At 69.7% G+C, this 41,673-nt stretch carries 27 protein-coding genes and 4 pseudogenes; 14 read left to right on the top strand and 17 right to left on the bottom strand.

From position 1 onward, the window contains the following. A pseudogene (locus FNH09_RS17395) lies at positions 1–133 on the bottom strand (ribokinase); the annotation flags it as partial. Between the two features lie 89 nt (positions 134–222). After that, positions 223–600 (bottom strand): annotated as a pseudogene (locus FNH09_RS17390) (substrate-binding domain-containing protein); the annotation flags it as partial. A gap of 373 nt (positions 601–973) precedes the next feature. Between FNH09_RS17390 and FNH09_RS17385 the strand changes: the two are divergent. After that, entirely contained in the window at positions 974–1,885 is a 912-nt protein-coding gene (locus FNH09_RS17385; RefSeq protein ID WP_152888862.1) for a YceI family protein, read from the top strand. A 101-nt stretch (positions 1,886–1,986) separates the two neighbouring features. Here the strand turns inward: FNH09_RS17385 and FNH09_RS17380 are convergent. Next, positions 1,987–2,739: pseudogene (locus FNH09_RS17380) on the bottom strand (AMP-binding protein); the annotation flags it as partial. Between the two features lie 215 nt (positions 2,740–2,954). Beyond that, on the bottom strand, positions 2,955–4,229 hold the full coding sequence (locus FNH09_RS17375) for an ArgE/DapE family deacylase (protein ID WP_152888858.1): 1,275 nt from the start codon (positions 4,227–4,229) through the stop codon (positions 2,955–2,957). Positions 4,230–4,658: 429 nt separating this feature from the next. Here FNH09_RS17375 and FNH09_RS17370 point away from each other — a divergent pair, with 429 nt between their 5' ends. Beyond that, on the top strand, positions 4,659–5,033 hold the full coding sequence (locus FNH09_RS17370) for a hypothetical protein (RefSeq protein WP_152888856.1): 375 nt from the start codon (positions 4,659–4,661) through the stop codon (positions 5,031–5,033). 212 nt (positions 5,034–5,245) lie between these two features. On the opposite strand, the pseudogene FNH09_RS17365 reads toward FNH09_RS17370, so the two are convergent. Then, positions 5,246–5,674: pseudogene (locus FNH09_RS17365) on the bottom strand (MFS transporter); the annotation flags it as partial. Positions 5,675–5,947: 273 nt separating this feature from the next. Between FNH09_RS17365 and FNH09_RS17360 the strand changes: the two are divergent. Beyond that, complete coding sequence (locus tag FNH09_RS17360; RefSeq protein WP_152888854.1) at positions 5,948–7,015, top strand: hypothetical protein; 1,068 nt, start codon at positions 5,948–5,950, stop codon at positions 7,013–7,015. 445 nt (positions 7,016–7,460) lie between these two features. On the opposite strand, the gene FNH09_RS17355 is transcribed toward FNH09_RS17360, so the two are convergent. From FNH09_RS17355 to FNH09_RS17345, 3 genes are all read right to left on the bottom strand, one after another. Further along, positions 7,461–7,793 (bottom strand): histone-like nucleoid-structuring protein Lsr2, encoded by a 333-nt coding sequence (locus FNH09_RS17355; protein ID WP_152888852.1) that lies wholly within the window; start codon positions 7,791–7,793, stop codon positions 7,461–7,463. A gap of 840 nt (positions 7,794–8,633) precedes the next feature. Continuing rightward, positions 8,634–9,044: an EamA family transporter gene (locus tag FNH09_RS17350; protein ID WP_162468718.1), complete on the bottom strand. Its 411-nt coding sequence runs from the start codon at positions 9,042–9,044 to the stop codon at positions 8,634–8,636. Positions 9,045–9,170: 126 nt separating this feature from the next. Further along, positions 9,171–9,596 carry an EamA family transporter gene (locus FNH09_RS17345; protein WP_162468717.1) on the bottom strand — a complete coding sequence of 142 codons (426 nt, stop codon included), beginning with the start codon at positions 9,594–9,596 and terminating at the stop codon, positions 9,171–9,173. 1,520 nt (positions 9,597–11,116) lie between these two features. On the opposite strand from FNH09_RS17345, the gene FNH09_RS17340 reads away from it, so the two are divergent. Both FNH09_RS17340 and FNH09_RS17335 read left to right on the top strand, forming a co-directional pair. Beyond that, a complete protein-coding gene (locus tag FNH09_RS17340) occupies positions 11,117–11,482 on the top strand; it encodes a hypothetical protein (RefSeq protein WP_152888846.1) in 366 nt (121 codons plus the stop codon). Between the two features lie 345 nt (positions 11,483–11,827). Then, entirely contained in the window at positions 11,828–13,474 is a 1,647-nt protein-coding gene (locus tag FNH09_RS17335; RefSeq protein WP_152888844.1) for a penicillin-binding transpeptidase domain-containing protein, read from the top strand. A 418-nt stretch (positions 13,475–13,892) separates the two neighbouring features. Here FNH09_RS17335 and FNH09_RS17330 read toward each other — a convergent pair whose 3' ends face one another. Continuing rightward, positions 13,893–14,495, bottom strand: a complete 603-nt coding sequence (locus FNH09_RS17330; protein ID WP_202919681.1) for a hypothetical protein — start codon at positions 14,493–14,495, stop codon at positions 13,893–13,895. A 288-nt stretch (positions 14,496–14,783) separates the two neighbouring features. Next, positions 14,784–17,144 carry a M4 family metallopeptidase gene (locus FNH09_RS17325; RefSeq protein ID WP_162468716.1) on the bottom strand — a complete coding sequence of 787 codons (2,361 nt, stop codon included), beginning with the start codon at positions 17,142–17,144 and terminating at the stop codon, positions 14,784–14,786. 1,094 nt (positions 17,145–18,238) lie between these two features. Here FNH09_RS17325 and FNH09_RS17320 point away from each other — a divergent pair. From FNH09_RS17320 to FNH09_RS17305, 4 genes are all read left to right on the top strand, one after another. Continuing rightward, complete coding sequence (locus FNH09_RS17320) at positions 18,239–20,872, top strand: sensor histidine kinase (protein WP_152888842.1); 2,634 nt, start codon at positions 18,239–18,241, stop codon at positions 20,870–20,872. Beyond that, positions 20,869–21,291, top strand: a complete 423-nt coding sequence (locus FNH09_RS17315) for a roadblock/LC7 domain-containing protein (RefSeq protein WP_152888840.1) — start codon at positions 20,869–20,871, stop codon at positions 21,289–21,291. The genes FNH09_RS17320 and FNH09_RS17315 overlap by 4 nt, the downstream gene beginning before the upstream one ends. Positions 21,292–21,295: 4 nt before the next feature. Then, the gene (locus tag FNH09_RS17310; RefSeq protein ID WP_152888830.1) at positions 21,296–21,649 is read left to right on the top strand and encodes a DUF742 domain-containing protein; all 354 of its coding nucleotides are present in this window, start codon (positions 21,296–21,298) and stop codon (positions 21,647–21,649) included. Between the two features lie 64 nt (positions 21,650–21,713). Then, a complete protein-coding gene (locus tag FNH09_RS17305; protein ID WP_152888828.1) occupies positions 21,714–22,334 on the top strand; it encodes a GTP-binding protein in 621 nt (206 codons plus the stop codon). Between the two features lie 305 nt (positions 22,335–22,639). Here the strand turns inward: FNH09_RS17305 and FNH09_RS17300 are convergent, their stop codons facing one another. Together FNH09_RS17300 and FNH09_RS46705 are read right to left on the bottom strand one after the other, a co-directional pair. Beyond that, positions 22,640–23,071 (bottom strand): DUF6924 domain-containing protein, encoded by a 432-nt coding sequence (locus tag FNH09_RS17300; protein ID WP_152888826.1) that lies wholly within the window; start codon positions 23,069–23,071, stop codon positions 22,640–22,642. Between the two features lie 38 nt (positions 23,072–23,109). Then, positions 23,110–23,253 (bottom strand): hypothetical protein, encoded by a 144-nt coding sequence (locus FNH09_RS46705; RefSeq protein WP_156110820.1) that lies wholly within the window; start codon positions 23,251–23,253, stop codon positions 23,110–23,112. A gap of 631 nt (positions 23,254–23,884) precedes the next feature. On the opposite strand from FNH09_RS46705, the gene FNH09_RS17295 reads away from it, so the two are divergent. Further along, a complete protein-coding gene (locus FNH09_RS17295; RefSeq protein WP_152888824.1) occupies positions 23,885–26,713 on the top strand; it encodes an AfsR/SARP family transcriptional regulator in 2,829 nt (942 codons plus the stop codon). Positions 26,714–27,120: 407 nt separating this feature from the next. Continuing rightward, positions 27,121–27,681 (top strand): sigma-70 family RNA polymerase sigma factor, encoded by a 561-nt coding sequence (locus tag FNH09_RS17290; RefSeq protein WP_152888822.1) that lies wholly within the window; start codon positions 27,121–27,123, stop codon positions 27,679–27,681. A 392-nt stretch (positions 27,682–28,073) separates the two neighbouring features. Here the strand turns inward: FNH09_RS17290 and FNH09_RS49820 are convergent, their stop codons facing one another. Both FNH09_RS49820 and FNH09_RS17280 read right to left on the bottom strand, forming a co-directional pair. After that, a complete protein-coding gene (locus tag FNH09_RS49820) occupies positions 28,074–28,727 on the bottom strand; it encodes a LuxR C-terminal-related transcriptional regulator (RefSeq protein ID WP_162468715.1) in 654 nt (217 codons plus the stop codon). A gap of 105 nt (positions 28,728–28,832) precedes the next feature. Then, the gene (locus FNH09_RS17280) at positions 28,833–29,318 is read right to left on the bottom strand and encodes a peroxiredoxin (RefSeq protein WP_152888818.1); all 486 of its coding nucleotides are present in this window, start codon (positions 29,316–29,318) and stop codon (positions 28,833–28,835) included. Positions 29,319–31,066: 1,748 nt separating this feature from the next. On the opposite strand from FNH09_RS17280, the gene FNH09_RS17275 reads away from it, so the two are divergent. Both FNH09_RS17275 and FNH09_RS17270 read left to right on the top strand, forming a co-directional pair. After that, a complete protein-coding gene (locus FNH09_RS17275; RefSeq protein WP_162468714.1) occupies positions 31,067–31,954 on the top strand; it encodes an RICIN domain-containing protein in 888 nt (295 codons plus the stop codon). Positions 31,955–32,384: 430 nt separating this feature from the next. Beyond that, the gene (locus FNH09_RS17270) at positions 32,385–34,313 is read left to right on the top strand and encodes a maleylacetate reductase and hydroxyquinol 1,2-dioxygenase domain-containing protein (RefSeq protein WP_152888814.1); all 1,929 of its coding nucleotides are present in this window, start codon (positions 32,385–32,387) and stop codon (positions 34,311–34,313) included. Between the two features lie 22 nt (positions 34,314–34,335). On the opposite strand, the gene FNH09_RS17265 is transcribed toward FNH09_RS17270, so the two are convergent. The 3 genes from FNH09_RS17265 to FNH09_RS17255 form a co-directional block, all read right to left on the bottom strand. Then, positions 34,336–35,217, bottom strand: a complete 882-nt coding sequence (locus FNH09_RS17265) for a helix-turn-helix domain-containing protein (RefSeq protein ID WP_162468713.1) — start codon at positions 35,215–35,217, stop codon at positions 34,336–34,338. Between the two features lie 286 nt (positions 35,218–35,503). After that, positions 35,504–35,815, bottom strand: a complete 312-nt coding sequence (locus FNH09_RS17260; RefSeq protein WP_152888812.1) for a replication initiation protein, RepL2 — start codon at positions 35,813–35,815, stop codon at positions 35,504–35,506. Beyond that, the gene (locus tag FNH09_RS17255; RefSeq protein ID WP_152888810.1) at positions 35,815–36,267 is read right to left on the bottom strand and encodes a MarR family transcriptional regulator; all 453 of its coding nucleotides are present in this window, start codon (positions 36,265–36,267) and stop codon (positions 35,815–35,817) included. The genes FNH09_RS17260 and FNH09_RS17255 overlap by 1 nt, the downstream gene beginning before the upstream one ends. 1,124 nt (positions 36,268–37,391) lie before the next feature. Between FNH09_RS17255 and FNH09_RS17250 the strand changes: the two genes are divergently transcribed. Next, a complete protein-coding gene (locus tag FNH09_RS17250) occupies positions 37,392–41,573 on the top strand; it encodes a S8 family serine peptidase (protein ID WP_152888808.1) in 4,182 nt (1,393 codons plus the stop codon). Positions 41,574–41,673: the final 100 nt, after the last annotated feature.

Here is a 41,673-nt window from a genome sequence, read left to right as displayed (position 1 = left end):
TGGCGCCCTTGCCGCCGGGATGGACGGCCAGGTCGGAGCCGAGCACCGTCTCGCCGGCGTCCGGCCGACGCTCGACGCCGATCACCAGGTCGGCGTTGGCGGACCCCACGACCAGGAGGTCGTAGTCGTACATGAGAAGCACCTTCCCCAAATGGGTTCTGCCGGGGGCGAGGGGCCCCGTCTCGCGGTACCCCCTCGCCCGGCCCGGCTCGAGCTGCGGTGTCAGCCGTGGAAGCCGGCCACGTTCTGCTTCGTGACCACCTTCACCGGCACCTTCACCATGTCGACGACCTACTTGCCCTAGACGGCCTTGAGCGCGTTGTCCACGGCGATCCTGCCGAGCTGGCTGGGCTGCTGGGTAACGGAGGCGTAGAGCGTGCCGCCCTTCACGGCGTTCAGACCGTCAGGGGTGCCGTCGAAGCCCATGACCTGGACGGACGTGCCGACCTTGGAGCCGAGGGCCTTGATCGCGCCGAGCGCCATCTCGTCGTTGGCCGCGATGACGCCCTGGACGTCGGGGTGGGCCTGGAGGAGGTTGGACATCACGTCGAGGCCCTTGGTGCGGTCGAAGTCGGCCTGCTGCTGCGCGACACGACCAGGGCAGGAAGAGGTGCCCGAAGGGACAGCGGAATCCGCCTTTGACGGGACACAGTCCCCCACATGCCCCGCATCCCGCACCTCGCGCAAGCGGCCTGGGGAAGTACAGAGAGGAAAGCGTGAGAGCCTGGCCCGACCGCGGACGACACCGAAGTCGCCACTGGCCCTCGCCGCCCTGCGCGTCGAATGCCGATGCCTGTCCCTGTCTCCCCCCTTCCTGGCGTCCCCCGCTCGGCCGCAGGCACCCGTGGCTGACGCCCGTTCCATCTGATCATCGGTAGGCCGGCCCCGAATGCCTGACACACTCTCACCTCCACCATCGAACCGGCGTCGGACGTAGGAGAGTTGACGGCCCCCTCCATTGAAAGGCAGCTCCATGGCGCTTGCCCTGCTACACCGTTGGCGACCGAAGAACACAGGCGCTGCACGAGCGGGTTTCTCCATGCCCCTGCCGTCCGGCGCGGGCGGTATCCTGCGCGAGGTCGTCGACCCGATGGGCTCGCCGATCGCGGCGGCGGACGTCGCCGTCACCGCCCTCGACACACATCGCGTAGCGGCCCGGGGCACGACCGACCCCTATGGCTTCTTCCTCGCGACGCTGCCACCTGGCCGGTACAGCCTCCGGGTCTCGGTGGACGGACTGCAGCCTCATGGCGAGACGCTGGAGATCGAGGCAGGGGTGGTGGCCGACGAACGCGTCTGGCTGCACCCGGCCGAGAACCTTCAACTGCCGACACCGGGCACCTGGCTCTTCGATCCGCCCCACACGGCCATCCGCTTCATCGCCAAGCATGTCGGCATGGGCCACGTCCACGGCCGGTTCGAGCGCTTCGAGGGCGCAATCCGGATCGCACCCGACATGACACAGTCCAGCGTGCAGGTCCGCATCGACGCATCAAGCATCAACACCGGCAACAACACACGGGACAACCACCTGCGGTCCGCGGACTTCCTGTACGTCGAGGAATTCCCGTTCATCGACTTCACCAGCACGCGTTTCTCCTACCGCGGCGGAAGCAAATGGGTCCTCCAGGGCTCGCTGACGATGCACGGCGTGAGCCGCTCGATGTCCCTGGAGACCACCTACCTCGGAACCGTCAACGGCGGCTACGGCCAAGAGCTGCGCTGCGCCGCCCTGGCAAAGGGCGAACTGCACCGCGAGGACTACACCCTGAACTGGCGGTCGATGCTGGCCCGCGGCATCGCGGTGGTCGGGCCCACGGTGCAGCTCGAACTGGACGTCCAGGCCATGCACCGCACTCATGACACTCCCACGCCACCCGAGTAGCACGTCCCTCCAGGACTCGGGAACGGAAGGAGAGACAGCCCTCCGTACTGCGCACGGACCCGCCGCCCGTCACGGTTCGTCGACAGGGAAGAGGCTTCTCACGGCCGGTGGCCGGAACGGACTCGGCTGCGGATGGCGGCGATCTCCATCATCCAGCCGAACAGTCGCGTCGCCGCCTTGTCGCCCTTCTTGGGGGGAAACGCCGGCTTCCAGCGGGCGATGCCTGTGTCCGTCTCGAACATGAGGTTGCCGTGCGAGAGGACGCAGGCCTCGGGGCAGTCCGTGGTGCCCGAGGTGTAGATGACGGTGGCGGTCGACTCGGGGGTGACCGCCTCCCGGTGCCGGTGCACCACCTCGTCGTCGAGATGGGCGCCCGCCTGGTACAGGTCCCGGACGCAGCCGGTGTCGAGCCGCCACAGTTGGCGCAGTCGTGGCAGCCGGGTGAGGTTGGTGGCGATGGTCATCGCGTGGTTCCCGTGCTCCACGATCGCCGTCGACACTTCGGCGTCGTACAGCATCCAGAAGCACTCCTCGGCCGAGGAGGTCGGGTGGATCGGCACGCCCTGGGCACCGATCGACCACAACGCGAAGTTCAGGAGTGTCCACTCATAGCCGCTGCGGGACATGACGGCGACCCGGTCGCCGGGGTGAACACTCAGGGCCAGCAGCCCCTTGGCGAGGGCGAGTACCTCGTCGCGGAACTCCGCGGAGGTCACGTCCTGCCACTGTCCCTGCTCGTCCTTGCGGCCGAGCGCGATCTGCCCCGGGTCTTCCTCCGCGGACCGGAAGACGACGTCGGCCAGGCCGCCGACCGGCGGTGCCGACGCCGACGGAAGAGTGGTGAACTCGCGCAAACCGCACTCCCCGACTCTGCGACGCTCTGCACAGCGCCGTGAACGCTACCTCACCGAATTCTCCGGCGTTGCCTGCTGGTTGTCCTCCGGGCAGAGCTGGTGGGGCGGCGCGGCACCCGGGGGCACACCGGACGCGGAGCTGCCGGGGTGAGCCGGAGCCACTGGACCGGACCGGCAGCCGTGTCGGCGCGGCGCCCCCTCCCCCGCGTGCGGGACTACCTCGTGCCCACGATACGCAGCGAGGCCAGGATCAGTGCGCGAGTGACGGTCAGGACATCGGCGAGACACACCTGCTCCTGGGGCCCGTGCGCCCAGCGGACTTCACCGGGCCCGTACTGGAGCGTGGGGATGCCGTGTCCGGCGTACAGGCGCAGGTCGCTGCCGTAGGGCGCACCCTGTTCCCTGGGCGGCCTGCCGCCGGTGATGTCGGCGTGGGCGCGACCGACCTGGGCTGCCAGGGGGTGGCCGTCCGGCATGCGTCCGCTGGCGAACTGGCCGCCGGGCCAGGTCACCGTGGCCGGGTGGGCGCGCAGCCAGGGGTCGTCGGCGCAGGCGCGGGCGATGCAGTCCTCCAGTTCCTTGCGGGCGCGGGCCGTGTCCTCGTCGAGCCGGACTCCCAGTCGTCCCTCGGCCACGAGGAGGTCGGGGACGCTGCTGGCCCAGTCGCCGGCGTGGATCGTTCCTACGGACAGCGGGTAGGGAACGGGGTAGGCGGCCATCAGCGGGTGGGGGTCGGTGTTGCGGGTGGTTTCCAGGCGGGCCAGAGCGTGGTGGAGCGGCAGGTAGGCGTCGAGGGCGCTGACGCCTGCGTAGCGGGTACTGCCGTGGGTCGCCTGGCCCGGGACTTCGATGCGGAAGGTCAGGGCGCCTGCGTTCGCCGTCATCAGCGCGCCGCCGGTCGGTTCGGCGATGACGCATGCGTCCGCGGTGTGACCGCGGCGGAGCGTGCCGAACGCGCCGAGTCCGCCGTCCTCTTCACTGACCACGAAGTGCGCCGCGAGACGGCCGCGCAGACGCACCCCGCTGGAGCGGATGGCTGTCATGGCCGCGAGCACGGCCGCCAGACCGGCCTTCATGTCACAAGCGCCACGACCGTGGACGATGTCACCGGTGACCCGGGGCACGAACGGGTCGCCCACCCACCGTGCCCGGTCGCCCGGAGGAACGACGTCGACATGGCCCTGCAGGGCGAGTACCGGTCCGTCACCGCCGTCGCGGGTGCTGCCCACCAGCCCCCAGGCCTCGTCCCGCGGCACCTCGGCGCCCGGGTAATCAGGGTCCGCACGCAGTTCTTGCAGGTCCATGGACCACAAGTCGGTTTCGAGATCGAGCCGCTGGAAGTGACGGGCCAGCATGTGCTGCAGCTCGGACTCAGCGGCACTTCCTGTCACACTCGGCACAGCGAGCAGTTCCAGCAGCGTCCGGCCGAGGGCGGCCTCGTCCACGGCGGCCAGCGCGGCGGCTTCGGCGGCGTTCAGGGACACGGTCATCGCAGTACGGCTCCCGGCAGGTCGGCGTCAGGCCGTTCCAGAGCCTAGCCTCGCCGTTTCAGTTGGGGCGATGAGGCGTCGCTGAGGGACAACTGCCGGGTGACCGACGCGATTTCGGTGCTCGGACATGGCGGAGTCCCGGCGCGGTGGTCGGCCCGGGACCGGACGCTCCATCGGCGGGGGCGCGGGAGGGGGTGTTCTTGACGGGGAGGTCTGTATGACTTTGCAAATCGTGGGTGCTCTCTGTGTCGCCATCGCCATCGTGGGAGGAGGACTGAAGATCAACGAGGTGGAAGTGCCACGCCTCTCACCACGACGCATGACCGCACTGGTCTTCGCCGGACTCCTCTTCCTCGGCGCAGGACTCCTGGCCGACCGGACAACAGACCGTGCCCCCTCGGCAGCATCTCAACCCACCGCGTCGACACGATGAACATCGCGGGCGTCGACCACCTCGCCAACGACACGGAAGGAGGCGTCATGACGGACGAAATCGGACCGTTCCGGGGCATGTGGGATGCCTGGGACGAAGCACACGACGAGATCACCCGTAAGCCGCTGTCCCATTTCCGCCGCGCCGCGGACATCCAGTTCGACGAACTGGAGGGACACCTTGCAGCCGGCGATCGAGAGGCCGCCGCCCGTGAAGTCGCGGACATCATCAGCATCGCGATCAATACGATGCGCTGGCTCGGACACACACCGGAGGAAATCGCGGAGATCACCCGGAGCCGGGCTGAACTCCGGATGAAGGGGCAGGCCTCCAGCATCCTGATCAAGTACATGGACCAGTACGGCATCTGATCAACAGCGGGGGCACACGGACCTGCCCCACACGGCCCCGAGCACCCGGCCCACGAACAGCCGCGCCCGCCGGGCCGACGTCACCGCCACGTCCACCTGTAGGAGCGTCCGAACCGAGTGGGATACGACGCGGCATGATCTCCTACTCCCACTCCCCCACCTTGCTGCTCAAGCACCAATCGCCGGATCCCGTGCTGCGGTCGCCAGCGGCGTCACGTCAGTTGGCCGAGTGCGCCACGAGTGCTGTCAGGACCGGCCGCGGCGGGCAGGTCGTCCTCGGACGATTCCCGCTGCCGCACCGGTGCTGTGCGTCCTGCTACGACCAGGTGGTGCGGGAAGCCGATCCGCAGTACGGCCGCGGAGACCGCCGCCGCGAGGACTACGAGAGCGGCCGGCAACAGCGCCCGGTGGTAGCCATGGTGGAGGAACGGCGCGACGGCCAGCGGGCCGAGGATCTGGCCGACCGAGTATCCGGCGGTCAGCAGGGCGACCGAGCGGGGGAACCGCAGATGGGCTCCGGCGGCCAGGGCGAGCGTGCTGACGCCGAAGGACATGGCGCCGAACAGCACCGCCGATCCGAGGGCCGCAGCCGTACCGCCGACCAGTGCGGGCAGGGCGATGCCGGTCGCCTGTGCCCGAAGGTGCAGCCCATGACGAAGAGGGGGCAACCTCGCACCGCGTCGAGTGGAACGCCGGCCAGATTCCGCATATTTAACAGTTAAGTAGAAAGAAAGCCGGGCCGCCCCGTCCGCCGGCCGAACGCGCGGCCGCATCTGCGGTGACTCCGGCATCGACCGCTCGCTCGTCGCCGCCACGATCGCGGCAGAACCATTCCGTCCGACCGCTCCTGCACCCACACCCACACGCATCACATGGCCCCCCGTTGACCTGGATCCCCGTCAAGGAAACCGCCGATGTCGCTATTTGACATGAATTCTTTCACTCTCATTCCGCAAGATGAGATAGGGAGAAGCCGTCTCGTCTTCAACGAGGCGGTGAGCTGCGACGATTTCCTCGACAAGTGCCATCTCCTTGACGCCGCCGCAGCGGGAACCACCGGGACCAAGTGGATTGTCCGTGGGCTGGTCAAGGATCCGATGTCGGCGGCTGAGATCGGCGACGCGCTCGGCTTTGACGGTCCCGTGGAAGTGACCTCCCTCCCGACGTCCACCGAGTTCGGCACGGGCTCCTTCCTGCGGGTGGCCCGCTGCGCATCCGACCGCATTCCGTCCCCCGCACATCAGCACCAGACGCTGGAACGGATCCGCAAGGTCTACGCATACGGCAAGTCGCTGAACGAACGGTTCCACGAAGAAACCGATGCGCTGCTGGACAAGGCCGCCGACGCAGGTCTCCGCATCGTCTGCAACGACCCGAGGAACGAGTGGGGAAGGAACGCGGTCGACGCCGAGGTCTTCACCCGCCTGATCACCAACCTCTTCCACTACGACGAAGAGACGGCGACGCGCATGCTTCGCGGACAGGGCTACTCACCCCTCGGCCACTGCCTCTTCTCGCTCAACGACGCCGACGGCACCCCTCTCTGCTTCTTCGTGATCGCCGAGTGGCCGTGGGGATTCGAGGCCACCTATACGATGATCGACGCCAGATGCACCGGACCGGCACCGCGCATGGGGGCCGCCAGAGTCTTGATGATCCTGGCAGGTGCGCTGTTCACGAGCCGCCACGGCAACGACGCACTGGTGTACGGCGAAGCCGATTACTTGAACATGCGCCCCTACGTCCGGTCCGGTTACGACTCGCAGCCCCCGGAGATACTCGGTGGACCGCATCCAGTGCACACGAACATCGCCTGGGCAGACAGTCCCGTAGGCCCCTTCGGTGACGATTCGGGCGCATCGGTCACCCGGCCGCCCAGATTCGGCGAGACCGAATACACCAGCTATACGGTGGGTCGCCTCGATCCCGAGAGAGTCGCGCCTTTCATCGGGCGAGCTTTCGAGCTCCTGGACGTCAGATGACCGCGCGGCAGGCTCCCGCGAAGGTCTCGCATCAGCAGCTGTGACGCGTATGCACGGACTGTGTCGCAGTGACGTGGACTGTGCCGCGACGTGCGCTCACGCGTTCGCCGACACCCGGTCCACGCTGCGCCGTCGAGGCACGCCCGAGGGTTCAAGGGCCGCTCCCTCGCCACTGCGGATGCCGCTCGGGCCGGCATCCGGCAGCAAAGGGCGCAGGCCGGTGGACGGTCAGCATCTTCACCGCGCCATGGCGGGGTTCCCCGGCCGAAACGAGGCCGACCGAGTCGTTCCGCCGCAGAAGACACGGGCCGCGTACGAGACCGTGCAGACGCGTCATCCGCGGGGGAAGGCCATCATCCGGGTACGCGAGGACCGGAAGCCGCCGAGGGTTCGGTCCCACCAAGACCGTCGAAAGTGTACGCGCACCCCCATCCGCCCGACTTCCTCAGTGAGCCTTGGCGTAGGCCTCCCGGATGCTGGCGGGAACGCGGCCTCGCTCGTTGACCTGGAGGTCGTTCTCTCGCGCCCAGGTCCGCAACTCCTCGGCGCTCGGCTCCTGCGGCGCCTGAGGCTGCGAACGACCCGCGCGCTTGGTCCGGCCTACTTTGCGACCGCCGACGATGAACGGTTCCAGTGCCTCGAAGAGCTTGTCGTAGTTCTCCGAGACAAGGTCGATCTCGTAATTGACCCCATCGAGCGAGAACGTGTGGGTCTGAACCTCATGCGATTCCACGCCGGTCAAGTCGTCCGTGTACACGGTCACAATCTTCTGAGCCATGATCGGATGTTACCAGCTTGCACCTTCTCATCAAGAGTCGACGGAAATATCGGAGACTCGGAGAAAGAAAGCGAGATGGACTTCACCGATTCCCGGGAGCGTACCGCACACCCGCGCATTCATGGCGCATACCGGGATGACCGGCCGCCCGAGACTGTGCAAGGGATCAACGGCTCGGACAAACTGCCTCGGGATCTTTCTTCGCTTTTCTGACGATTGAGACGGAACGCCACTTCCCCCGCCGGCGCCGGACGCCGCGTCCAGCAGGTCGAGCGGCAACCGCAAGGTGCAGGGTGGCGGTTGCCCACCCGACGGCGCGGCCACGTCTTCGAAGAAGGACACTCACCTGCCATTTTCAACAGCATGGGCGGGACCTATCGGAGCATGCAGCGATATCACCCTGCCAGAATTCGGGTTCAGCCCGATGGCCACAGCCAAGTGAAAAGGACTTTCCCGCCGCCGAAATCCGCTCCGTCAAGCGGCACAGAGTACGGTCTGAGCGGCCTGGACATGATGGGGTGATTCATCAGATGGCCGGTGGTGGATCGAGCCGCTCTCAGGTCTGCCCCGAGTGCAGTTCGCCGGGCTGCCGGCACCGGTGCGGCGCCGCGGCGGTGCCGGCAGCCCCTGGCCCCCTGAGGGACGTCCCGGCGGCTCGTCTGCCGCGCAGAGACAATCTCAGGTCCGATTCTCTTGCCGTGGGCAGTCCTCGCATCGCAGCCCGGTCGGCACATTGCCGCACGGAGGACGGGGCTGTTGCGGTCCGGGCGACCGGGAGTCGGCCATGTCGGATCGCCCGGCGCCCCGAGCCGAGGCAGCCGGTGGGGGAATCGCGGTAGGTCAGGAAGAGGCGACGAACGAGGCGCGTTCGGGATCAAGACCGAGATCGGGACCGAGATCGGGACCGGGATCGGGACCGGGACCGGGATCAGGTCTTGAGGTGGCCGCTGTTTCGACGTCGGAGCGCGCGCCGCGGCCGGGGAGATCCACCACGAACATCGCCAGCAGCACCAGTGCGCATCCGGCGGTCTGCCGCACGGACATGGTCTGACCGGCGAACAGCCTGAAGGCGGCCGCGAACACAGGCTCCAGCGTCATGATGACGGCCGCCCGTTCAGGGCTGAGCCTGGTCTGTGCCCAGGTCTGGACGACCAGCGCGGCGGCGGTGGCGAGCACGGCCGTCCACAGCACCCCGTACCAGGAGGTTCTGTCGGGTGGGATCAGGTCCAGGCCCCCGGCAGCGCGGCGCACGTCGCGCTCACCGCCACGGACACCATCTGCGCGAAGGCCAGACCGTAGGGGTCGCGCCCGGACGCCCAGGCATCGGTGCCGAGGATCTGCAGGGTGATACAGACGGCGCAGGCCAGGGTGAGCAGTTCACCCGGTCCGACGCTGAGCCCTCGCAGGGTCAGCGACGCCAGCCCGGCCGCTGCGAGTACGGTCCCGGCCCAAGGCCGTAGGGGTGATCCTCCGGCGCAGGACGAGGGCCGACAGCAGAGGTGTGAAGACCACGAACATGCCGGTCACGAAGGCCGACACGGTCGCCGAGGTATGGCGCAGGCCGTACACCTGCAAGGTGTACGAGGTGCCCAGGGTCAGGCCGAGCGCGACGCCCCGGACCCAGCCGGCCGGATCGAGGGAGACGACGGCCCGGGGACGCAGCACGGCCAGGACGAGCGCCCCGACCGTGAACCTCGCGGCCATGAAGTCCATGACGGGCATGCGCCGGGTCGCGTCCTGGACGACGAGGTAGATGAATCCCCACACCGCGGTCACCGCGACCAGCAGCATCACTGCGGTCACGGTTCCCCGGCGCATCTGCTCCGGCCGGGCTGGGGCCGCGGTGGCCACAACGGCACCACGGCCATCGACGCTTGCGCCCTGACCAGCCGCGGGCATCCGGATGCCTGGTGGCAGCGGCACTTCTGTCAGGCCCAGCAAGTGCTCAGCTTCTGATCGTTCGCTGATGCAGTGTCACCTGCTCACTCCGGGAACCGGTACGGGCAAGTGCGGCCACCTGCGCCGCTGCACCTCGGCCTCAAGGACACGGATCCCCAGTTCACCGGCTGCATCGCTCGAGCAACGAGATCGTTGCCGTCCGTCGACGGCCGGTCAACCGTCTGTGCCGGCGGCGGGGCCACAGGTGCAACGGGTCTGCCTCCACAGGCACGCTTGAACCGAGGTCGTGGCGAGGCTCATGAAGGATGCGGGTGCCGCTGCCGGTTCGCCGGGCCATGCGCCGACGCTCTCGGCTGCGCCTCGCGGACGCAGCACGGGCCGCTCCCTCAGCGTCCGTTCCGGCCGGAACTCCCGCGGCGACGCGCCCGATCGATGCGCCCCGGGCGCGACGCCCGGTGACCGGGCTCCGGTGCCGCACCCGCGGAGGAGAAACCGCCGGGGATGGGAAGGCGCCCCGGCGTGTGCGCCTCGTGGGGTGCGGGCGCGTTGGTAGGTGCAGGGGCGCGCTGGGCACGAGCCAGCACGGTGACGTGGGCGATGAGTGCCGCGCAGGCGGCACAGACTTCCTCGACGCTCCACATTCGTCCGAAGGCCGGATCGTGCCGCATGATCAGAACGGTGCCTCCGGCGCACCGGTTCCTGGTGTCGGCGTGGGCGGCGCAGTCCTGTGCGCGGCAGTGACAGGCCGCGCCGGAACGAGGTCCGGCGGCCTTCGCGTGGGCCGCGGCGTGTGCCGCGGCGAATGCCCGTGCGGCGGCAAGGTCACGCGTGACGGGCGGCATCCTGCACCCGGCTGTGCTGCAGGTGACGGCCACGGAGCGGTCGCGGTGCGCGACGAGCCGCACTGTCCAGCTTCGCCCCGGTAGGAAAGCCGCGGACTCACCGCTGTGGTCAGCCGTCAAGGAGGGTCGTCCTTTTCGCTCGGGGGGGTGGACAGCTCACGTGCCTTGTTCTGGGCTACCCGCGGACAGCCCCGGCACGCCGGGGCTCGGGGATGCGGCAGGACGGTGTGCCTGTCCGTACACACCCTCCCACGACAGAGCGGGAAAGTGGCCTGCGGCCTCGGGTCCATGGCAGCGGCCGACTCCCACAGGACGCTCACTCCCCCGTCGTCCGGCGCCGCGCGGGGAGGCGGAGGGCCCCCGCGCGGCACGCCGACGCGGGCCGCCCGCCACCGTCCGCGCACCGCCGGATCACCGACTCGGGCAGAAGACCTGCCCGACTTACTCACGCCTCCCGCCTCGGCAGGCTGCGACCGGTACTTGGCAGAAGACTGGCCCCGCGTCGTGGACTCGGACACCTCCGGTGCCCGACGCATGCCGGCCAACCCTCGGCATCGCACATCGGTAAGGATCCAGAACACGATGAAGTCCATATTCAAGACCCGTGTACGTGCGGCTGCGGTCGTCGGAGCTCTCGCGGGCGCGCTCACCATGGGCGTCGCTGGCTCGGCATCCGCGTCCTCGGTCCCCGCCTGGCAGCTGCAAGTCTGCTCCTGGGGCGACTACCAGACCAACGTCTACTGGGGCAACGGCGGCTTCATGGGCGTCCCGGCCAACGAGTGCAGGACCGCCTACTGGCAGCGCACCAGCTCCACCTATTACGTGGTCCACGTCGATGCCTACGTCAACAACGGCGGCTACATCGCCGGCGCCGACGTCAACATCGCCCAGGGCGCCGGCCTGGCCACCGGCGGAAGCCGCAACGCTCCCTACCTCTGGTCGTTCTGAACCGACTCCCCGATGTCCGCCATCGGGATCGGGCACCCTTCGCGCCCGCGGATGCGAGGGGTGCCTCGGCCCCGGCGTCCGCCACTGTACGAAGAGGGGACAGCAGCGCGAAGAGGTGCCCTTCGCGGCATGGGGGCAGGAGACAGCCGATAGCGACCGCCCGAACCGGAACGGCATTCCGATCGGCTGTACGGCACGGCACAAGGTGGTATGACGGGCGCGCAAGCGCGGAGCATGCGGACCGAGGACGGTCATGCCTACGGCCGCGATCGGTGGCCTGACATACCGGCATATCTGCCCGAAAGGCTCTTTGTTCGCAGACGGAACATAATTACGATCGACCTCATGAACAGAGCTGCCAAGACCGTCGTGACCGGCGCCGTCACTGCACTGCTCGTCGCCGGCGGGGTCGGCGCCTACAACCTGCTGCACGAACTGACCACGGTCGGCGACGACGGTACGGAGCCTGCATTCGACCCGGCGGCGGTGTCGAGGACACCCCCTTCCGGCGACAAGGCCGAAGAACTGGCGGAGACCTTCCTCGGCAACTGGTCCCTGCAGCATCTCGACTCCGCCGCCGCCGACACCGACGAACCCACGTCGGCCGTCCAGGCCTTGAAGGACTACGCCGACGGACTGCATCTGAAGAAGCTCTCCTTCAGCCACATCCGTTCGAGCGGGCCGTCGGCCGTCACCAAGGGCGCCACCAAGGTCGCCTTCGACGTCACGGCCGAGGTCGACGGCGGTACATGGAGCTACGCGAGCGCGGTCGCGGTACGCCAGAGCAGCAACGGGGCGACCGCCGTCCGCTGGAACAACTCCGTGCTCTACCCGGGCCTTCAGAACGACCAGTCCCTCACGGCGGGGCAGCTTCCCCCCGGGGCCAGTGACGCGACTGTCGTCGCGAGCGACGGCAGGACCGACCTGTCCGCCTACCCCTCGCTGCGGGACATCGTCGCCAGCATCCGCAAGCACGCCCCCGCCAAGGGCGGCACCCCGGGTATCGGGGTCGCCGTGGTCGACGGGGACGGTATCGGTGTCGAGGCGGCGGAGGTGTTCCGCAAGGGCAGGACCCCGGCCATCAAGACCACCATCGACGCACATCTGCAGGAGGCCGCCGAGCACGCGGTCATGGACGCCCACCTGCAGCACAAGCCCGCCGGCACCGTGGCCCTCGACTGGAGGACCGGGCACATCCTCGCCCTCGCCCACACCGGTGACCACGGCGACATCGCCATCAACGGCATCAAATCCCCCGGCTCCACCATGAAGATCATCACGTCGGCCGCGCTGTTCGACCAGGCCGGGCTCACCGCCGACAGCCCCGCGCCCTGCGCCGATTCGCTGGTCGCCAACAGCCAGACCTTCCACAACGACGAAGGCGTCAAGGCCGCTCCGAACGCCACCATCGCGCAGGCGTTCACCGTCTCCTGCAACACCTCCTTCATCAAGGACGGCTTCCACTACCTCGTGCACGACGGCGACGCCTCCGCGCTCAACGAGGAAGCCACCGACGTCTTCGGCATGGGGAGCTGGACCATCGGCGGCGGCGTCGCCACCACCGACCCGAGTATCCCCGCCGACGTGCAAGGCAGCGATCAGGCGGCCCAGTTCATCGGCCAGGGAAAGGTCACCGCCACTCCCCTGTTCATGGCGTCCGTCGCCGCCACCGTGCGCAACACCGGCTTCGAGCAGCCGATCATCCTCCCCGGCCAGCCCCAGACCAGCGCGCCCAAGCGGATGTCCGCACGCACCGCCGGATACCTGGAGACGATGATGCGCAGCGTGGCGACCAGCGGCACCGCCGCACCCCGCCTGCGCGACCTGCCCGGCGTCGGCGCCAAGACCGGCACGGCCGAAGAGGGCGACCACACCAACGGATGGCTCACCGCGTACAACTCGCACATCGCTGTCGCGGCCCTCGTCGAAGGCGGCACCTCAGGCGTCGACTCGGCCGGATACGTGGTCAGGCAACTGCTGACCGCACGCTGAACCCTCGACGCCGGCGCAGCACCCGCGCCCCACTCCGGCGGACCGACAGCCCGCGGCGTGCGTGCGCCTCTACCGTGCGACGGAGCCGCACCGCCCGCGAGAGCGGGCACCGCAGCCACCGACACCACCGACGCAAGAGGTCCGCCATCCCCGTCCCCGGTCGTTGAGCGCCGCCCACGCGCCGGGCACCCCGTCACCGGCCTCCCCACGTCCGGTGCGATCCGGTGAGCGGGCCGGTCCGGGCGGCCGATCCGCGGCTGCCGCACCTCGATCCCGCGCCCGCGCCCGGTGACGAGGTGAGCGTCGCCCGCCCAGGTTCGCAGGACGGCCGACACCCAGCGACGCGAACGTGGTCGGGCGGCTCGGTTCCTGCCCGCCCGACCACGTTCGCGACCGGGACTGCGATTGCACGACACGTTCAGTCATGCGTGAAGAAGCCGAGGATCCGCGGGCCGACCGCATCCGAGTCGGCCCGTGCACGAGGAGTGCGGCCGTCCTCGCGCCACGGCTCGAGGCCCAGGGTGAGCATCTCGCAGTAGCCGAGGCTCGAGGCCACCTGGCCGAGGTCGCCCAGTTCCGCGGAGCGGCGGGCCAGTCCGATCATCATCGCGATGCTCTGCAGCGGGCTGTCCTCGGCGCCCGCCCGGGTCAGGCGCGCGCGGAGCACACGCTCGGCCTCCGCCAGGACATCGGTCCAGACTCCGTCCCCCGCGTCCGCGCACACTCCGGTCAGGGACGTCAGCCACAGATTCGCGTGCGATCGCAGCACCTGCTCGACGGGCCGGAAGTCCATGACCGATCCGCAGGGCGTCGAGGCCCGGTCGGTGTGTGTTGCCACTCCGGCCCACTCCGGCAAGTCCTCCGCGTGCACGCGGCACAGGAACACCAGCCAGCCCGCACCGCTGCCGTCACTCAGAGCCGGGCCTTCCCGGAGCGTCGACGCATGGGCGGGGCACTGCACGACCATGCGGACGGTGGTGGGCTCACGGTGGGCGGACAGCCGCTGGGTGACGGACGGCATGGGGACTCCTTCGACGGTTCCGCCTCGAAGGGAGCGCCAGGCGCGGCCGTCACATCCGGCCAGGACATTTTCCTGCGGCCGCTGCCTGGCGCCCCCATTGCAGCAGAGAACGCAGGACGCCTCCCGCGTGCGGGGGCGTCCTGCGGACTCCGAGGTGGTCTTCGTTCCCCTTCGTGCACAACGTCTGTGCGGGGATGGACAGATGGCCCCGAGGATGCCTCGGCTCAGCCGGGCGGCTGCCGTCGGGCACGGCCGGTGACGGGAAGTCATCGGCCGTGCCCGCTCGGATCAGAAGGTCAGGCTCCAGCTGTCGAGGTAGCCGGGCGCGACGGTGAAGATGCCGGGGGTGTTGTCGGTGACCCGCAGCTTCCAGGTGCCGTTGGCGGGCACCGCGGAGGCGTCGACGGTGTACGTGGCGTGGATCTGGCCTTCGCCGGTGTCCCAGTACCAGGGCTTCACCGGGATCTCCGTGCCGTTCTGGCTGACCAGCGTGACCACCTGGCCGCCGACCCACTGGTGGACGAGGTCGATGGTCACCTTGAGGTCCTTGGGCGCGGTGCCCTTGCGGCCGGTCACGATCAGCGGGGACTCGATCGTCTTCCAGTTGGGGATGTCGAAGCGGGCGGGGTTGACGAAGTAGTGCCCGCCGGAGGCGAGGACGGGCCAGTCGAAGCGCACCGTGAGCCTGGCCTTGCGCTGGGCGGTGTTGCGGACGGTGACGGCCGCCTTGTAGGTGCCCGCCTTCTCGGGTGTGCCGCTGATCAGGCCGGTGTGTGCGTCGATGGACAGGCCCTTGGGCAGGCCGTGCGCGGCGTAGGAGAGCCGCCCGGGGGCGGAGCCGACGGCCTCGATCTGGCGTGTGGTGGGCTGGCCGACGGCGACGGGCCGGGTGGAGGGCGCGGTGACGGCGATGTGGTGGACGAAGCGGGAGCCGACGTTGACGGCCGCCCAGGCGTTGCCGACGGCTTCGTAGGTGGCGCTGCCCTGTCCGAACAGGTCGGCGGCCGCCTGGAGGGTGGCGGTGCGGGCGCCGGCGTAGTCGGTGGTGCTGGTCATGTAGGTGGTCAGGGCCCGGTACCAGATGTCGGCGGCGTTGTTCAGGCCGATGCCGGCGACCGGCAGGCCGTCGTAGGTGGGGCTGTCGTAGGCGACGCCGTTGACGGTCTTGCTCCCGCTGCCCTCGGACAGGAGGTAGAAGAAGTGGTTCGCCGGGCCGGAGCTGTGGTGGACGTCCTGCTTCTTGAGGTCCGGGCTCCAGTAGTCCGCGGACGTGCCCTTGACGGGGTCGGCGTCCTTGGAGGGCTGGTCCATGTAGCGCAGGGGCTTGCCAGTGCCACGGACGTCGGCGAGTTCGCCGATGGTGTAGTCGGGGACGTCGGCGGCGTTGTTCGCGAAGAACTCGACGGCGGTGCCCATGATGTCGCTGGTCGCCTCGTTGAGTCCGCCGGACTCGCCGGTGTAGATGAGGCCGGCGGTGGCGTAGGTGACGCCGTGGGTCATCTCGTGGGCGGCGATGTCGAGTTCGGTGAGCGGCTTGGTGTTGCCCAGGCCGTCGCCGTAGGTCATGCAGAAGCAGAGGTCGTCCCAGTAGGCGTTGGCGTAGCCGTTGCCGTAGTGGACGCGGGAGGAGGCTCCGACACCGTTGTCGGCGATGCCGTGGCGGCCGAAGCGGTCCAGGTAGAAGTCCCAGGTCTCGCGCTGGCCGTAGGCGGCGTCGACGGCGGCGGTCTGGCGGTCGGCGGTGGTTCCGTCGCCCCAGATGTCGTCGTCGTCGGTGACGAGGGTGCCGTTGCCTCCGCCGGTCAGGTCGTAGGTCTTGTGGCTGCCTCGGTCGGGGTCGGTCAGCTCGTAGACACCGTTGTCGTCGACGGTGCCGATCTCGACCTGGCCGCTGTAACGGCTGTTGCCGGTACCGGAGTTGATCTGCTCGGTGCTCTGGAGCTGCCTGCCGGTGGTGGCGTCGGTGACGATCATCAGCCGGCTCGGGGTGCCGTCGGCCTGGGTGCCGGTGACGTAGGACTGCCAGGCGAGGGTGGGCTCGGTGCCGTCCATGAAGACGACGAGCCGGGGCTCCTGGGCCGCAAACGCGTCCTCGGTGCGTTCCTTCTCGGCCGTGGACAGGGCGGACTTCTTCGCCTGGGCGGCGCTGAGGGCGGCCTTCGTCGTGGGGACGGCGACCGGAGCCTGCGAGGCCTTGGTGACGGTGCGGCTGTCGGCCCGTTCGTGGACCACCAGGTCGCCGCCGATGACGGGAAGGCCCGCGTAGGTGCGCTCGTAGCGGGTGTGCACCGTGCCGTCGGCGTCCTTGATGACGTCCTTGGGTATCAACTGCTCCTTCGCGCCCAGGTGCAGGGCCTGGGCGGTCGTGGCGCGCTGTTCGGTGGCCGCCTTGAGCAACTGCTTGCGCTGTGCGGCGGAGAGGGCGTCGGGGCGCGCGCCGGACCTGGCCTCGGCGACGATCCTGCCCGGAGCCGTGTCGCCGTCGGCAGGCGCGGCCGCGGCGCCGGTGGCGGGGAGGAGCGGGGTCAGCAGTGCGGCCACCGTGACGGCGGCAGCCGCGAGGCGGCGGCCCCGTGCGGGGTGCGCGCCGCGGGTGGGAGAGGGGTTCGGGGGTGACGTGTCGCCCGTGGCAGACGGGTGGCGGTTCACTCGTGCAGCTCCTTGTGCCCGGCCGGGAACGGCCGGTGGGACGGAGGGTGTCGGAGACCTTCGCGGGCTCCGCGAGACGGCGTGCGACTGATATCGGCCGTCGGCCTGGATCGTTTCAGCGCGCCTGCCCACTGTCACCACTGCGGAGATCATTGTCCGAAATTCGGTGACCTTCGCGACCTCCGCCGTTCGCGGCACAACCGCTTCCACGTGCCGGTTTACGGTCCGGCAACAGCGAAATTACGTCGATGAGCGAATGTTTTCAGCCACACCCAGACTGAGGCGCGCGGCACGATTGGCATGGTTATGAGGGGTTTTTTCGGTGGTCGCCGCAGACAACTTGTCGCCCGCAGAGGCGACCTGACGGCTCGTTCGGCACCCCGCAACCACCTTTTCGAGCCACACCCCCGGCCTTGAATCGCACACCCCGGGCGGCCGCGCCCCACCCGGCCGGCGGGTGCGCGCAAGGCGCATACGGCAGTCGGCGCGGAGCGCCGCCCCCGCCCGCCCCGCACACAAGCCGTCCTGATCCCGCCCGTCGACCGTTCAGCCGCACGGAAATGCGCGAACTAAAGGGAAGGACTTCTTCCCGAAAGCGCAACAGGTGTTCAAGAATTGAAGAGTTGCGTACATGACAAGCCCGCGTTTTCGGGTACGCTAAATCCGTCATTCGATGGCAAAACGGCTCTATTGCCGGGGCTTCGGCACCGGATGCCACAGGGCGGGAACCTCTCGCGAACAACAATGCTGAACAAAGGACCGCCCACCACGACCGCCGGGATATTCACTTCCTGGCTCATTCAGGTACGCTTCCGGCGGGTCTTGAGGCGAGATTTCTGCGCGCAAGTATCCGGTGATGCGGAACGTGGGTCTCGACCGAGAAGCAGCGCATACGTCTTCCCTGCTGAGCTGGAACGACGCTCCGCGCCGCTCTCCCGACCACGCGCCGCATGGGCCACGTATCCGCTCTCCTCGGCGAAGGCAAGTCCGCTTCGTCCAGGGACGAACGAAATCCAAATTCCTGACGGACGCTGGCCGTGTCGCCACCGCCCCGAAGGTGGGCACCGCCTTTTCCATGGAGTTTGCGACCCCTCATGAAAACGCGTGGAACAACAATTCGCAGGAAGCTGACAGCACTCCTGCTGCTTCCCCTGGTGTCACTGGCCTCTTTGTGGGCCTACGCCGCGTATCTCTCGCTGGGCAACGCCCTGACGCTGGCGCACGTCAATACGATCGGCACCCACCTGGCGCACCCCCTGGGCCACGTGGTCATATCCCTCCAGACCGAACGGCGGGAATCGCTGATCAGGCTCGCCGCGGGGAAGACCTCCTCGGGCAAGGCGTCCGTGGGGAAGGGGCCGGCAACAACCGCCGCGAACGACCTTCGCGAAAGCCGCGTCGCCACCGACAAGGCGATCAGTGAGTTCACGGCGCAGGCGCACGACGAGAGCGTGCGCGACGACGAGACCGCGCGAGTGCGAAAGAGCGTCGACACAGCGGAGCAGGCACTCGGTTCCATCGCCGCACTGCGCCAAGGGGTCGACACCGGGATGGTCCCCAGCAGCAAGGTGCTCGCCTCGTACACCCTCATGAACGCGGCGATCTCCGACGCCTTCCGCAGCATGACGATCCTGCCGGCCGACGACGCCCAGGACCTCGGACTGGCACTGTTCACGCTGGTCCTCTCGGGCGACTCCCTGGCCCAGGAGGACGCGCTCATCTCAGCGGCGGCCGCCAGCCCCCGGCACCGACTGGACCCGGACGCGTACGCCGCCTTCGTCCAGAACGTCGGAACCGAGCGTTACCTCAACGCCCTCGCCATGCCTGGCCTGCCCCCGGCCCAGCGCGCCCCGTTCGAGAAGCTCGCCACCGACGGCGGCCCACTCCAGCAGGTCATGGCCATGGAACAACGCGTCATAGCGGCTGGCCCCGACGCACGGCAACTGCCGTTCTCCATCCAGCAGTGGCGTGCCTCCTACGACAAGGCCTGGTCGGCGAGCAACGAGTTGGCCCTGAGCGACATCGACGTCGTCTTCACCCTCACGGACCCTCCGGCCCGACACGCCTTCGTCGAACTGCTCACCGCCGGGTTGCTCGGATTCGTCGCACTCATCGTGTCGGCGGCCATGTCCGTCAAGATCACCCGCTCACTGGTGATGGACCTCAGCCGACTGCGTGAGTCCGCCCGCAACCTGACCGAGGACCACCTGCGCGACGTCGTCGGCCGACTGCGCCGCGGCGAGAACGTGGACGTGGCCGCGGACATGACGCGCCCCGAGTTCGTCAACCCCGAAATGGCCCGACTCGGCGACGCCTTCTACGCACTGCAAGTCACGGCCGTCGAACTCGCCCACGAGGACATCCGTCTCTACCAGGGCATCAAGGACGTCTTCCTCAACCTCGCCCGGCGCAGCCAGGGTCTGGTCCACCGCCAGCTCGGTGTGCTGGACGCCATGGAGAAGCGCGAGCACGATCCCGAGGTCCTCGACGGCCTCTACCGGCTCGACCAGCTGGCCACCCGGCTGCGCCGCTACTCCGAAGGCCTGATCATCGTCTCCGGTGCCGCGTCCGGTCGTATCTGGCGGCACGCGGTCCCCGCCGTCGACGTCGTCCGTGGCGCGGTCGCCGAGACGGAGGACTACGCCCGGGTCGTCGTCCTGCCGATCCCTCCCATCGGGATCAAGGGCCAGGCCGCGGCCGACATCATCCATCTGCTCGCCGAACTCATCGAGAACGCCCAGAACTTCTCGCCCGCCGACAGCGAGGTGCGGGTCACCATGGGCACCGGCGCCAGCGGCGTGATCGTCGAGGTCGACGACCGAGGCCTGGGCATGCGTGAGGACGCCCTCGAGGCCGCCAACGCGCAGATCAACTCGCCGCAGGACATCAGCCTTCTCGACAGCACCCACCTGGGGCTGGTCACGGTGGGCCGCCTGGCCCGCCGCCATGGCATCAATGTCACGCTGCGCCCCTCTCCGTTCGGAGGTGTGTCCGTCGTCGTCCTGATCCCGTACTCGCTGATCGAAGAGGGCCCGGCAGGCATCGAGGCGCCGGCCGCGGGCACGAGCGAGGCGTACACGCCCACCCACGCCTTGGGGCAGCCCGACCCGCGCCGAGCCGCGGCACCTCTGGACGCCGCCCCGGAGCCCGGCGCCTTCGTCGACCACACCGGCCCTGCCGTTGCCGGCTCCTGGGACCAGGGCACGCCGGTTGCGTCACCCGACGCCTGGGCGATGTCGCACCCGATGAACGCCGAGCCCGGCGACATGAGCTGGCACGCCCAGGACACGGCCTCGTCGACCGCGGCGCCCGACATGATCGACGGCCTGCCGCGCCGGGTCCGGCAGGCCAACCTCGCCCCCCAACTCATGAACGACGCGTACGCGCCCCCCGGAAAGGCTCCCATGGACTGGACCGATCCCCCCGGCGTCGGCCAGGCCGCCCCGGCCGGCGTGCCTGCGCATCAGCGGGTCGCGTCCTGGTTCGGAGCCTTGGCAGAGGGCCGGCCCGACAGCAGCCCTCCGGCCCCCGCGAGCACTGCCTGGGCAGCCGACCGGACCGGGGAGAGCTCCGACGCACAGACCGGGCGGCCTCCGCAGGTGCGCTCGCTGATGGCCGCACTGCAGCACGGCACCGCACGCGGGCGGATGGACTCCGACACCGGCGAGTTCCCCGTGCCCGACCTGCCCACCGGCGATCACTACCAAGGAGATGGAAGGTTCAGATGACCCAGCCGATCGTTGCCGAGGCGGCCTCCAACCTGGGCTGGCTCCTCAATGACATGGTCCAGCGCGTACCCGACATCGCCCACGCCGTCGTACTGACGACGGACGGCCTGATGCTGGCCGGCTCCGACGGACTGAGCCTGGAGCACGCCCAGCAACTCTCCGCGGTCGCCTCCGGCTTCCACAGCCTTGCCAAGGGGGCGGGCCGCCACTTCGGAGGCGGCGCCGTCCGCCAGACCATGGTGGAGATGGAGGCTGGGTACCTCTTCGTCTGCTCCGCGGGCGACAACGCCTGCCTGACGGTGCTCACACCGGAAGGCTCCGACATGGGCGCGGTCGCCTACGAGATGGCGCGTCTGGTCAAGCGGGTCGGCCAGCACCTGTCCGTGAACGCCCGCGGCCAGAAGCACGGCATCGGCTGATGGCATGAGCGACAGCGACTGGGTGGACGACGGACCGCTGGTCCGTCCGTACGCCCTGGTACGAGGGCGTACCAGGGCCCGCCACGACGTGTTCGACCTGGTGGCCTTCGTGGTCGCCCTGGTGGACACCTTGCAGGGGTGGATCCACATCGAGCCCGAGCACACCCGTCTGCTCATCCTGTGCCGCAAACCGGTGTCGGTGAGTGAGCTCTCGGCCGGTACGAACCTGCCGATCGGTGTGGTCCGGGTCCTGCTCGGCGATCTGCTCGACATGGGGGCCATCAGGGTGCGCGAACCCAGCGAGCGGCCCAGCCCGCAGCTCATCAGAGAGGTCCTCACCGGCTTGCGGGCCCTGTGAACCGGTTCACCGGCGCCGGACGGCGCCGCTACTCGACATCCATCGGCTGAGAAATGGAACGGTCATGAGCAGCATCGTGCCAAGAGGCAAGACGCCCCCGCTTGCCGCGGACGACCTGCCCCAAGCAGTCAAGATCCTCGTCGCGGGAGGGTTCGGGACCGGGAAGACCACCCTGGTGTCGACGATCAGCGAGATCACCCCCTTCCACACCGAGGAGACCCTCACCCGCGCGAGCATCGGTATCGACGACACCTCGGGTGTGGAGCTGAAGGCCACGACCACGGTCGCCATGGACTTCGGCCGCATCACCCTCCGCGACAGGCTCGACCTGTTCCTGTTCGGCACCCCAGGTCAGGACCGCTTCTGGTTCATGTGGGACGAGCTGGCCGCGGGTGCCCTGTGCGCCGTGGTCCTCGTCGACACACGGCGCCTGCCGGTGTCCTTCCCCTCCATCGACTACTTCGAGCGCCGGCGACTTCCCTTCGTCGTCGCCGTCAACTCCTTCTCGGGATCGCGCGCATACCCGGTGGAGACGGTGCGCGCCGCCCTGGATCTGAACCCGGACGTGCCCGTCGTCATGTGTGACGCGCGTCAACGTCGCTCGGTGAAGGATCTCCTGATCAGCGCGCTGGAACACGCGCTGGCGATCGAGGAACGCGCCGCGGCTCGAGAGAAAACCTCCTGACGGCGCGGCCGAGTTCGCCGACCATCCCATGCCGGCGGGTCCCGGGACGCCCGGCGCCCGCCGGCACGGCGCGGGTTCAGGCGCGTCGTCGCCGCGCCCGGCGCACGTAGACGACGAGGAGGGTGCCGCCACCGGCCACGACCGCGGTCGGCTGGGCCTCACACAGAGCGTACGGCCATATGACGTACGCCCCGTGTCCCTGGGCCGATCATGGGCACACGTCGCTCGGTGAGCACTGGGCGTTGCTGCCGTAGGCAGCCCTCGCCGATGACGCTGGCGTCGCGCAGGCCGGTCGTCGCCGAGGATCAGAAGCCGCGGAAGACGCCTTCGGCGTCCGCGGCCCCGACGAACTCTTCCCAGTCCATGTTGCCGATGGAGATGTTGTTCTCGATCGCCGAAAGCCCCTCGACCGCGACTCGCAGTTCGTCATGACCCTGCTCCGGCGCGTCCTCGTCCTCCTCGTCGAACAGCATCACGGCGAGCAGGGGCATGCCGGGAGCGGTGAGGGCGCTCTTGTCGGCCACAATGACGAGGGAGTCGCCGGGAGGCGCCAGCGCGACGATCTGCTCGGTGGTCAGATCGCTGTAGGCGGGGTCGTCCACGACGTGGACATTGGCGACGAAGTCCTCCTCGTCCGGGGTGGTGGCGGCCGTACGGAGTGCCTCCCACGCCGCCTGATCCGAGAAGTCCGTACGGATCAGCAGGGTCTTCTCCGTCTGGGGCAGGCTCTTCGGCATCTCTCTCCTCATGGGGTGTTTCGACGGTCACCGGGCGGTCAGGCCCGGTGCAGGGTGATCTCGTGGGCGAAGTGGGCGCCAGGGCGGACGTGCGGCCCCGTGGCTCGTTCGCACAGCCGGAAGTGCGCGAGCAGGCAGGGGCGGTGGACGTCGGCGCGTGCGCGCCATCCCCGGCGGGGCACGTGCAGCGCCTCCCCCCCTCGTACGGGCGGACCCGCACCTGGGAGCCGCCGGATCGCAGGGCCGTGTCGGCGTCGACGGGCCGGACCACGGCCGGGCCACCACCACGGCAGGCCGAGACACGCAGCGCGACGTCGCGGACCAGCACCATCCGCCCCGCACTTCGCTCCGTCGGAAGGGAGCAGGTGCCCGCCAAGCGCGACACGCCGCCCCAGCCGACGTCACCGCATCGGCATGCCGAACACGGACACCGGCGAACGGTGCCTGGGGACCGGGCGCACCCATCTCCGTCTCGCTGGCGAGCGCCCCGGCACCCAGGCCGGTCCACTCGGAAGTCGCCGTCCGTCTCAACCGTGTCCGGCTGGATACACGATCGGGTCGACATCGCAGCGTCCGGGGCACATGACCCCGGCGCGGAGACCGCAGGAGTCGTCGGATGGCGCATCCTTTCGTCCCGGAGATCACGCAATCCACCGCCGACAGGTCCGGGAATTGAAGCGGGCCCCGTACTCGCGGCACCACCCTCATGCCGCAGGCCGGGCCCGACGTCCACACGACCTCCGCCACACACTCCGCACACCTCAGGGCGCGGACACGCACGCGGCGCCCTTCGGCAAATAGAATCGACCGGACATGCGTTTTCAGATCCTCGGACCCGTCCGGGTCTGGCAGGGAGCCAGCGACCTCGAACTGGGCCCTCCCAAGCAGCGAGCCCTGCTGGCTCTGCTGCTGGCCCATGCCGGTCAACCGGTGCCCCTGCACGGGATCGTGGACTCCCTGTGGCACGAGGGCCCCCCGGCCACCGCGGTCAACGTGGTCCACCGCCATGTCGCCGCGCTGCGCAGGCTCCTCGAACCCGGTCTGCGCTCCGGAACCGCCTCCAGCCGTCTGGTCCGCGCCTCGGGCGGCTACGGCCTGAACGTCTCCGGGGACGAACTGGACCTGCTGCGGTTCCGCACCCTGCGCGAGGACGCGCACCGCTGTGCGCAGCAGGGCGACCAGGTCAAGGCCGTGGAACTGCTCGTCGAGGCACTCGACCTGTGGCGCGGCCCTGCCGCATCCGGCATTCCCCCCGAGGTGCGCGCCCTGCCGGTCTTCACGGCCATCGACGACGAGCACGTCGTGGCCGTCAAGGACGCCGCCGCGTACGTGCCCACGGCAGGCGCCGCGCTGACCGAACGCGTCCTGGTCACCCTGCGCCAGGCCGCGTCCCACCATCCCTTCGACGAGGCGCTCCAGGCCCGGCTCATCGAGGTCCTCGCCGCCGCGGGCCGCCAGGCCGAGGCGCTGGAGACGTACCAGGTCGTCCGGGCGCGCATCGCCGAGGAGATCGGCCTGGAACCCGGTCCCGAACTGCGCGAGGCACAGCGCGGTGCCCTGGAGCAGTCGCATCGGCCACAGCCGGCCGCGCTCGCGACGAACACCTCGCAACCCGCCCCGGCCGCCGCCGCGGATCGGGTGCGTCCCGCGCAACTTCCCCGGGACCTGGGCGCCTTCACCGGCCGGGGCGCCGAGCTGGAGCGTCTCGACAGCCTGGTGCCCGGTCCCGGCGAGCCCGCGCACACGGTCGTGCTCAGCGGCATGGCCGGCGTCGGCAAGACCACCCTCGCCGTGCACTGGGCCAACCGTCTCGCTCCCCGTTTCCCCGACGGGCAGGTCTACGTCGATCTGCGCGGCTTCCACCTGAGCGGGGCGACGATGAGCGCGGCCGAGGCGCTACGCGCCCTGCTGGACGCCTTCGGCGTGCCCGTGGGTGACATCCCCGCGGAACTGCACGCGCAGGCCGCGACGTACCGCGGACTCCTGGCCGGGCGGCGCGTCCTCGTCGTGCTGGACAACGCCCGCGACTCCGAGCAGGTGCGCCCGCTGCTGCCCGCCCCGCACGGCTGCCTGGCCGTCGTCACCAGCCGTCACCAGCTCCAGGGACTCATGGCCGTCGAGGGCGCCGATTCGGTCACCCTGAGTCCGCTCGACGAGAGCGAGGCCCGCGCACTGCTCGCCCGCCGGCTCGGCGCGCAGCGGGTCGAGCGCGAGGAGCACGCGGTCGCGGAGATCATCAGTCTCTGTGAGCGGCTTCCGCTGGCGCTGGCCATCGTGAGCGCCCGAGCGGCACTCAACCCGGGCTACCCGCTGGCCGCCATCGCCGAGGAGCTGCGGACGAGCCACGGCAGCCTCGACGCCTTCACCGGGGAGCCGCCGCTCGCCGACGCACGCTGCGTCTTCTCCTGGTCGTACCAGGCCCTCACACCGGAGGCCGCCCGGCTCTTCCGCCTGCTGGCCCTGCATCCCGGCCCCGACTGCTCGGTGGCCGCCGCCGCCAGCCTGACCGCCTCCCGCCCGCGGCAGACGCGAACCCATCTGACCGAACTGGTCAGAGCCCACCTGCTGTTCGAGAACGAGCCCGGACGGTTCTCCTCCCACAGCCTGCTGCGCGCCTACGCCGCGGAACTCGTCGAGGAACTCGACACCGACGACGACGCGGCCGCGGCGACCACCCGCGTGCTCGATCACTACCTGCACAGCGCCCACGCCGCGGAGACCGTCCTCGCACCGCACCGCGAACGCATCACCCTGCGCCGCCATGCGGTCCACACCCTGCCCGAACGGTTCCCCGACCAGCGGGCCGCGGCCGACTGGTTCGACCGCGAACGGCCGGTGCTGCTGGCCGCCGTGGAACAGGACGGCCGCCGCGGCGACGGAACCTTCAGCTGGCAACTGGCCGCGGTCCTCGAGCTCTACCTGGACCGCAACGGACGCTGGCAGCAGCAGCGGACCGTGCAGACCACCGCCATCACCGCGGCGCAGCGCGGCGGCGACCTGCTGGGCCAGGCGCACGGCCACCGGGCTCTCGGCTTCGCCCTCAGCCGGCTCGAACAGTGGGAGGGCGCGGACGAACACCTGGAGCGGGCACTGCACTTGTTCGAGGAACTCGGCGACACCCACGGACAGGCCCGCGTCCACCGCTACGGGGCGTTCGTGGCCAATCGGCACGGCCGGCACGCCGACGCTCTCGACCACTACCGGCTGGCCCTGCAGCTGTACCGCTCGGCCGGGCACCTCAACGGCGAGGCCAGTGTGCACAACGAGGTGGGCTGGACGTACCTGCTGATGGGTGAGTACGACAAGGCGATCGACGAGTGCAGCCGTTCACTCGCGATCCACCAGCAGACCGGCGACCCCAACGGCGAGGCCGCCGCGTGGGACAGCCTGGGCGTCACCCGGCACCGGCTGGGCCACCACGAGCGGGCCCTCGACAGCTTCCGGCACGCGCTGGAGCTGTACCGCCGGATCCGGGACTCCTACCTGGAGGCCGACACCCTCGTCCACATCGCCGACACCCACCTGGCCCTGGGCCGCAAGGACAGCGCGGGCCGGACGCTGCGGCAGGCCCTGGACATCCTGGAGCACATCGGCCACCCCTCCGCCGAGGGCGTCCGCGCCAGGCTCCTCGAAATCGGCTGAACCCTCCGGCGGGGCGGCTCCGTGTACCCCGCGGAGGCACTGTGACGCAGTGCACGCCACGCACGGACGGGTCCGGCCGACGGACGCGGCACGCGCGGGACGGCACGGCAGCCCTGCGGGACCGACCGTCCGTTCGGCATGTCCCGCGTCAGAAATCCGTCAGCTTTCCGGCTGCGGCCGCTGCCTACGATCCCCGCACGTGTTGGTTCCCCGGTGGGGAACTTCGCCGAAGCAGGCACGACATGTGTCGTGCCCGTCGGCCGTGAACCGTCACCTCCGGTTCGGCCGGCGCACCGCCTTGCCCCGTCCTTCGGCGATCTCGCACACCCTCCCGGCCGTCTCCTGCGGCCGTGATCGCCCGTGCGAGCAACCACGACGGGCGGATCCTTGGTCCCCACGGAATCGACATGACCTGCGCAACCGCTCCGGCCGCACCCCGGGGAGCACACGGCGAGCACCTCCTCGAGGTACTCGTGACCGACCACGCCAAACCCCTGCTCGCGTACGTCGAGCGCATGCTGCGCGACCGCCACACGGCGGAGGACATCGTGCAGGAGACCCTGATACGCGCCTGGCACCACGCGGACCGGCTGTGTGCCAACGAGGGATCGATCCGCGGCTGGCTGCTCACGGTGGCCCGCAACCTGGCCATCGACCGCATCCGCAGCGCCTACTCCCGCCACGAGTCGGTGGGTGCGGAACACCAGGGCCCGCTGCAGAACGACCACGCCGACACGTCGGCGGCCTCCGTCGACGCCCTGGCCCTGCTGCGCCACCTCTCGCACGAACACCGCGAAGTCCTGGTGCACACCTATCTGCGGGACAGGACGGTCCACGAGACCGCCCGCATACTCGGCGTCCCCGCCGGCACGGTGAAGTCCCGGCAGCACTACGCACTGCGCCAGTTGCGCAACCGGGTCCGGGCGAGGAGCGCTGTCCAAGCGCCGGACCGCGCGGCAGCGGCATGACACGACCAGCGGTACCGCCGGCCGCGCAGATCCCGTTCCGGCCTGGTCCGGGCGTGGCCGGAATCGGCGGTTCGATCCGACGGGTGCACGCCGAGGCGGCCTCGAACCGGGCCAGGTCCGGTCCCGGGTGGCGGCGGTGCGTCGATGCGGCCCGGTCGGACGCGAGTCGCCGCCGTGGTGAGGTGTGGGCCGCGCGGTCTGCCGGTTCCACGGCAGGCGACGTTCGCCCCGTCGCGACGCCCGGCACGCTCCCCCACCGCCACCGGCCGAAAGCCCGAGTACGTCCAGTACGAGGACTTCCGGCCGCCACTTCCCCCAGCCTTCGGCCGGGGGGACCCCAGAGCAGGCACCGAACGCCGCTCCTAGACGGGCAGACGTCGCCTGCCGCGGTACTAGAGAAAGCCTTGGCGCAGTGCGTGGGCGACGGCGTGCACGCGGTTGCGCAGGCCGTGCCGGACGATCATCTCGTGGATGATGTATTTGACGGTCCGTTCGGAGTAGTGCAGGGCCGCGGCGATCTCCGTGGTGCTGAAGCCGGCCGCCAGCTGCCGCAGCACCGCGAGCTCCCGGTCTGTGAAGGACGACGAATCGTCACTCCGGTCGGCGGCCTGTCCGTCCTGGCTCCGGCTGCGGATCTGCTCCAGCAGCGATCCCGTCATCGACTGCGGCAGCGAGCCGGCACCGCGCGCGACCGCGCAGAGCATCTCGCTGATGTCCGACAGGGTGGTCTTCTCGCGGGTCATGAAGGCCACCAGGCCCAGCCCGATCACGCGCATCAGCTGTTCGGCCGTGGGTTTGTTCGCCACCAGGATCAGCCGCGGCGACTCGTCGGGGTCCTTTCGGCAGTAGCGCTGCAGGGCCGCGAAGGTGTTCTCCGCCAGCTCGGCCGTGATGAGCAGGAGCACGTCCGGGGACTCCTCGTCTCCCGGCCCGAGCACTTGCACACGTTCATCACCCGCTACATGTGCCTCCACGCCCTGCGCGGTCAGCCTGTCCTCCGCGAGGACGACCACCCGCATGCGGCGCGACGTTTCAGAACCGCTCACCGAGCGTCCTTTCCAAGGGCCCGAAATCTGGCGCATCGCACGAACACACTCAGCGTTCGAGGTCGAGGCAGCGTGCTCTGCCGGGCTGCGCGCGATCGTTTCGGTTCAGCGTCGGGTGAGGGTGGCGAGTTCCTTGGTGATCGTGTCGGTGTCCTGGAAGGTCAGTCCGAGGCGGGCGACGTGCTTCCAGCGCACGATGCCGTCGGCGTCGATGACGAACACCGAGCGCTTGAGGCCGAGGCCGGGCATCTGGATGCCGTAGGACTGGACGACCTCGCGGTCGATGTCGGCGAGCAGCGGGAAGCGCAGGTCGCGCTTGCGGGCGAACTGCTCGTGGCTGTCCAGGTCGCCGAAGTTGATCCCCCAGACCGTCGCCCCGAGGTCACGGAAGCGGTCCAGCTCGGAGGCGTACGAGCAGAGCTGCTTGGTGCACACGAGCGTGTTGTCGCCCGGGTAGAAGGCGAGCACCAGCGGGGCTCCGCGGTGGGCCGACAGGGAGAAGTCACGGCGTTCGACGGCGCCGTTGTCACCCAGCAGAACGCCACGGAGCGTGAAGTCGGGCGCGGGGGTGCCGATCTCGGGCACGGGCATGGGGGTTCCTCTCGAAGGGGAATCGAGGCCCGGCACGATCCGCGGGGCCGTCGGCGAAGCAATGTATGTATAGAACGTTCTTTCTTGTTCAAATGCCAGCCGTAGCCTCTCCTTGTAGCCGGGATCACACGGCTGGCGGGCCCGCGAACGACGGTGCGGCGGGCCCCGAGGAGGGAGCCCGCCGCACTGGTCGGTCGCACAGCTCGGCCCGAGCCCGCGGTCCCGGCCACCGTCCGCGTCACCGCGTCGCCACGGCAGTGCGCGTGGACCCGCAGGAACAGGTGACGGGCCTTCCTGGGGGCGTCCAAGACCACTTCGGGGCGCGACTCCGACCGTCGACCACAAGGAGAGAGGCGGCGACGCCCCGTGGACCTCGACCCGCACGGGCCGCCAGAGCTCTCGATGCGCAATACCCGGCCCTGCCGGAACGGAGTCGAGGCGGGCTCTGCCTCATCACGGGGAGGGCGCATGAGACAGAGCCCACCACTGACCGCGATGACAGCCGAGGAAGTACGGTTCGGCATCTCAACGCGGACCGTCGGGCGCGCCATCGACCGGATGAGCGATCAGATACGACCGGGGCCTTGCCGAGGCGGCGACCTGCAAGACCCTTTCGTACCGGCGCACGAGGCAGTGCGACACCGTCTGGCTGACGGTAGGCCCATCATCTGCCCCTGCCTGCTGCCGAGGATGTCGGCAGAGGCCCCCGAACTCGGTCGCCAGGGAACTGGCCCAATGAGCATGGCAGCCGCCGCCAAAGCACAGCAAGCCAACTGCGATCAAGCTGCCCAAAGGGGCAATTGCGCCATCCAGGGTGCTCGCGGACATCTCCCAGACGGCGGCCCTGGTACCGGAACACGGCAGGCGACCGCCGAAACACCGGCCTTCTCATCACCAGCCCGCGGGACAGCCCAGCGACTGAAGCGACCCTGATCCCCGACTCGGGCAGCACGTACGTCCGCAGGCACCACCCGCGATGGCTGCACATATCCGAACCTTGAGTCGCTTCGGTCGCTCCGGTGACCACGAAAGGCCCTCTGACCAGGGGTTCGCCCGGCGGCGAAGCAACCGCCCCGTCCACTTCCCATGGCCGCAGAGTCACTGACTCGCAGCCACCGCCTCGTCACATTCACCTCTCCGCATCCCCGCATCCGAAGCAATCGATCAACTCGGGAGACTCCGAGTCACCGCCGGATGACCGATTCGCCCATGACCGCTCCCCGGCACCAGCGACCGAAGCGACCCAACACCCGAACCTGCCCGGCCATCCTCGGCGCCCACCTCCAGCCGCCGCTCGATCGGATGTGCGACCACGGACCGGGTAGCATCTCACCTCGATTTCCCCAGCATCCGGCCATCAGGCCCACGTCACGGCCGTCCGCCTGCTCCTCGACGGTTCACCGAGCAAGAACGGCATCAGGCAGCCGGCCGACACACGTGAGTCGCAGATCACACGCCCCTTCCATGAACCCAAGCCCCGTCACCGCGGGTGCTTCGTGCGAGGGAGCGCCCATCCCGCTGGAAAGGAAAGCATGAAGCGACCACGTCTGCCCAGGCCGACGAATGACCTCCCGGTACGGGTCCCGGGGAGTGCCGAACTCGTCAGACGCGATACCGCGAACGCCCCGGACGACAGCGATGCCGCTGCTCCTGAAGCCGGGACGGACAAGGCCGACGACCTCACCCGCCGCACGGGTGCCGTCGTCCCCAGACTCGCCCAATACTCGTCGCTGGGGTCGCGAGGAGGCTTGAGCCGTTCCGCTGCGCACTCGTTCGACCAGCCGGAGGGCACCACAACCGGCAATGGAGGCACCGGCTTCGGCATGCACGACGAGGCGGCCCACACCTTCCAGGGGACTCCCACGGGTACGCGTTCGAACGAAACCCGTTCGGGCGGGGGCGCCGGGCTGACAGGATCGCGTGGCGCCATCGGGGTCGTCGGTGTGGTGGGACTGCTGGCGGCGGGCAGTGTCGTGGTCACCCTGGCGCTCACCGGCGGCCATCACGACGATCGCGCCAACGGGTCGTCCGGCAGCACGAGTTCCTCCGGACACAACCGGGTGGGCATCGACGGACTCGACACTCTGCCGACCCTCACCGGTGACGCCTCCGCCGACGGGGCGGACAAGCACGGTCCGGCCGTGGAAGCGACCAAGAAGTCACCCGACGGCAAAGCCGTTGGAGATCCGACCGCGACCGCGACCGCGTCGAGTACCGCCGGGTCGAAGGCGCATGTGCAAGCACCCGCGTCCGGCGTGCAGCTGGTCAGCCACTCTTCGAGACGCTGCATCGACGTCGCGGGCGGCAAGGCAGCTCGGGGGGCACAACTCATCATCTCGGCCTGCTCGCGGAACACACCCTCACAGCATTGGGTGTTCGCTGCCGACGGCACGCTGCGCGCGCTCGGCATGTGCGTTCAGCTCGCGGGCGGCTCGACCGACGACGGGACGGGCCTGGAACTGGCGCCCTGCAACGGCCGTTCCGAGCAGAAGTTCACACTCAACTCCAGCAACGACCTGGTCAACAGGCTGGCGGACAAGTGCGCCGATATCCGGGACAACGGAACCGCGGACGGCACCCGTCTCCAGTTGTGGTCATGCGCCGGGACGGACAACCAGAAGTGGTCCGCAGCGTGAAGCATCAGGCCGTTCCCCGAAGGCCCCCAAGGCCCCGCTGACCGCTTCGGAGCCCGGATCCCGCACATACTGAGGCGATTCGGCAGCCGGCCGTGGAGGCAGATCCTGCGGCCGGCCGTGTGGTCGGCGGGCTCGGCGCACAGGCGTGACCGGTCGGCGCGGCCGGATGCTCCGGGGACAGACACCGGCACGTGTCATTGCGGCGCGCTGAGCCGTCGAGCCGGCGATCGGGCCGATGAGTCCGTCCGAGGGCGCGGTAGGCACGGGGACACCTCGACCTCACGGATGTCGGGTCGCCGTAAGAGAGCCGTTGACGATGCGCGGTTCCTGCAGAGATTCGCGTCGATCGTGCAGGAATTCACCGGCACCCGAGCCGCAAGCTGAAGGGCCATCCCCATACAACCCGACCGAAGCTCGGAGGCGGCCCGCCATGCGGACGTTCGTTCACACATCCCATCCGGCACGAGTGGTCTTCGGGTCCGGAACCGTCGACCGGCTCGCCGAGGAGGTGCGGCGGCTCGACGGCAAGCGGGTCCTGCTGGTGTCCGGCCCCGGGCTCGAGGACGCGGCCCTGCGCGTGCGGGACGCGCTCGGGGACCTGGTGATCGCGGAGTTCGACGGTGCCGCCATGCACACCCCGGTCGAGGTGACGGAAAGGGCGCTCACCGTCCTGCGCGAGGCGGACGCCGACTGTCTGGTGTCGGTCGGCGGCGGCTCCACGACGGGCCTGTCGAAGGCGCTGGCCCTGCGCACAGACCTCCCCCAGGTCGTCGTGCCGACCACCTACGCAGGCTCCGAGGTCACCCCCGTCCTCGGCGAGACCCGCGACGGACGCAAGACCACGCAGGCCTCGCCCGCGATCCTGCCGGAGACCGTCGTCTACGACGTCGACCTCACACTCTCGCTGCCCCTGGCCATGTCGGTCACCAGCGGCGTGAACGCCATGGCCCACGCGGTGGAGGCGCTGTACTCCCCCGATGCCGATCCGGTCACCGACCGCCAGGCCCTCGACGCGATCTCACGGATCGCCCGGGCGCTGCCGCGCCTGGCCGCGGACCCGGCCGACCACGAGGCCCGAGCCGATCTGCTGCAGGGAGCGTGGCTCGCCGGTACCTGCCTGGCCACCGTCGGCATGGCGCTGCACCACAAGCTGTGCCACACCCTGGGCGGCGGCTTCGATCTGCCGCACGCCGAGACACACACGGTGATCCTGCCGCACGTGCTGGCGTACAACGCGCCCACCGCCCCGGACGTGCTGCGCCGCATCGCCGAGGCGCTCGACGTGCCCGACGCCGCGAGCGGTCTGTACGACCTCGTCGCCTCGCTGGGCGGGCCGACCTCGCTGCGTGAGCTGGGCATGCCCGAGTCCGGCCTCGCCGAGGCGGCCGAGGCTGCTGTCGCGACGCCGTACCCGAATCCGCGGGAGCTCACCGTCGAGGGCGTCGAGGAACTACTGACCGACGCCTGGAACGGGCGGCGGCCCAAGGGCCCGCCCACCACGGCCACCGTGCTGGCCCAGCTCACCGAGCAGGTCGTGGCGAGCTTCGCGCAGGCGCCCGATGCCCGTCTGCGCGACCTGCTCTCCGGCCTCGTGCGACACCTGCACGCCTTCGTGGCGGAAGAGGACGTCACCGAGGCGGAGTGGGCCTACGCGATCGACCACCTCACCCGGACCGGGCAGCTGAGCAGTCCGACCCGACAGGAGTTCGTGCTGCTCTCGGACGTGCTGGGCATCTCCAGCGCCGTGGACCTGCTGACCAACTCCCGCACTCCCGAGACCACGCCCTCCGCCGTGCTGGGCCCCTTCTACGTGGAGGGCCCGCCGGAGGCAGAGCACGGCAGCGACATCTCGGACGGCCTTCCCGGAACTCCACTGTGGGTGGACGTGACCATCGCCGACACGTCGGGTGAGCCGCTCAAGGACGCGGTCGTCGACGTCTGGCAGGCCGACGAGGACGGCTTCTACGACGTGCAGCTGCCCGACCAGGAAGGGCCCGTGCTGCGGGGCCGGCTGCGCACCGACGCCAACGGCCGGATCACCTTCTGGTCGATCCTCCCCTCCCACTACCCCATCCCGGGCGACGGTCCGGTGGGGCAGATGCTCGACGCGGTCGGCCGCCATCACTACCGCGCCCCGCACGTCCACTTCATGATCAGCGCACCCGGCCATCGCCGGCTGATCACGCAGTTGTTCGTGGCGGACGGCTCCCATCTCGACAGTGACACGGTGTTCGGCGTGAAGGACCCGCTCATCGTCCACTTCGCCCCGCAGAGCGGACCCGCGCCCGAGGGCCGCGAGGTCGACGGGGAATGGCGCCGGCTGGAGCACACCTTCCACATCGCCCGCATGGTCGACTGACCCGGGTTCGGCGGAGGCGGTCCTACCGCCTCCGCCGCCCCTCGCGGCGCATGGCGGCCGGAGTGGTTCCGAGACGGGTGCGCATCACTCGGGTCAGGTGCTCCTGGTGGGAGAACCCGCATTCGAGCGCCACCTGCCCGATGGGCGCGGACCCGGTGCGCAGCATCCAGCCGGCGCGCTCCAGTCTCAGTCCCAGCAGGTACTGGTGCGGTGAGCGGCCCGTGCTCGCGCGGAACCGGCGGGTGAACTGGCTGGGGCTGAGCGAGGCCGCGGAGGCGAGGTCGGCGACCGGCAGGGGTTCGGCGATCCGATCGTGGATGAGGTCGCGTACGGCTGCCAGCTGGCGGTCGGAGAGCCCGGGGTGCGAGGGCGCCGAAGCGGCCGGACGGGAGACGTGACGGCGGACGACCTGCGCGGCGAGCATGCCGGTCAGCTGGTCCGCGTAGGTGCGGGCCGACGGCTCCCAGTGGTGGACGACGGAGTCCAGTTCGCGTATGAGCTGCTCGGCCAGCGGATCGGTGACACCGAGCTCTTCGGCCGGCTCGACCGGTCGCCCCTCGTTGGCCTCGCGCAGCACCTGGTCGGTGAGGTAGGCGTGCACGGTGTCGAGGCCGCCGCCCAGTTCCACGCTCAGCTCTCTGCCGGCCGGCTGAAGGAACAGGCCGCCCGGCGTGATCGTCCGTGACCGGGTCGCATCGCCCTGACCACGTCGTACGGTGACGGATCCGTTGAGATGGAGGACGATCAGGTGGGTCGGGGCGGGCGCGAAGTCCGCCTGGAAGGGGTTCTCCCGCTGGGACGACACGTAGAGATCCGTCAGGCCGAGCCCGGCGCTGCTGGACCGGGGTCGTATCTCGGGCTGTCGCAGGATGCCGAGGGTGTCGGCGAGTCCCAGCTCCGGCACGGCGCTACCTCCTCAGGACACACGCGCCGTCCAGGTGTGACGGGCGCCATAAATGGATCGATCGATCCATTTATATTCAGGCTACCTCACGGCGCTCCGATCGCCGGTCCGCACACGCCCCCCGACGCCGCGGACCATCCGCCCGGGCGGCCGAGCCGAAGGAGGACGCGGGCGGACAGGACGGCTTCACACGGCACGGCCGCTCCGATTGCCCAGGGGTGAAGGATGGCGTCCTGAGGTGCGGACCTCATGTACGTGACGTCAATGAGGTCCGCTCCTCGGAACGTCATGTCGCGCGGCGGAGCGGGACGACGACGTTCTGGCCCAGACGCTTGGGTTCGAGGCGGTAGTACTTGATGTGACCGATCCTCTCGGTCTCCTCCAGCCAGCCGGCCTCGATGACCTGCTTGCGGGTCCGGCTGAAGACGGGCGCCGCCATGCCGACCAGCTTGGCCAGGTTGGCGGCGGTCTCGAGCACGGCGCCGGACCGGTCGGTCGGGTGGAGTGCGTACAGCATCACGACGAGGCGCTGATTGGCGCTCATGCCGGCTGTCTTCTCGAGCAGTCGGAGGTTCTCGTGCTTGTCCGCGTTGCTCATCACTGGGCCTCCCACCGCGCAGGTGCGGTCTCGTCGAATCCGGGGATCTCCGGCGGGTTGCAGGTCCTCACCGCTTCACGCTGCTCGACACCCGTCCCATGGAACGCGATGTAGGGGCTGATTCGGTAGAAGTTGTAGTTGCCGATCCGGCCGCGGACGATCAGGATGCGGTGTTTGGCCAGCTTCCTGTTGATTTTCCCGACTGCGTCGGTGGACATCCCCACCCGCTGGCCGATGTCCGCTCCGGTGGCCCGGAGCGGCTCCATCCCTTCGGGCGAGACTCCGATCCACCACAGCACGAGGAACTTCTGACTGGGCGTGAACGCCTTTGATTCCGTGATGGCCTCGACGCGCGCCTTGTCGACCTGTGTGTGCCTGCCCGAGAAGGCGTACGGCGCATAAGGGACCGGCTCGCCGGTGTCGGCGTCGACCAGTCTGCGTACTGCTCCCAAGGGGCCCTCCGTGCAAGGGGGGTTGCTGATTGGTGCGGGCGGGACGGCTGTGCAGCCTGTCAGATGAACCCAACGTACATGAGCAGGAAGTCGATCAACCCCGCCGGTCGGCCGTGTCGGATGCCGCGAAGGACATCGGCAGACCGCTGGCGCAACGTTCCTTCTCACGCCGACTCATGTACGTCACGTCAATCTGCCGCGTTCCTGGGATCGTGGTGCCCAGTTCCTGTGGACGTGGTGGCAGCCCTCAAGAACCGTGTGCCAGTCTCTGAGAACGTGGTGTACGGCTAAGGGAACCGCCACCACGATCCTGAGAACCGGGCACTCATGTCCGGCGATCGTGGTCTACGGCTGGCAGAACTGCCTCACGGTTCCCACGATCCGCTTGTCTTCGACTTATCCGCAGGTCAGATGGCCTTTGGAGGGCGCACTCTCTTACCTCATACAGGAGGCGCCCGAGTGCGGGTTCAAGCGGTGGTCCCGCGCACGTGACCGCTCACCGCCTACCGCTTTCCCCTGCCCTGGACTGCTCGGCCTCCCCGCTCCACTCACGTCCACCCCGTCCCGCATGACCCCGCCGGTGCCGCGGCTGCTCCTGAACCGGACCGCGGGCACGGGTGTCACGGACGGCCCGCACCCGAGCACGGACCCGCCGCTTTCCGGCGCGCACGGTGTCCGCCACGGCGTACGGATGCGCGCCGGAAAGTGGTGGGGCAGCGGGGTCCAGGGGCCGGCGAAGGCCCCTGGTACCACGCGCCGCCACCACCGTCGGACGCCCAGTGCTACGCAGGTTCCCGGGACGGGCCGTCCGTGACACCGGGGTGGGGCGGCTCTAACCGGTACCTGCCGACGGCGCTGCACCGGCAGGAGAGTTCTGCGCATCGCGGAAGCACGAGCACAACGCCTCGGGCGCGGCCGGTGTCCGGCAGGGTCCTGCCCGCTGTCGGGCAGACCATCCGCAACCTCGGGCGGAGTGTGCCGTACATGACGCGCCTTCACCAGGCAAGAATCGCCAGGTCTTTCTGGACCTCCCGGTGCGAACTCCGCCCGTATGTGCCGAGACCTGCCTCAGGGGCTCTCGGACGATTGCCGGGACAGGCCGGCGTCACGTATCACCTGCACCTATGCGATCTTCCCTCAGAAGTTCACTCGGCCTCGGTGTCGCCTTCACCGTCGCGGGCGGACTCCTCAGCGCTGTGCCTGCCGGGGCCTCAGCGTCCTCGCACGATCCCGAACAACGGGTCATCGTGCAGTTGGCGGCTGCTTCGGCGGCGGCCTCCCGTGGCCGGCTGACCCCTTCCGACACGGCCGCGATCGGCGAACGGCGCCAAGAGATCGGCGCCGAGCAGAAGCAGTTCCTGCGGACGGCCACGGACGCCGGCGTGCATCCTCGCATCGTCCGCCGCCTCCAACTCCTCACGGACGCCGTCGCCATGAGCGTCCCGGCGAGTGAGGTGAAGCGACTGTCCGATCTGCCCGGGGTCGCCTCCGTCGTGCCGGACACGGTGGTGCGCACGCAGAGCGGCGACAGTGTCCCGCTCGTCGGCGCACCCGAGGCGTGGAGACAGAAGACACCGAGCGGCGCGGTGGACGGCACCGGCGTCACCATCGCCGTCATCGACTCCGGCATCGACTACACGCACCCCGACCTCGGCGGCGGCTTCGGACCCGGACACAAGGTCGTCGCGGGCCACGACTTCGTCAACAACGACGACGACCCCATGGACGACAACGGCCACGGCACCCACGTCGCAGGCATCGCCGCCGCACGCGCCGCCGAGCCGGGCGGCATCACCGGCATCGCGCCCGGCGCCACCCTGACCGCCTACAAGGTCGTCGACGACAGCGGCTCGGGGTTCACCTCCGACATCATCGCCGGAATCGAGGCGGCCACCGATCCCGCCAACCCGCACCGCGCCGACGTGATCAACATGAGCCTCGGAACGGCGGGCGACGGGACGGACCCGCTGGGCCAGGCCGCGGCGGCCGCCGTCCGTGCGGGCGTGGTCGTCGTGGCCGCGGCGGGCAACGACGGTCCGAACGGCTGGACGGTCAACAGCCCGGCCGGCGCGGACGGGGTCATCGCAGTCGGCGCGTCAACCACCAATCTGTCGATGCCGAGCCTCTACACCAGCGGCGCCAAGCCACAGTTGCTGCAGTCCTATCGCGGCGCCCTCTCGGCCAATCCGCCGAAGAAGCCGGTCACCGCCGACGTGGTGGACATTGGCGCGGGTGGCCCGGACGACTGGCGGCGTGCGGGCGACGTACACGGCAAGATGGTCCTCACCTCTGCGTATGTTCCCGCGAAGACAGGTGAGTTGACGGCTGATCAGCTCTCGCTGAGCCGGGAGGCGGAGAAGCGTGGCGCGATCGCGCTGATCGGCGGCCCCGGTGGAGGTGACGCCGCTCCGCAGGCCGTCCCGTCCGAGCCGGGCGTGGCAACCGTCTCGCCCAGCGCCGCCTCCGCACTGCAGTCGGGTGACTCGCTGCGTATGGACTCGCTGGTGACGCTCGGCACGGACGAGTTCCAGTACGTCACCCTGCAACAGCGGCTGGCCAAGGGCCGGTTGAGGCTGACGCTGCACGGCACAGACGCCACCGACCAGATCGCCTCGTTCTCCTCACGTGGTCCCACGCCCCGTTTCGGCCTGAAGCCCGACGTCGTGGCACCGGGCGTGGAGATCCGCTCCACCGTCCCCACCGCGCTGTGGAAGCCGGGCCAGTACCGGATGTCCGGTACGTCGATGGCGGCACCGCACGTGGCGGGCGCAGCCGCGCTCCTGCGGCAGCTGCACCCTCGGCAGTCCCCCGGACAGATCAAGTCCGAGCTCGTCGGAACCGCCCGTCATCTGGACGACCTGCCGGTGACGACGCAGGGCTCTGGCCGTCTCGACGTCGTGGCCGCCGCTCGCAGTGAGCTGACGACCTCGCCCGCAACGGTCTCCTTCGGCCTGGCGGACCTGTCGACGACCACGGTGCGTGCCGCCACGACAGTGACGCTCACCAACACCGGGGACCGCAGCCTCAGGGCGTCGCTGACCGCCACCGGGTCCGCGCGGGTCAGCCCGGGCCGTGTCACCCTCCCGGCGCACGGGACGAACGAGGTGACGGTGACCCTGACGGCGGCCCGGCCCGCCGCGGACACCGAGCTGGACGGAGCCGTCGTGGTGAAGCCGGAGCGCGGCCCCCAGATCTCCGTGCCGTACCTCCTGCCGGTCCTTCACCTGGACACGCAGGCCTCCCCCGATCCGAGCGACGGGCACACCGTCGTGTACGTCGACAGCCCGACGGACCTCAAGGCGCCGCCGACGGTGACGGTCACCTCGCCGCGCGGGACGTCTCACACGTACACCGCGGTCTTCGACCACGACCACTGGTACAGCCGCGCGCTGGAGGTGTCGGACGCGGGTGTCCATCACGTCGAGACGCGGGCGACGACGGCCGGCGGACAGGTCCTGGTCGGGTCCGACTCGTTCGAGGTCACCGCGCCGGTGTCGGGCGTCGGACGCTGGCGGCCCGTAGGTCCCAGCAGCGAGTCGGGGACGCTGACCCAGATCCCCGGCCGGCCCGGTCAGGCGGTGCTGGTGCAGGTCGGCAAGGCCGGCGTGTGGTTCACCGCCGACAACGGCAGGACCTGGAGCGAGCGGGGCCGGCTGCCGGTCGCCTCCGCCGACGGCCACGGCAAGGTGATCGTCGACGCCCACGACCCGAACCGCTGGTGGTACGCCGTCGACGACTCGATCCTGGACCGGACGTGGATCCTGCGGACGGACGACCAGGGACTGAGCTGGCGACTGCTGGACACCACCACCGGCCTGCTCCAGGCGTTCGTGGCGGATGCCACGACGCGGACGCTGGTCGCGGTGTCCGAACACGGCTGGCAGGTCAGCAAGGACGGCGGCGCCTCGTGGCAGCAGTCGTCCACCGACATCGACGGCTTCGTGTCGTCCGCCGCGGTCGACGGTGACGACCTGTACCTGTCCACCGCCGGCGCTGTGTGGGTCCGCTCCGGCATGACCTCGGGCCTCCTCGGTCCCCTGCGCAGGATCTATCAGGGCACGCTGATATGGAACGTCGTCGCCGACGCCGGCACGGTCGCCGCGTACGTCGTCGACCAGGGAGTGATGGTCTCCTCCGACCGGGGAGCCACCTGGGACCTGACCCTGAACCTTCCCTACACGGGCAACAGCGTCAACGCCGATCACGGTGACCTCCTCATCAGCGCGGGCAGTGACAACGTCGCCTACATCAGCCACGACCACGGCAGGACCTGGGGGGACTTCCCGCTCCCCACACGCAAGACGGTGCTGGACGACTACGACCGCTGGCCCGACGGCTCCGTCACCGTCTCCTCCGAGGGCGACGGCCTCTACCGCAGTACGGCGGACGGCAGCGGCTCCCACCGCATCGGGGTCCAGGGAGCATCCGTCAACGCCCTGGCGGTGAGCGGAGGCAATCTGCTGGCCGCGACCAAGATGGGCATCTTCCACACCGCGTTGCCGGTGTCGTCCCCCGAGTGGGGCCCTTCCGACGCACCGGGAGCCTACGACAGCGTCGTCACGCAGGTGACTTCGGGCGGGAAGGGTTCCAAGGTCGCCTGGAAGGTGGTCAATTCCTCCGTCACAGGCGAGTTCCACGTCGAGCGGAGCGACGACGGCGGCCGCACCTGGCAGGAGCGGGGGACCTACTCCGGCGCCCCGTTGTCCCTGCTGGCCGACCCCGCGGACGCCGACCGGGTGTACGTCTCCTTCTCCCGATTCGACAAGTCCGGCCTCTACACCACCGACGACGGTGGCTCGTCGTGGCGCGTGCTCTACCAGAGCCGCGGCTACAGCGCCCTGGCAGCCGACCCGGCGAAGTCCGGTCGTCTGTGGCTGGGCGGTCCCGACGGACTGTTCCGCTCCGACGACGGGGGCGCCACGGTCACCAAGGTGGCCGACGGCCTGGTCTCGGCGATTGAACTCGACGGCAGTCGCCTGCTCGTCGGCGGCAACGGCATCAGGCTCAGCACCGACGCGGGCCGCACCTTCCGTACCGCCGACACCGGCGGGCTTCCCACCCGTGTCATGGATCTCCAGCGGGTGGGCCGGACGCTGTACGCCGCCTCCGGCCGCTACTCCTCCAGCGGGCTGCTGAAGAACGGCCGGGGCGTGCTGCGCAGCACGGACGGCGGAGTCACCTGGGACAATATCTCGGGTGGGCTGGAGTGCACCGACGTCACCAGCCTCGCCGCCGATCCGAACGGCAAGACGTTGTACGTCGGGACCGTGAACGGCGGGGTGCACCGTCTGGACCTGCGGCACTAGGGCAGGGCCTGCGGCACCAGGGCGCGGCGCGGACCGGGTGACGAGACACGCAGGCCGTGTCCGTCCTGACCGCCGATCGGGGCCCGACCCGGCTGTCAGC

The sequence above is a fragment of the Streptomyces adustus genome, from assembly GCF_009377175.1.
Classification (GTDB): Bacteria; Actinomycetota; Actinomycetes; order Streptomycetales; family Streptomycetaceae; genus Streptomyces; species Streptomyces adustus.
Note: the sequence above shows the minus strand (reverse complement) of the source record. Positions and strands in the feature narration are given on the sequence as shown.

What these genes read in the sequence shown, in the direction of transcription:
- FNH09_RS17385 (WP_152888862.1), top strand. Translation starts at nt 974, where the DNA reads ATGGCGCTTGCCCTGCTACACCGTTGGCGACCGAAGAACACAGGCGCT.
- FNH09_RS17375 (WP_152888858.1), bottom strand. Translation starts at nt 4,229, where the DNA reads ATGACCGTGTCCCTGAACGCCGCCGAAGCCGCCGCGCTGGCCGCCGTG.
- FNH09_RS17370 (WP_152888856.1), top strand. Translation starts at nt 4,659, where the DNA reads ATGAACATCGCGGGCGTCGACCACCTCGCCAACGACACGGAAGGAGGC.
- FNH09_RS17360 (WP_152888854.1), top strand. Translation starts at nt 5,948, where the DNA reads ATGTCGCTATTTGACATGAATTCTTTCACTCTCATTCCGCAAGATGAG.
- FNH09_RS17355 (WP_152888852.1), bottom strand. Translation starts at nt 7,793, where the DNA reads ATGGCTCAGAAGATTGTGACCGTGTACACGGACGACTTGACCGGCGTG.
- FNH09_RS17340 (WP_152888846.1), top strand. Translation starts at nt 11,117, where the DNA reads ATGAAGTCCATATTCAAGACCCGTGTACGTGCGGCTGCGGTCGTCGGA.
- FNH09_RS17335 (WP_152888844.1), top strand. Translation starts at nt 11,828, where the DNA reads ATGAACAGAGCTGCCAAGACCGTCGTGACCGGCGCCGTCACTGCACTG.
- FNH09_RS17330 (WP_202919681.1), bottom strand. Translation starts at nt 14,495, where the DNA reads ATGCCGTCCGTCACCCAGCGGCTGTCCGCCCACCGTGAGCCCACCACC.
- FNH09_RS17320 (WP_152888842.1), top strand. Translation starts at nt 18,239, where the DNA reads ATGAAAACGCGTGGAACAACAATTCGCAGGAAGCTGACAGCACTCCTG.
- FNH09_RS17315 (WP_152888840.1), top strand. Translation starts at nt 20,869, where the DNA reads ATGACCCAGCCGATCGTTGCCGAGGCGGCCTCCAACCTGGGCTGGCTC.
- FNH09_RS17310 (WP_152888830.1), top strand. Translation starts at nt 21,296, where the DNA reads ATGAGCGACAGCGACTGGGTGGACGACGGACCGCTGGTCCGTCCGTAC.
- FNH09_RS17305 (WP_152888828.1), top strand. Translation starts at nt 21,714, where the DNA reads ATGAGCAGCATCGTGCCAAGAGGCAAGACGCCCCCGCTTGCCGCGGAC.
- FNH09_RS17300 (WP_152888826.1), bottom strand. Translation starts at nt 23,071, where the DNA reads ATGCCGAAGAGCCTGCCCCAGACGGAGAAGACCCTGCTGATCCGTACG.
- FNH09_RS17295 (WP_152888824.1), top strand. Translation starts at nt 23,885, where the DNA reads ATGCGTTTTCAGATCCTCGGACCCGTCCGGGTCTGGCAGGGAGCCAGC.
- FNH09_RS17290 (WP_152888822.1), top strand. Translation starts at nt 27,121, where the DNA reads ATGACCTGCGCAACCGCTCCGGCCGCACCCCGGGGAGCACACGGCGAG.
- FNH09_RS17280 (WP_152888818.1), bottom strand. Translation starts at nt 29,318, where the DNA reads ATGCCCGTGCCCGAGATCGGCACCCCCGCGCCCGACTTCACGCTCCGT.
- FNH09_RS17270 (WP_152888814.1), top strand. Translation starts at nt 32,385, where the DNA reads ATGCGGACGTTCGTTCACACATCCCATCCGGCACGAGTGGTCTTCGGG.
- FNH09_RS17260 (WP_152888812.1), bottom strand. Translation starts at nt 35,815, where the DNA reads ATGAGCAACGCGGACAAGCACGAGAACCTCCGACTGCTCGAGAAGACA.
- FNH09_RS17250 (WP_152888808.1), top strand. Translation starts at nt 37,392, where the DNA reads ATGCGATCTTCCCTCAGAAGTTCACTCGGCCTCGGTGTCGCCTTCACC.